This window comes from Novosphingobium beihaiense (assembly GCF_022832375.1).
GTDB lineage: Bacteria > Pseudomonadota > Alphaproteobacteria > Sphingomonadales > Sphingomonadaceae > Novosphingobium > Novosphingobium beihaiensis.
This window is the reverse complement of the sequence record NZ_JALHLG010000029.1, coordinates 1-57,671: the sequence shown is the minus strand read 5'-3', so window position 1 is coordinate 57,671 and position 57,671 is coordinate 1. Positions and strand designations below refer to the sequence as shown.

Annotated in this window: 22 protein-coding genes and 1 pseudogene (1 of these 23 running past the window's edge); 9 read left to right on the top strand and 14 right to left on the bottom strand. The window is 63.7% G+C overall.

Features of this window, described 5'->3' with window-relative positions; all coding sequences use genetic code 11:
- Together MTR66_RS15905 and MTR66_RS15900 are read left to right on the top strand one after the other, a co-directional pair.
- Window positions 1-469, top strand: the final stretch of a protein-coding gene (locus MTR66_RS15905) for a TonB-dependent siderophore receptor (protein WP_243922815.1). Its footprint begins 1,655 nt before the window's first position; the window shows 469 of its 2,124 coding nt (coding positions 1,656-2,124); its start codon lies beyond the left edge, outside the window; its stop codon occupies window positions 467-469.
- Window positions 469-1,737, top strand: coding sequence for a PepSY-associated TM helix domain-containing protein (locus tag MTR66_RS15900; RefSeq protein WP_243922813.1), 1,269 nt, complete (start codon window positions 469-471; stop codon window positions 1,735-1,737). The genes MTR66_RS15905 and MTR66_RS15900 overlap by 1 nt, the downstream gene beginning before the upstream one ends.
- Here the strand turns inward: MTR66_RS15900 and MTR66_RS15895 are convergent.
- The 7 genes from MTR66_RS15895 to MTR66_RS15865 form a co-directional block, all read right to left on the bottom strand.
- On the bottom strand, window positions 1,723-2,496 hold the full coding sequence (locus tag MTR66_RS15895; RefSeq protein WP_243922810.1) for a 4'-phosphopantetheinyl transferase family protein: 774 nt from the start codon (window positions 2,494-2,496) through the stop codon (window positions 1,723-1,725). The two genes, MTR66_RS15900 and MTR66_RS15895, sit on opposite strands and share 15 nt — an antisense overlap.
- A 3-nt stretch (window positions 2,497-2,499) precedes the next feature.
- The gene (locus tag MTR66_RS15890) at window positions 2,500-3,792 is read right to left on the bottom strand and encodes a lysine N(6)-hydroxylase/L-ornithine N(5)-oxygenase family protein (protein WP_243922808.1); all 1,293 of its coding nucleotides are present in this window, start codon (window positions 3,790-3,792) and stop codon (window positions 2,500-2,502) included.
- A gap of 54 nt (window positions 3,793-3,846) precedes the next feature.
- Window positions 3,847-4,920, bottom strand: a complete 1,074-nt coding sequence (locus tag MTR66_RS15885; RefSeq protein ID WP_243922806.1) for a GNAT family N-acetyltransferase — start codon at window positions 4,918-4,920, stop codon at window positions 3,847-3,849.
- A 16-nt stretch (window positions 4,921-4,936) separates the two neighbouring features.
- Complete coding sequence (locus tag MTR66_RS15880) at window positions 4,937-6,610, bottom strand: cyclic peptide export ABC transporter (protein ID WP_243922804.1); 1,674 nt, start codon at window positions 6,608-6,610, stop codon at window positions 4,937-4,939.
- On the bottom strand, window positions 6,607-9,852 hold the full coding sequence (locus tag MTR66_RS15875) for a non-ribosomal peptide synthetase (protein ID WP_243922802.1): 3,246 nt from the start codon (window positions 9,850-9,852) through the stop codon (window positions 6,607-6,609). Before MTR66_RS15875 ends, MTR66_RS15880 begins: the two co-directional genes overlap by 4 nt.
- Window positions 9,853-9,856: 4 nt before the next feature.
- Complete coding sequence (locus MTR66_RS15870; RefSeq protein ID WP_243922800.1) at window positions 9,857-11,278, bottom strand: diaminobutyrate--2-oxoglutarate transaminase; 1,422 nt, start codon at window positions 11,276-11,278, stop codon at window positions 9,857-9,859.
- A gap of 87 nt (window positions 11,279-11,365) precedes the next feature.
- Entirely contained in the window at window positions 11,366-11,578 is a 213-nt protein-coding gene (locus MTR66_RS15865) for an MbtH family protein (RefSeq protein WP_243922798.1), read from the bottom strand.
- 235 nt (window positions 11,579-11,813) lie between these two features.
- Between MTR66_RS15865 and MTR66_RS15860 the strand changes: the two genes are divergently transcribed.
- Genes MTR66_RS15860 through MTR66_RS15845 form a run of 4 tightly spaced genes read left to right on the top strand, consistent with a single transcriptional unit; the run spans window position 11,814 to window position 30,641 of the window.
- Entirely contained in the window at window positions 11,814-12,830 is a 1,017-nt protein-coding gene (locus MTR66_RS15860; RefSeq protein WP_243922796.1) for a TauD/TfdA family dioxygenase, read from the top strand.
- A 27-nt stretch (window positions 12,831-12,857) separates the two neighbouring features.
- Entirely contained in the window at window positions 12,858-21,701 is an 8,844-nt protein-coding gene (locus MTR66_RS15855) for a non-ribosomal peptide synthetase (protein WP_243922794.1), read from the top strand.
- On the top strand, window positions 21,698-24,661 hold the full coding sequence (locus tag MTR66_RS15850; RefSeq protein ID WP_243922792.1) for a non-ribosomal peptide synthetase: 2,964 nt from the start codon (window positions 21,698-21,700) through the stop codon (window positions 24,659-24,661). Before MTR66_RS15855 ends, MTR66_RS15850 begins: the two co-directional genes overlap by 4 nt.
- Window positions 24,662-24,719: 58 nt before the next feature.
- On the top strand, window positions 24,720-30,641 hold the full coding sequence (locus tag MTR66_RS15845; RefSeq protein ID WP_243922790.1) for a non-ribosomal peptide synthetase: 5,922 nt from the start codon (window positions 24,720-24,722) through the stop codon (window positions 30,639-30,641).
- Between the two features lie 13 nt (window positions 30,642-30,654).
- On the opposite strand, the gene MTR66_RS21450 is transcribed toward MTR66_RS15845, so the two are convergent.
- The 4 genes from MTR66_RS21450 to MTR66_RS15830 are packed head-to-tail and all read right to left on the bottom strand — an operon-like array spanning window position 30,655 to window position 34,764.
- Window positions 30,655-30,936, bottom strand: coding sequence for a DUF3325 domain-containing protein (locus MTR66_RS21450; RefSeq protein WP_407673062.1), 282 nt, complete (start codon window positions 30,934-30,936; stop codon window positions 30,655-30,657).
- A complete protein-coding gene (locus MTR66_RS15840; protein WP_243922788.1) occupies window positions 30,933-32,411 on the bottom strand; it encodes a PepSY-associated TM helix domain-containing protein in 1,479 nt (492 codons plus the stop codon). The genes MTR66_RS21450 and MTR66_RS15840 overlap by 4 nt, the downstream gene beginning before the upstream one ends.
- 20 nt (window positions 32,412-32,431) lie before the next feature.
- Window positions 32,432-32,725 (bottom strand): hypothetical protein, encoded by a 294-nt coding sequence (locus MTR66_RS15835; protein ID WP_243922786.1) that lies wholly within the window; start codon window positions 32,723-32,725, stop codon window positions 32,432-32,434.
- Complete coding sequence (locus MTR66_RS15830; protein ID WP_243922784.1) at window positions 32,713-34,764, bottom strand: TonB-dependent siderophore receptor; 2,052 nt, start codon at window positions 34,762-34,764, stop codon at window positions 32,713-32,715. Before MTR66_RS15830 ends, MTR66_RS15835 begins: the two co-directional genes overlap by 13 nt.
- Window positions 34,765-35,153: 389 nt before the next feature.
- Here MTR66_RS15830 and MTR66_RS15825 point away from each other — a divergent pair.
- Both MTR66_RS15825 and MTR66_RS21380 read left to right on the top strand, forming a co-directional pair.
- Window positions 35,154-35,968: pseudogene (locus MTR66_RS15825) on the top strand (IS110 family RNA-guided transposase).
- A 7-nt stretch (window positions 35,969-35,975) separates the two neighbouring features.
- Window positions 35,976-36,470 carry an energy transducer TonB family protein gene (locus MTR66_RS21380; protein ID WP_243922783.1) on the top strand — a complete coding sequence of 165 codons (495 nt, stop codon included), beginning with the start codon at window positions 35,976-35,978 and terminating at the stop codon, window positions 36,468-36,470.
- Window positions 36,471-36,587: 117 nt separating this feature from the next.
- Here MTR66_RS21380 and MTR66_RS15815 read toward each other — a convergent pair whose 3' ends face one another.
- Both MTR66_RS15815 and MTR66_RS15810 read right to left on the bottom strand, forming a co-directional pair.
- Window positions 36,588-37,442 carry a class I SAM-dependent methyltransferase gene (locus tag MTR66_RS15815; RefSeq protein WP_243922781.1) on the bottom strand — a complete coding sequence of 285 codons (855 nt, stop codon included), beginning with the start codon at window positions 37,440-37,442 and terminating at the stop codon, window positions 36,588-36,590.
- Window positions 37,439-39,574 carry a TonB-dependent receptor gene (locus MTR66_RS15810; RefSeq protein WP_243922779.1) on the bottom strand — a complete coding sequence of 712 codons (2,136 nt, stop codon included), beginning with the start codon at window positions 39,572-39,574 and terminating at the stop codon, window positions 37,439-37,441. Before MTR66_RS15810 ends, MTR66_RS15815 begins: the two co-directional genes overlap by 4 nt.
- A gap of 107 nt (window positions 39,575-39,681) precedes the next feature.
- On the opposite strand from MTR66_RS15810, the gene MTR66_RS15805 reads away from it, so the two are divergent.
- Window positions 39,682-40,590, top strand: a complete 909-nt coding sequence (locus MTR66_RS15805) for a helix-turn-helix transcriptional regulator (protein WP_243922777.1) — start codon at window positions 39,682-39,684, stop codon at window positions 40,588-40,590.
- A 301-nt stretch (window positions 40,591-40,891) separates the two neighbouring features.
- Here MTR66_RS15805 and MTR66_RS15800 read toward each other — a convergent pair whose 3' ends face one another.
- The gene (locus MTR66_RS15800; RefSeq protein ID WP_327194515.1) at window positions 40,892-57,610 is read right to left on the bottom strand and encodes a tandem-95 repeat protein; all 16,719 of its coding nucleotides are present in this window, start codon (window positions 57,608-57,610) and stop codon (window positions 40,892-40,894) included.
- Between the last annotated feature and the right edge of the window lie 61 nt (window positions 57,611-57,671).

Here is a 57,671-nt window from a genome sequence, read left to right as displayed (position 1 = left end):
CGATTTCGTGTCCTTCGGCGAAGTGACCAGCAAAGGCATCGATCTGGATCTGGCCGCCGATGTCACGCCCGACTGGGTCGTGACTGTCAACTATGCCTATAACGATACAAAGATCACCAAGGACAACGGTGGCGGCGGTTTCAGCTCGGCCATCGGCGACCGGTTCCCGAATGCGCCGAAACACCAGCTCGGATTCTGGAGCCGCTATCAGTTCCGCTCGACGGGGACAGCCGTGGCATTGGGCGGCGATTACGTCTCGGCGCGGCGCTCGATGAGCGATCAGCGCGTGAAGCCGTACTTTGTCTTCGATGGATCCGTGATCCAGCAGATTACGCCTGCCATAAGCCTGCTTCTGCGCATCGATAATATCTTCGACAAGACGTATGCCTCTTCCGGCTTCATCGACCGCACCGGCCACTTTCCGGGCAAGCCGCGCAGCGTCTTTGCGGAATTGCGCTGGAAGCTTTGATGACTGGCGTTGCCGGGCGCGCGCGCAGACAGCCAAAGCGTTCGCTCTGGTGGCGTGTCCATCAGTGGGCGGGGCTGCAGTTCAGCCTGTTTCTGGCCTTCATTCTGGCGACCGGCACGATCGCAACGCTTTCGCATGAGATCGACTGGCTGCTCACGCCCTCCATGCGGGTGACACCGCGGGAGGGGGCGCCGGCATCCTGGGGCGCCCTGGCGGAGGCGGCAGAGAAAGCCGCAGGAAATGATGCGCGCATAGAGTGGCTCCATGCTCCGCGCGATCCCTGGTTCGCCGCCGAAGCCGTTGCCGTTCGCGCCAATGGTGAGCGTTTCCGTATCGAAATCGATCCGTGGACGGCCCGCGTGCAGGGATGGGCGCCCTGGTTCAACGCGCAGCGCCTGTTCCGGGAACTGCACCGCCATCTCATGCTGCCGACGGCGATTGGCGTGCCCATCGTTTCCGCGCTGGCATTTCCGCTGCTGGCCTCCGTCGTGACGGCCTTCTGGGTCTACAAGAAGTGGTGGCGGGGCTTCCTGCGCGTGCCGCGCAGAAAGCCCGGGCGGCGCAACGATGGCCGCCGTTTCACCGGCGATCTGCATCGTTTTGCCGGTCTATGGAGCCTGTGGTTCGCCGCCCTGATCGGCGTCACCGGCGTCTGGTATTTTGCCGAGAAGATGGGCGCGGCCGCCCCGGTCCCGCAGCCACCCGTCGTCATGGCGCCGGCCAGGGCGAGCGAAACCCGCCTGGACGCGCTTGTCGCAATTGCCCGGCGCGGCTTTCCCGGCCTGCATGTCCGCGCGATCCGGTTTCCGGGCAGCAAGCCCGGCGGTGTGATCATAAGGGGGCAGGCCGAAGCTTTGCTCGTGCGCGACCGGGCCAATACCGTGATGCTCGATCCAGGCACTCAGGCCATCGTGAAGGTCGTTCATGGCAACGAGCTATCGCTCCACCAACGCATTTCCGAAGCTGCCGATCCTTTGCATTTCGGCACATGGGGCGGCTTACCGACGCGTATCCTCTGGTTCCTCTGCGGATCAGCCCTGACGGGGCTCGCTACTACCGGAGTAATCATTTACGCATTGCGCCTGCAGCAACAGACCGTCTCAGCGAAACGCGGCGGAATCGTAGCGGCCATGTGGAGTGGCATGGGTTTGTTGGCTTGGCCGTGCCTCGGGTTTTTGATCCTGGCTCTGGCACTTCTCGCAGCACGGTTTGTCGGGTGGAAGGTTTCGACTGTACAGCCGAGGGCTGCAACTCTACAGCAGCCCTAGCTCAGGACCACGCGTAATTTCCATACACGCTTGCGCGCTGGCTACGGGAAAAGGCGATGCAAAGGACAGGTGATGGTTCATGTGTACTCCCAGATAATGGACGCCGCATTCCCCACCTGAACCAAGGTCATTCCTGCCCCGCATCATTGTACAAGTACCGGTCACTTCTTCTGTTCGCATCACGTTTTGCAGATCGTCATCAATGCCGCGCCCTGTCATTTTCAGATAGGCCTCACGCTCGGTCCAAAGGCGCAGAACCAGTTGGTCTCGGTCCTCCTCAGGTAGGCGGCGGACCTCTTCCAACTCGTCTTCACGCAAGAACAGTTCGGCGAGAGCCAAGCTGTCGGCCAAACTGTCGGCCAAACTGTGCAAGGGCTCGGCATCTATGCCCACCGGACACCTGGCAAGTCCCACAGCGTGCAGCGCGCGGCTATGGCTGACGCTGAAATGGAAGGTCGCGCCCGGAACGAAAGGCTTTCCCTTGTCCGTCCGTACAATATCGACATTGCCGGGCCCGCAGCCCAGCACCCGCGCCAGGACCATGCGCGTCAAACCGGAAGACAGCCTCCGCCGCATGCGGTCTTCCGCGAAGCGCTTGGCATCCGCTCTTGCCGTTTCCTCTGCCGACAGAGCGGCGGTCAGCTCGTCGTGAGCCGGCTCCCATTCCGCGAACGGGAACAGGAACACAACCCCGCCCACGGCCGGTATATCGACGGAGGGCAAGTTCGGCCCGCTCACGCCGAGCACGGATAGGCTCACGCCTCATTCCGCCGCACAGGCGACGGCAGGAGCCGCTTGCTCCGCAGAGGTCTGACGAAGGGAAACCGCGATTTCCTCTGCCCTGGCGGGGAGAACCGACAGCAGAGAATCGCTCAGGCCATGCGTCGCCTCGCAGCAGCCCTGAAGATAGATGCCGACATCGCACAGAGGCGTGGCAGGCAGGCGGTAATCGCGCGCGGGCGCCAGGCTTTCAAGGCACGGCGCCATAGCATCCAGAAACGCTGCCGAGGGCGTATGCCGGTAACCGGTGGCCAGAACGACACCATCGAAACGCCGCATGTCATGAGAGCCATCGTCCAGATTGCGCAAGTCAAGCTGGAGCTGCCCATCCTGCGCACGGGCTGCAAGAACCTCATGCCGGGGTGAAAGCCGGTGGCGTTCATCCTTCATGACTTTCTGCTGATAGAACGTGTCGAAGATTTCCTCGATGAGGTCGTTGTCGACGACCGAGTAATTCGTGCTGCTGAAATCGCCGACAAGCTGCCGCCGCTCTTCCAGCGGACGGTGGAAGAAATAGTCCGTATAGTCGGCATTGAAAATCTCGTTGACGAAAGAGCTGCTGTCGGCCGGGCGCAGCGTTGAAGCGCGGGCGATAAGATCGACGGCCACGCCCTTGCCATGCAGATCCAGGAATATTTCAGCGGCGCTCTGTCCGAAGCCCACCACCGCGACGCGCTCTGCCTTGCCCAGCCGGTCCGCAGCCGAAAGATAGCGGCTGGAATGAATGACCTGGGCATGCCCGTTCAATCCTGCAAAAGCATCCGGCACGCAAGGTTGCCCGCCCGTAGCGATAACGACGTTGCGGGCCAGCCAGTACCTTTCCTGCCCATGCTGATCGCGTGCATGGACACGGACATGCCGGACCCGGCCATGATCCCATTCGGGCTCTATCGCCAGAACCTCCTGCCCATAGGAGCATTGCGCATCAAAATGGCCTGCAGCCCAACGCAGGTAATCGTTGAACTCACGCCTGCTCGGGTAAAACGTGCGCGTGTTGATGAAGTCCTCGAAACGCCCGTGCTCATGCAGATAGTTCAGAAAACTGAACGGGCTGGTGGGTTTGCGCATGGACACCAGATCCTTGAGGAAACAGATCTGCATCCGGCTGCCATCCAGCAACATGTCGCCGTGCCACACAAAGTCAGGGTGTCTTTCCAGGAAATGGCAAGACAGGCCATTGCCCGCTTCCTGCATGGCGATGGCCAATGCCAGATTGGAAGGGCCAAAGCCGATCCCGACACAATCCAGCGGCTCTGCGGTCTGCGATGAAGTCATGATGAAATGCTCCTGTTATGCTGGTCCAGCTACGGCAGCTTTGAAGGGACCGGTTCAGATGCGGGGAATCCACAGCCGTTCCGCGAAGAAACGCTCACGAGAAAGCGAGACGAGAAGTGCGCGTTTGTGAGGAAAATCGAATTCCTTGACTTTGGCGAACCCGCCCCGGTCAAGATTGCGGATCTGCTGATGGTGATCGGCGGCAGGCTCACCGACGACGCGGCGCGTCCTGGGATCGGACAACAGAATGTAATGGACGATCGAGGGCATCCAGGCGGTGATGTAGTCGCGCCCGCGCACGTCTTCCTCGCCGATCAGAACATGCCAGCCGCGATCGTAGTCATCGGCATCGTAGTGCGGGCCCAGACGGTTTTCTTTCGCCCAGTACACTTCGAAATAGCCGAAAGGCCGGTCATCCAGGCTTGCGATGAGCGGCGCAGTGTGCGGATCGGCCAGAAGCCCCTGAAGATAGGTGCGATGATAATCGAGATCGCCTTCTTCAAGCCAGAAACGCGCGATGCGCGGATCGTTCTGCCAGCGGTGATAGAGCGCAAGATCGCGTTCGATATCCAGCAGACGCAGCGACAAGGTCTTGCCGAGCCAGGGAATACGGCGGGCATAGACAATGCCTTCCCGAACCGGCGGGCGCCGGGGGTGATACCGTCCATCCGTCATGATGCGGCATTCAGGATAGACGCCGCCCGGCCTGCCCGGCGGGCGCAGCCAGAGGTCCGGTATCTGATACAGCGCCGAGGCCGAGGCCCGCCATTGCGATGCACCGTCCTGCCACAGGGCACCGTCCCGCCACAGGCGGTTTCGAAGCTCCTCCTCCTCGATCTCCACGGCCAGATCCGGCGGGTCCCCGGCCATGGCGAATGCAGCCTCCAGCGCCGCAAGCGCGCAGATCCGGTCACGCTCCGGCCCGCCAGGACTGCGTTCCATTTTCAGGACGGATGAAGCCCCCTGCCCTGTCAGCGTCCAGCGCTGATCCGCACCGTCATCGAGAGACAGCGACAGGCGCTCTCCATCCTGGCGCACCTGCGGGACATGGCCGCCGCCGACATCTCCCTGAGAGGCTTCGGCGCGCCGTTCAACAGGTGCTACGGACAGAACAGGTTGATCGTTCATACCTTAAATCTCCCGGTCACAGCACCGTTTGCGCATTGCGGACCGCCTCCCTGCCGCCCCACGGCGACAGGGTTCCGGCGTCACATTGCAGCACGCGGTCGGCCACATGGAAAAAGCGGTCATCATGACTGATCGCGATGATCGTGCGCCCTTGCGCGCGCAGTTCCGGCAGCAGTTCCTCGTAAAAGAAGCGGCGGAACACCGGATCCTGATCGGCGGCCCATTCGTCGAGCAGCAGCACCGGCCTTTGCTCGACCAATGCGCTCAGCAGCGCCAGCCGCTTGCGCTGGCCCTGCGACAACTGGATGTCGGACAAGCGGCTGTCTTGAATGGAGACTTTTCCGGAAAGACGCAGGCGGCGCAGAAACGCCTGGGCGAGCGCCTCGTCCAGTTGCCCGCCGGGCCCGACCAGCCGCTCGAAGAGAAACGGCGAAGAGAATACCGCGCTGACCTGTTCGCGCAGACAGTGGCGTTCGGCATCGGTTATCTGCCGCCCCGACAACCGGATACTGCCGCCCGCAGGCTTGCGCAGCCCCGCCAGGATCGACATGAGCGTGGACTTGCCGCTGCCGTTTCCCCCGACGATGAAGACCGTCTCGCCTCTCTCGATCGTCAGATCGACAGGCCCCAGCCGGAAGCCTTTCTCGCCATTGGCCGCCGGATGCTCGAAAACGATGCCGCGCAGTTCCATGAGCGGCGTTCCGGCAGAAGCGGCCCGATCTGCCGGAAGCTTGGGAGTACCGTCAGCAAGAGGCGCATGGAAGTGGGCGCGGTATTGTTCCAGCCGCAGCGCCTCCACCCTCGCCAGCGCGACATTGCCGGCCAGCAGGATCGGCAAGGTTCCGACCAGTTCATTGAGCGGCATTCGCAGAAACATCAGGACCAGCACAAAGGCGGCAATGTTCGCAGCAGGCAGCCCAAGCATGGTCCCAGCGACAAAGATGCCGGCCATGACCCCGAGGACGAGCATGGACGTCCAGCTCAGGCTCAAGGCCCAGTAGCGGTCGGCATGGGTTTCCGTCACGCGTGCGTGTTCGGCCGTTCTTGCCACATCTTCGCGGTGGAAGATCTGCCGGCGCCAGCCGTTGAGCGCCAGTTCGTGCCGCCCTTCGATCGCGCCGCGGTAAGTTTCCATCAGGCGGTCGTCGGTCGCGCGCACTTCCATCATCAGAGCGCGCATCCGCAGCACCCAGCGATAGGCGACGGCAGCGGCGGCACCGATCAGCCCCGCGCTGAACGCGAAAAGCGGAAACGAGAGCCAGGCAAGATAGCAAAAGCCGCTCAGCAGCATGATGGCATTGGCGAACAGCAGCGGCAGCCGGTTGAACGCCTGCCCCACCGCGACAATGTCCTTGGCCAGCGTCGCATAGAGCGCAGGCGCCCCGATCGCGTCCAGCCGCTCCAGGCCGGTATCCATGATCCGCTTGACGGTTTCCACGCGCATATCGCTGACGACGCGATGGCCGAGGCTTGTCAGCATCGATTGCGACAGAAAGCCGCACGCGAACACCGCGACAAGCAAGGCCGCCATAAGACCGAGCCTTTGCGTATCGAACGGGAGCGTTCCGGCGACGAGCGCATTGATCACCGCGACAAGCGCCAAACCGGAGACCGCTCCGCCAGCCCCCAACAGCATGGCGACCGGGATGCGCCAGCGGAAGCGGCGCAAGAGAGACAATACCAGGCTCATAGTGTCTCCAGCAGATTGCTCATGAAAGCCAGGTCTGCTGCAGCATCCACGGGAGCGTGCCCATCGATCAACTGCCCCATGTCCCGCACGGTCGGCGCGCGAAACAGGCTCTGCAGCGGCAGTGCGACACCGAATTCCTTGCCGATCCGGGTCTGCAGCCGCGCCAGCCGCAAGGAATGCCCCCCGACCTCGAAGAAATTATCGGTGACACCGAAGCCCGTGCGATCCAGCACGTCATGCCAAAGCGCCAGAAGCCGCGTTTCCGTTTGGCTCACCGGCTGATCCTGCAAAGTGGCTACCGCAGCCTCTGCCGCAATCGCGGGCAAGGCGGCACGATCCACTTTGCCGCTGGCATTGAGCGGGAAACTGTCCAGAACGGCCCACAAGTCCGGGATCATGTAGCGCGGCAGACAGGCCTCCGCATGGGAGCGCAGTTCCGCCACACTCTGGCCCGCCGGTGCCAGAACATAGGCCGCCAGCGTCACTTCACCTGTGGCATCCGCGCGCGCCGTTACGACGGCCTGCGACACGGCCTCGTGCCGTTCGAGAACAGCCTCGATCTCGGCCGGCTCCACCCGGTATCCGCGGATTTTGACCTGATGGTCGCGCCGCCCCAAAAATTCGATGGAGCCATCCGGGCGCCGCCGCACGCGATCTCCGGTTCTGTAAAGACGGGCACCGCTTCCCGCACCGGCGAAAGGATCGGGCCGGAAAGCCTCCGCGGTCAGCGCGGGATCGCCCACATAACCGCGAGCCAGTCCCTCACCGCCGATCCACAATTCACCCACCACTCCCGGCGGAACCGGCTCCATACGGTCATCGAGGATATAGAGCACGGTATTGGCAATGGGCGCGCCGATAGGGACGCTCGCCCCGCTCGCTTCCCCTTCCTTCACAGGAAAGGCGGAAGACCAGACGGTCGTTTCGGTAGGGCCATAGACATTGATGAGATCGACGCCCCGCTCCAGCAGCCGCGCGGCGAGCGATGCGCCCAGAGCCTCCCCGCCGCATAGCCCGCGAAGGCCCGGCCATCGCGCATCCGAACCATCCAGCAGCAAGCGCCATGTCGCAGGCGTTGCCTGCATCACGCCGATATTGTGCCGACGGATAAGTTCGCAAAGCGCCAGCGGATCGCCTGCCGCTTCCTGCGGTGCAATGACCACGGCCGCGCCGCAGACGAGCGGCAGGAACAGCTCCAGCCCCGCGATATCGAAGCCAAGCGTCGTCACCGCCAGCAGCCGGTCCCCGGGCCCCATCGGCACCAGCCCTTTCATAGCGGCGAGGAAATTGGCGAATGCGCGCCGTTCAATGCCAACGCCCTTCGGAGCGCCCGTGGACCCGGAGGTGTACAGCCCATAGGCCAGCTGCCGCATGCAATACGGCGGTGCGGGATTACCCTGGGCGGCCCCCTCCGCTTCGCAGAGCAAGCCGTCCAGCGGACTGTCGAGCGTGAGCAGAGGCTGGGCCCGGCTGCGGATAAGATCGATACGCGCTTCGGGCTGCCCCGGATCGAGCGGCACATAAGCGCCTCCTGCCTTCCCGATCGCGAGCAGGGCAGCGAGCATATCCAATCCGCGCGCAAGCCCCACGCCGACGAGGCTTTCCGCCGCCACCCCGACTTTGCCCAGCGCATGGGCCAAACGGTTGGCCCGGGCGTTGAGATCTCCGTAGCTGATGCTGTCATCGCCGCAGATCGCCGCAGTCGCATGCGGCTGACGGGCGGCCCATTCCTCGAACAAGGCCATCATGTCCTGCGAACGGTCTATGTCCGCGGCCGGGCCGCGCCCGCAAGCAAGCGAAGCATCGCGCTCTTGCGCATCCCACATCGGCAGCGCGTCCCACGCCGCTCCGGCATCGCAAGACAGAGAGTCCAGCAGCATTGCGAACTGCCGGCCCATGGCTTCGACCGTGGTCTCGTCGAACACCGCGCTTGCATATTCGATAGAACAGCGCACGCCCGCTGCGGAATAGGCCACATTCAGGCTGAGTTCGAACTTTGCCGTGCGTTCCGGAGTCTCGATCAGTTCTACCGAAAGGCCCGGCAGGCTCAGTTCGGCATGGGCATCCATCTGGATATTGACCATGGTCTGAAAGAGAGGCGTCCGCCCGTTCCCGCGATCGATGCCGGGCAAGCGCTCCAGCAGCTTTTCGAACGGAACGGGCCCGTCATCCAGCATGGACCGCACGTCTGCGCGCAATGCCCGGACCAGATCACGCCCGGTCATACCGGCGCGCAGACGCAGCCGGTATACCTCGGTCTCGACGAAGAAACCGACGACATCCTCGAACTCTTCCTCCCAGCGTCCGGCATTGGGCACGCCGATGGCAAAGTCGCTCTGGCCGGATCTGCGCGCGAGCAAGATCGCCCATGCCGCCAGAATAATGACGAAAGGCGTGCATCCTTCGGCCTGTGCGAAGGCCCGCACCCGGCTCACCAGTTCAGCGCTCAGCGTGAAGTCCACCCGGCCGCCTGCACGGCTGCCGCTTGCCGGGCGGGGCCGGTCCGGCGGGAGATCCAGAACCGGTATGGCGCTTGGCGTGCCCGCCACTCCGTCTTGCAGGCGCTCAACGGCTCTGTCCAAGGCTGCCGACAGATGCCCCGGACGGTCTGCATCGCGCTGTTGCCTGACATAACCGGCATATTGCGTGCTTGCCGGGGGCAGGAGCGCTTCCGCCGCCCGGCCAGGCCCAGCCAGCGCAGCGCCATAGGCGGCCAGCAGGTCTTTCACCCAAATCGCATTGGACGATCCGTCCGAAAGCATGTGATGCATGGACAGGATCAGCACGGCATCGTCGGGCCCTGCCTCGATCAGCACCGCGCGATAGGGAGGCGCGGCCTCAAGCTCGAAGACATGCGCGGCCTCCGCTTCGATACATTCGACAATCGCACCGTCGACCGCCTCGACGCCATGCCCGCCGGCGAGGCGTTCGTGCCGCAAGCGCAGCGCTGGGCGTCCCAGCACTTCCTGATACGGCGTGCCATCCACGGCGGCGGGAAAGCGGCTGCGCAACAGTTCGTGACGCCACGCCAGCGCCGTCAGCGCGCGCTCCAGCGCCTCCCGGTCAAGCGCGCCACGCAACCGGAAAGCCCGTGTCAGATTGTAGCTGGTATCCAGAGGATCGAGCTTTTGCAGAAACCACAGGCGCTCCTGCGCGAAAGAAAGCGGGGATCGGGAAAGCCTGTCTTTCGTTTCAAGGCTGCCTTCTCCGTCCACAGCGCCGGTCATGATCTGATGGTCCATCGGCCTACTCCGCCGCTTCGGAGACATGTGCGGCACAAGCCGACCGGACGGCGCCGCGAAACCGCTCGGCAATTTCGTCAATCTCTTCGGGCGTGACGATCAGCGGGCACAGAAAACGCAGAACCGCGCCGTGCCTGCCCCCGGTCTCCACGATCAGCCCGTGTTCGAGGCAGGCGCGCTGGATGGCCCGCGCCAGGACGCCATCGGCTGGCGGAGGAACCCGGTTGGGGCCGGAGTGCAATCGCGGTGCAGGCTCCTCGACGATTTCCACGCCAATCATCAGCCCGCGTCCGCGCACGTCGCCGATAGCGGGAAAGTCGGCCTGAACAGCGCGCAAGTGCCCGGCAAGCCGCTCGCCCATTGCCGCTGCATGACGGTGCAGGGCTTGGTCCCGGACGTGCCCGATCGTCGTCACGCCTGCGGCCATGGCCAGCTGATTGCCCCGGAAAGTCCCCGCATGGGCCCCCGGCGCCCAGCGGTCCAGCTCCTCGCGGCAGATCATCACCGCCATGGGCAGGCCTCCCCCGATCGCCTTGGACAGAACCAGCACATCGGGCTCTATCCCCGCCTGCTCGAAAGCAAAGAACGTTCCGGTTCGCCCCACGCCGGTCTGGATCTCGTCGATCACCAGCGGCACGCCTGCGGCCTGGGTCAGGCGGCGAACGCCCTGGAGCCAGCGGATCGGCGCGGGAATGACACCGCCCTCTCCCTGCACCACTTCCAGCAGAACCGCCGCAGGCGCGGGAACGCCGGATTCAGGATCGTTCAGAACCTGTTCGAGCAGTTGCAGATGCGCATCGACCGCCTGCTCTCCGCCTATCCCGAAAGGACAGCGGAAATCATAAGGGTAAGGCATCATGTGCGCATCGCCCATCGCCCCGCCCAGGGGCATCCGCACCGCCAGATTGCCCATCAGCGACAATGCCCCGGCCGTCATCCCGTGATAGGCGCCGGAAAACCCCACGACCGCTTTGCGCCCGGTCGCGGTTCGCACCAGCTTCAAAGCCGCCTCGACCGCGTCCGAGCCGGAAGGGCCGCAGAACTGCACACGCGATTTCTGCAGACCGGCGGGCAAACTCGCGAACAGCGTTTCGACGAATGCGTCCTTGATCCGGGTGGGCAAGTCCAGCGTGTGCAAAGGCGCGCCGGAATCGAGCGCCTCACGCAGCGCCGCGATGACGGCAGGGTGATTGTGCCCCAGCGCGAGAGTGCCCGCTCCCGCCAGGCAATCGACGTAAAGTTGCCCCGCGGAATCCTGCACATAGATGCCGCGCGCGCCGGTGAGCACCAGCGGGATGCGGCGGGGGTAGGAACGCGCGTTGGATTCACGCCCCTCCTGCCGGTGGAGAATCGGATCGGGCCGCAAGTGGATCGGCGCCTGGCCGCGGAACTGGTCGAGCGCAAACGGCTCCATGGCGATGTTCATCGCATACTCCCATCCATCCTTGTGTGATTCACTTTGCCGCAAGGCCGCCGACCGGGCTCTTCGCCTTTTGCCGGCCGGGCACCAATGTCAGGCCGAAATACCGTCGAGCGCGCGGCGCAAGCTCAAGGGACGCATGTCCGTCCACACCCGTTCGATATGATCGAGACAGGCCTCCCGGCTGCCCGACATACCGTCCCCGCGCCAGCCTGCAGGCAGCGGACGGTGTTCCGGCCAGATCGAATACTGTTCTTCATCGTTCAGAACCACGACGAAACGCGCATTCGGATCATCCCAACTCATATGTCACTCCATCTCACAAAGCTGTAAATGATATTGCGAATCAGAATCATTATCTGTTTATACGCATGGCAGCGGATTTTTCCGCAACATTGCAATATTTTAATGGGCTGCAACGGCAGCTTGAATGCCGATGAGCGCAACCTGACGGCAAAAAAATACGTCGTCAACTTAATTAATAGTGACTCTCATTATCAATACTGTCTATCGTGACGGGCACCAAGAAGGGAGCGCCTGAATGAACCTGGCTATCGGACATGCAGACCGTCTTGTCGAAGTCACGCCCCTGTTCGGAGCGGACGACGAAGCGCTGCAAATCAGGCCCCGCAATGAGGCAGCTCCCACCCCCGCCAGTTGGCGGGGCCTCTGGGACGAAGCCCAAGGCCTGGCCTCCCGGCACCTCCGGCAAGCCGGCGCCCTGCTGTTCAGGGACTGCGCGCCGCCTGACGAAACCTTGTTTCGCACGTTCGCGGCATCCTTCGGCTCGTCGCTGATCGGCTATGACTTCGCGTCAACGCCGCGAACGGCAGTCGGCGACGGGGTCTACACGTCCACCGAATATCCCGCGCATCAGACGATTCCGCTGCACAACGAACAGTCCTACACGCTGACCTGGCCGAAACGCATATGGTTCCACTGCGTGACCGCGCCCCAAAGTGGCGGGGAAACCCCGATCGCCGACAGCCGGCAGATCTTCGCCCGGATCGATCCTGCCATACGCGAGGAATTCACGGCCAAAGGCCTCACCTACACGCGCAACTACGGCAATGGGCTGGATCTGCCCTGGCAAGACGCTTTCGGCACAACGGATCGCGCCAGCATTCAGCGCTATTGCGAGGCCAACCGCATCGTCTGCGAATGGACGCCGGATGGAGAATTGCGCACGCAGCAAACGTGCCAGGCCGTTGCCCGCCATCCGCAAACCGGCGACGATGTCTGGTTCAACCAGGCCCACCTGTTCCATCCATCCAACCTGCCGCCAACGGTCAGGGAAACGCTGCTGGCCGTCGTCGGCAGCACGCGCGCCCTGCCGCGCCATGTCTGCTTCGGCGATGGCACCGAAATCTGCGAACAGGCGATGAGCCACGTCCGCCAGGTGCTGGATGAATGCACGCGGGCATTTCCATGGCGGACCGGCGACATCCTGATGCTTGACAACATGCTGACCGCACATGCGCGAGCCCCTTTTTCAGGCCCTCGCCGGATCGTGGTCGCCATGGCCGATCCCGTGCGCTCGGCGCTGCTGTCATCCTGAAACATCGATACCCGGAAGGACCCGTTCATGGACGATATGACACCGGCGAACGCCGCCCGCAGTGTGCTCTCGCCTGAGGAAACAGGGGATAGTCCTGCTCCCGCGGCTATCGCGATCAGCGAGATACAGCGTTCGATCCGGACCGCGCACTGCCTCGCCCCCGATGACCCGAGCTACAACATGGTCATCGGCGGGCGGCTTGTGGAGGGCATCGACCTGTCTGCCCTTGCCGAAGCATTCCGCGCGGTAATCCGCGGGCATGAGGCTCTCCATGCCTATTACAGGGAGGACAGGACCGGCCAGGTGCAGATGATCTGCGATCCGGCGGTCCAGCCCGATGTCACGATCACGCGAAAGCCCTCGCTGGCGGCACAGGATCGTCAGCACTGGCTGGACAGCGTTATCGACGCGCCCTTCAGACTGGAGACGGGCCCTTGCTGCCGTGTGCGCTTCCTCGTCGAGGAAAGCGTCAACGGTCTTGCACCGCAGTGCCATTTCGCAGTGGTGGCGCACCACATAGCAGGGGATTTCGCTTCCATGGAGCTTCTCTGCGAACGCGCATTCACGCGCTATGAAGTGCAGCGCGCCGGCGAAGCGCCTCCATCGTGGCAGCCGGGGCAATACCGGCGTTGGACAGAACGCCAGCGCCAGGCGGAGCGCGCCGCATGCCAGTCACGACAAGAGGCGTTCTGGCGCACCAGCCTCAAGGGTGCGGGCGGATATCCCGAACTGTTCCACGATGCTTCTCCGGACACACCGATCGGGATGGCCGAAGAAACGGACATCACGCTCCCCCCGGAGCTTACCGCAAAGGTGCGCGAGACCGCGCAGCGGCTGGGTACGGGCCTCTTCCCGTTGCTGACAGCCGCCTATCAGCTCTTCCTGCATCGCTGGAGCGGGCAGGACCGTTTCCTGATCGGAACCCCCATATCGTGCCGGAGCGGAGCGGCCGAGCGCGACATGATCGGCTATACGCTGAACACGCTTCCCTGGCAGGCGGACTTCACGGGCGCGCCCAGCGGCGCGGACCTGGCCCAAGCCGCTCAGCGCAATCTGAGGGCGATGCTGCGCAACCGGCATCTTCCCGCCAGCCGGATCGCGGCATTCGCGGACGAGGAACGGTTGCGGCTGCGCCACATGACGACGTTCGTCCCGGTCGGGGAACGCAGCGCATTCCTTCGCCATATGACAGGAGAGATCATCGCCAACCAGCGCGGCGCGGCGCAGGAGATCAATCTGCGCTGGGTTGACCATGGCGATGTCCTGATCGGCCAGTGGCGCCATGATCCAAGGTGTTTCTGCGCGGCAACCGCGCAACGGATGCGCGCCGGCTTGCGCCACGCCCTGACCCAGATCGTCACTTCGCCCGATCTGCCGGTCAGTGCGCTGCCCGGCGATCCGTCCGATCAGTCCGTGCTAGCGGCCAGGCCAGCACTCAAGACACGGCCAACCGCGCTGGCCATGTTCGAAGCCGCCGTGGCCCGGCATCCCCATGAAACTGCTGCAGAAGACCGGCAGCACTGCCTGACTTACAGCGAACTGGACAAGCAGGCCGCCGTCCTTGCCAGTCACCTCCTGGCGGCAGGCTGCAAGCCTGGCGATATCCTTGCCCTGCATTTGCCGCGCAGCACGGCGATGGCCGCCGCCATGATAGCCATATGGAAGGCAGGCGGCACTTTTCTTTGTCTGGATCCCGCGCAACCGGCAGCGCGCAAATCGCTATTGCTCAAAGGCGCGCAAGCCACTGCCGTCATCGGTCAGGGCCCCGTTGCCCATGACATGCAAGCTTTCGCCTGGATCGACGTGAACGCTCCGGCGCATGGCGGTCCGGTTCCCGATGCCCGTTCCCATGCGGAACTCCGCTCCGGGGACGGAGCCTATATCATCTACACCTCGGGCTCCACCGGCAAGCCGAAAGCGGTAGAGGTCACGCAAGGCAATCTGGCCCACTACGCCAGCGGGCTTCAGGATATCCTGCAGCCCGCTGGCACGGCCCGGTTTGCGACACTGGCCTCCCCTGCCGCCGATCTCGGCTTCACCGCATGGTTCGGGGCCCTGCTCAATGGGCACACCCTGCACGTCCTCGACGACGACCTCGCCGACGATCCCGGCGCTCTGGCGGATCATCTCGAACGGCATCCGATAGACATATTGAAGATCGTGCCTTCGCATCTGGCGGCCTTGATGGCGGTCCCCGGCCCTGCCCGCCTCCTGCCGCGCCAGTGGCTGGTGCTGGGCGGCGAGGCCCCTGGTGCCCCCCTTCTCGATCAGGTCCGCGATCTCGCTCCGGGATGCCGCATTCTCAATCACTATGGCCCCACCGAAACCACCGTAGGATGCCTTGCCGCAGAGATAACCGCTGGACTGGAACAGCCTGCACCGCTCGGAGCGCCATTTCCGGGGGTTCATGTCAGCGTCACCAACGCCTCCATGGCCCCCGTGCCGATCGGCGTAGCCGGAGAACTGCTGATCGGCGGCGAAGGCGTGTCAGCCGGGTATTTCCGCGATCCTGCGGCAACGGCCGAACGGTTCGTGCCCGACCCCGCGGTTCCCGGCGGGCGTCTCTACCGCAGCGGGGACCGGGCGAGACTGACGGCAGGCGGGCCGTTGCAGTTCCTCGGCCGGATCGACGAGCAGGTGAAGATCAGGGGCTTTCGCGTGGAGCCGGGCGAGACAGAAGCCTGGCTCCTCCGCCAGCCCGGCGTCAGGGAAGCTGCCGTCGTGGCCATGCCGTCGGCATCGGGCCAGCAACTGGCCGGCTTTGTAACTCCGGCCCAAGCCGACACGGCAGGATTGCGCGCGGCCATGGCGAGCGAACTGCCCGACGCTATGGTCCCCGGCCATATCCTCGCGCTGGATAGCCTGCCCCGGCTTGCCAATGGCAAGATCGATCGCAAGGCCCTTCCCGATCCCGCCATCGCCGCCGCCCCCTCCGCAGAGCCCCTTTCGCCGCTGGAAGCCCAGATTGGCGCGTTGTGGAGCGAGACGCTCGGGGTCAGCCGGATTGGACCGGAAGACGATTTCTTCGCCATCGGCGGCGATTCCATCCTCGCCCTCCAGATCATTGCCAAGGCGCGTCCGGCCGGACTTGCCCTCACGCCCCGCACATTCTTCGAACAGCGCACACTGCGTGCGATTGCAGCCAGCTTGCCGCAAGACAGGCCCGTACTGCCCATCGAGACGCCCGCGGACAGGGAACCGATTCCGCCGTTCGCTCTTGCCCGTCTCGACGACGCCGGGGTTGCCGCACTGAAGGCCGAAGGCGCAGAAGATGCCTATCCCCTCACACCACTTCAGGAAGGCCTTCTCTTCCACAGCCTGCTGGAGCCGGACAGCGGATCCTACGTCAACCAACTGGTGCTCGATCTGGAAGGCCCGTTCGAAGCCACGCACTTCATCACCGCCTGGTGCAGCACCATCGCCGCCAATGCCGCGATGCGCACAAGCTTTCGCTGGGAAGGGCGCGATGCGGCCCTGCAGCTGGTCTGGCCGGTGACGCCGGATGCCCTGCGCCGGAACCGGACCATCGACATTCTCGACTGGCGCGGCCTGACCGCGAGGGATCAGCAGGTGAGCCTGCAGCGCCGTTTGCGGGAAGACCGCGCCGCCGGTTTCGCGCTGGACACCGCGCCGCTCACCCGCCTGATCCTCATCCGGACCGGCGAGGATCGCTGGACGCTCATCTGGACCCGTCATCACCTGATCGTGGATGGCTGGTGCTCGCTGCTGCTGCTCGACGAAGTGCTGGAACGGTACAGGGCCATTCTTGCGTCCGAGCCCCCCGCGCTCACCAGCCGCCGCCCTTTCCGGGATCATGTGAACTGGCTGGAGCAGCAGGACCGCGAAACGGCCACGGCCTACTGGAAGGACACGCTGGCCGGACTGGACGATCCCGGTCTTTCCATCACACCGCCAGGACAGCGTGACGAACAAAGCAATGCCCCCCTGCACATCACGCAGGACATCGTGCTGGACCGCCAGGCCACCGCGCGGCTGACCGAAGCGGCGCAGCGGCACAAGGTCACGCTCAATACACTGGCGCAAGGCGCATGGGCCCTGACTCTCTCTTCCTACACGGGCCGGCGCGACGTGGTTTTCGGCGTCACGTCCGCAGGCCGCCCCGCCGGTCTTTCCGGTTCGGAAGCGATGGTCGGCCTGTTCATCAACACCCTGCCGCTGCGTGTGCGGCTCTCGGCGGACGATGGGCCGCTCTCGCTTCAGCAGTATCTTTCCGCAGTCCAGTCCAGCAGCGCCATGATGCGCGATCATGAGCACATGCCGCTGGCTGAAATCGGCCGCATCGCGCCGGAAGCCATCCGCTTCGACACCATTCTGGTGTTCCAGAACCTGCCGATGCTGGAAAGCCGCGCCCGGCAAGTCGGCCCGCTCAGCCTGCACATGCGCGACAATGTCGAACGGACCCACTATGGCCTGACCATAGAAGTCTTCCCCGGCGAAACGCTGGGCATTGCCGTTGATGCCAAGGGCTGGGACGCGCAAGCCCTGCAACGTCTCATCGAGACCTATCGCGCCACCCTGATGGCCATGGCCAGCGACGGCAGCACTTGCATCGACAGCATCGTGCCCCTGGGGGCGGCCGAAGCCCAATTGCTGGCTGACTCGAGCGGCAATACGCCATCCTACAGCCTGCAACCCGGCTGGGTCGAACGGGTTGCCGCCAATGTCGCAGCGCACCCTGAGCGTATTGCCGTCTGTCATGCCGGACAGAGCCTGACCTACCGTGAAATGTGGGACCGCTCAGCAGTTCTGGCACGCGGCCTCGTCTCGGCGGGAGCCAGGCCCGACGAACCCGTTGCGCTTCTCATGCCAAGAAGCCTCGATCTGTTCTGCCTGATGATCGCGACGCTGAGGGCCGGATGCGGATGGATGCCGCTTGATCCGGAGCATCCGGCAGCCCGCTGGGAAAAAGCGCTGGCGCGGGCCGGGAACCCTCTCGTCGTGAGGGCTGACGGCATAGCCTTCCCCGGGTCATCGCTGACGCTGGAAGAACTCATGCACAAAGGCGAAGCGTCCCGCATTCCGATCGATCGGCCCGCCAGCGGGGAGCAGTTAGCCTATATTCTGTTCACGTCCGGCTCCACCGGCGAACCCAAAGGCGCGATGATCACACGGGCGGGCATGCTGAACAACATGCTGGCCAAGATCGATCCCCTGGGGCTGACCGCCGATGACGTCATTGCCCAGACGGCTCCATCCTGCTTCGACATATCGGTGTGGCAAACGCTGACGGCGCCTCTGATCGGCGCCCGCACGCAAATCATCCCCGACAGCGTCGTCCGCGACCCTGACAGCTTGCTCGCAACGCTGGAGCAGAGTGGCACGACCCTGTTCGAGCCGGTTCCCTCGCTCATGCGGGCACTTGCGGAAACGAGCCCTCAGGAAACGGCGGCGCTTCCCAGGCTGCGCTGGACGCTGCCCACCGGGGAAGCGCTGTCGTCCGGCGATGCGAGAAGCTGGTTTGCGGCCTTTCCGCACAGCCGGATGATGAACGCCTATGGCCCGGCCGAGTGCGCCGACGACGTCGCCTTCCATGCGATCGAAAATGCAGAGGCCATCACCCACCCCGTGCCGATCGGCCGCCCCACGCAAGGGGCCGTGCTGCGCGTCATGAACGATGTCCTGGCCCCGGTTCCCATCGGCGTCACAGGCGAAATCACTGTCGGCGGGGTCGGTGTGGGGCGCGGCTATGCAGGGGACCCGCGCACAACAGCGGCCGCGTTCCTCCCCGATCCTTCAGGCCCTCCCGGGGCCCGCCTCTACCGCACCGGCGACCTCGCCCGGTGGACACCCGGCGGTGTGCTCGAATGGGCCGGACGGCGCGACTTTCAGGTCAAGATACGCGGCCACCGGATCGAAACGGGAGAAATCGAAACCTGGCTGGAACGGCACGATCGTGTCGCCCGCGCCGTTGCGATGGCCTGCGACGGACGGCTGGCCGTGTGGTGGCAACCGGCGACAACGGCAGCCTGTGAAGACGGGCAAAAAACCGTCACGGAGAGCCTCAAGTCCTATCTTGCCGCACTGCTGCCGCCATACATGATCCCGGACCTGTGGATCATGCTGCGGGACTGGCCGCTCAATGCCAACGGGAAGCTTGACCGCAAGGCGCTGCCCCCGCCCACCGAAACGCGTGTCCGGCCCGATGCCCAGCCTCCGGCCACGCCGACGGAGCTCCGCCTGGCAACGCACTGGGAAGAACTGCTGGATGCCAGCATAACCGACCGCTCGGCCGACTTCTTTGCCCTGGGAGGCCATTCGCTCACCGCCGCGCGTCTGGTTTCACGGCTGCGGCGCGACGGCTGGAACAGCCTGCCCTTGTGCGCCGTGTTCGACCACCCCGTCCTCCAGGCTCTTGCCGCCTTCCTCGATGAGACTGGGAACAACAGGGAAGACGGGAACACACCGCAACTGCATCCCGTCCCCCGCACTGCGGCCATGCCGATCGCGCCGATGCAGCACCGGCTGTGGCTGATCGACAGATTGGGGCAAACCGGCAGCGCCTATGCCATGGCAGCGACTTTCGAGATTTCCGGCGAACTCGACCCCGCCGCCATGCAGGCCGCGCTCAACGCCGTTGCCGCCCGTCATGAAATCTTGCGGACCCGCTATCCCGGCAACGACGACGAAGACCCCATTGCCGTCATCGCCCCCGAACTGTGGCTCGACATCCCGCTGCACGACCTGACCGGTCTTCCCGAAGAGGAACGCGAAGAGCAGGCCCGCCAACTTGCCTCCCGCCATGCGGCCGAGCCTTTCGACCTGTCGGCAGGGCCACTTGTCCGGGCAGAGCTGATCCGTCTGGGCGCGCAGGCATGGCACATGCCCATCGCCCTGCATCACATCATTGCCGATGGCTGGTCCGTAAGCGTTTTCGCGCGCGATCTCGCGCACGCGTACCATGCGGCCCGCACCGGATCTGCGCCGGACTGGCCGCCTCTTCCCGTGCAATACGCCGACTATGCGGCCTGGCAACACAGTCTGCTCGCCGGCCCCCGCCTGTTGGCCGAGCAGGATTTCTGGCGCGGCTATCTCAAAGACGTGCCGTCGGTGCTGCCCCTGCCTACCGACCGGCCCCGCCCTGCGACCGTTTCGACCGCAGGCCATTCACTCCAGCTCGAAGTGCCCGGCGATCTGGTGCGGCGTGTCGAACGCTGGGCCCGCGAACGGGGCGCGACACCGTTCATGGCGCTGCTGACACTCTTCCTCATCCTTCTGCACGAAGAAAGCGGATCGGAAGAACTCGTGGCCGGAACGGACACCGCGGGACGCCCCGCACCCGAGCTGGAAGACCTGATCGGCTTCTTCGTCAATGTCGTGCCGATCCGCTCGCAAGCGGGGCCGCAGGACAGCTTCAACGATCTTCTCGACCGGGTTCGGCAGACGGCACTCAACATCTTCGAACATGACGGCCTGCCGTTCGAGAGGATCGTGGAAACGGCGGGAATCAAGCCTGACCGTTCGCGCAATCCGATGGTCCAGCATCTGTTCGTCATGCAGAACGTGCCTTCGGATACGCTGCATTTCGATGGCTGCACAGTCCGGCAACTTCCCGCCGCCGAGCGCCATTCGAAGTTCGATATCGCCCTGTTCCTCGAACCGGGCCGCGCCGGCGAGGCGGGAAGCGAACCGATGGCCGCAGACTGGGTTTTCGCGGCCTCGCTTTACGATTCATCGACGATCCAGCGCCTCCACACGCGCTGGATCGCCCTCATGGAGAAAGCCATGACCGATCCCGATCAGACCGCACTAGGCAGCCATCGCGCTGTGCACAGCGAGGCTCAGGCGATGCCTGCCGGCATGCTGGCATCCAAGCTCAAGACATTGGGCAGGAAAGCGCGCCGCGCGCCTGCCCCTCCCACGGTGCGCCAGAGCTTCCTCGCGCCCGGGACCGCGACCCCCGCCGTTTTCTCTCCGTCCGGACCGGGGATCGATCCCGTCCGCTGGGCCGGGGAAAACCGGGCCACGATCGAAACACGGCTGCTCACGCACGGCGCGATACTGTTCCGGGGGTTCGATCTTCCCGGCGCAAGCGCCTTCAGAGCTTTTGCCGATGCCATGGAGCCGGGCGGGCTCTATGGAGCCTATGGCGATCTTCCGGTGCATCAGGAGGCCGAAGACCTCTACAACTCCACACCGTATCCCGAGCAGGAAATGATCCTGTTCCACAACGAGAGTTCGCACCTGGGCCAATGGCCCCGCAAGCAGTGGTTCTTTTCCGAAAAGGTGGCCGCGTCGGGAGGCTGCACCCCCATCGTTGATGGCAGACAGATGCTGCGCGAACTGCCTGCCGGCCTTGTGTCCCAGCTCGAACGCCGCGGGCTTCTCTATGTGCGCACATTCACTCCGCATCTGGACGTAAGCTGGCGCGACTTCTTCCGCAGTGACGATCGCGAAGCCGTCCATGAACGCTGCCTGCGCGATGGCATGACCTGCCGGTGGCTCGACAGCGAAACCCTGCAGACCCGCTTGTTCGCGCCCGCCGTCATCCGCCACCCGCTGAGCGGCGAAAAGGTATTTTTCAACCAGGTGCAGCTCCACCACCCCCATTGTCTCGATGCGGAAGTCCGCTCCGATCTGCTGGAGACCGCCGGTATCGACCGTTTCCCCCGCAATGTCCTGTTCGGCGATGGAGAGCCCATTCCCGACGAGACCATGGCCCTGATCGGCGCGGCTTACGAAGCGTGCGCCATCCGTTTCCCCTGGCAACGCGGCGACACGCTGATGGTCGACAACATGCTCACCGCGCACGCGCGCGATCCCTTCCAGGGCGAGAGACGCATTCTGGTCGCGATGGCCGGGTTGGTCAGCCGGACGGGCCTTGAACGCGCTGCCGAGGAGAAAATCGGATGAACCTGCCTCTTACCAGCCGCCAGAAAGATGTCCTCAACGCCATGAAAACGGGCGCGCCGGATGGGAGAACGCTGACTCTCAGGCTCAAATTGGAAGGCCCGCTCGATCGCCACCGGCTGGCGCAGGCGGCCGAGACCGTTGCGGCCAGCCTGGATGCAACCACCTGCGTTCTGAGAAATGCGCCTGAAATGCCGGTCCTGATTTCCGGCGAAGACATGCCTTTTTCCGGCCTCCGGATCGGTACGGACGAAACGGCGTGCACTTCGGGCGCGACATTCGCGGCAAGCTTGCAGATCGATAGCCCGACAGTGGCGCAACTCTTACTGCAGACATCCCCCGCCATTTGCGACAGAGCCGGACTGGCCCTGATCGCACAGCGGATCATCACCGTTTATGCCGGTGAGGACGTGCCGGAAGAAGACATCGGCCTGCTTGCCTACATGGAATGGCGCGCCGGGATGGAGACAGCCCCCGAAGCGGCAACCGGCAAAGCGTACTGGCAGGATATACTGAAGCACCAGCCATCACTTCCCGGCCTGCCCGGCAAACCGCGATCGGGCGAACGCAGGACGGTTACCCGGCACCTGCCCGGCAAACTCCTCCATGACCTTTCCGGATGGGATCTGCCTCTCGATGCCGTGCTGCAAGCCGCATGGTGGATCGCCATCGCACGCACCGATGATCTGGCCTCCATGCCTAGGTTCTGGCAGCACGATTCGCGCAATGACTACCCGCCGATGCAGGATCTGGCCGGTCCACTCGACGATCGCCTGCCGCTTGCCGCGACGCCCGAACCGGACGAAACGGTCAGCCATTTTCTCGAGCGTTTCCATGCGGAACTGAACGCCCACCGTTCCCATCAGGAACACCGCCCCGCCTCCAGCGCCTCCGGCGATGAGGGCGCTATCGGTTTTGCTCTGGGCAAGGACTGGGCTGCCATTCCGGCTGGCGGCATCACCTGGGCAGCCGCCGAACACCCCGGGCCGCATCCTGTCTTCGACCTCGCTCTCGATGCCGTCATGACCCACGATGGCGCGGTGCGGCTGGACCTGCACTACGATCCCGCCCGGCACGGCGCAGACAAGGCCACGCTCCTGCTCGACCGGTACTTGGCCGTGCTCGCCGCCTTGCCGCGACACCGCGACACATCGGTACAGGCCCTGCCCGTTCTGACCGAGACGGAAATCGCCCTGCACGCGGCCCTCGCCGCGCCGGAGCCCGTCGATGATCCGGAGACGATGCCCGCTCTGCTGGTCCGGTGGGCCTTGCAGCGCCCTCTCGCGCCAGCCCTCGTATCCGGGGAGCAAACCTGGACGTACAACGATCTGGAAGAAAAGACCCGCCGCCTGGCCTGCCATCTTGCCCGGCGCGGCATTGGTCCGGGCGCCCTTGTCGCGCTGGTCATGCCCCGCTCGGCGCTGCTGGTTCTGGCCCTCCATGCCGTCATGCGGGCAGGCGCGGCCTTCGTTCCGCTCGACCCCGGCTGGCCTGCCGCCCGGCGCAACGCCATTATCGGCCAAACCGCACCTGCCCTGGTCTGGGACGAGACAACGGTAGCGGACCTGCTCGGTCGGGATGAACTGCTGCCCTCCATCGTTTTGCCCTCCCCGGCGATGACGGATGTGGCCTATGTCCTGTTCACGTCAGGCTCCACGGGCACCCCCAAAGGGGTTGTGGTGGAACACGGCCAGCTTGCCAGCTACGTGGCAGCGGCGCGCAAGGGGATGGCGCTCTCGCAATGCCGCCGCTTCGCCCTCAGCTCGACAGTGGCGGCGGATCTCGGACACACGGCGCTATTCGGAGCCCTGTCCGCCGGTGCGGCGCTCGTCATTGCCAGCGACGAGGACATGGCGGACAGCCAGTCCTTCGGCGCCTTTCTGTCCCGGCAAGCCATAGACTGCATCAAGATCACCCCGTCCCATCTCGGCGCTCTGCTCGACACCAGCCGGTATCATTTGCCGTCGGCCATCGTCCTGGGCGGCGAAGCCCCGCCGCCGAAACTGATCGAGACTATCCGGCGCCGATCCCCCGGATCGCGGATATTCAATCACTATGGGCCGACGGAGACCACAGTCGGCGCCATGATCGGCGAAGTTCCGGCAGGCCAGCCGCTTCCCGATGCCATTCCGCTCGACAAGCCTCTTGCCGGTTGCAGGATACTGCTGCGCCGGGCCGATTTCACCCGCACACCGGCCGGGGCCATCGGCGAAATCTACATCGGCGGCGCGCAAGTCGCGCGCGGCTATCTGGGGGAACCGGCAGGCCGGGCTTTCCGGGACGATCCGGAACGGCCGGGCGAGCGCCTCTACCGCACCGGCGACCTTGCCCGCCTCAACCTCGACGGTTCGCTGACGCTGGCGGGCCGGGCGGACGATCAAGTGAAGATACGCGGCTTTCGCATCGAGCTTGCCGAAGTGGAAGCGGCGCTGGCCAGCCTGCCCGGAGTTGCGCAAGCCGTAGCAGCCGTAACGGGCGAAGGGGACGGCCGCCAGATCGTGACCTACCTGACCGCGGAAAACGGCTATACGCCGGATCTCAAGGCGATTGGCGGCCAATTGCGCAGCAGACTGCCGGATGCGGCCGTGCCTTCCACGATCGCGATCCTTCCGGACATGCCGCGTCTGCCCAACGGCAAGATCGACCGCGCGGCGCTCCCGGCGCTGGAGACGGCGGGCAGCGAACCTGCCAACAGCGCGCATGAGACGACCGATCCGCTGGAAGCTCTCGTCGCCGAACTGATCCATGGGCTTTTGGGAACGGACCGGATCGGACGGGAAGACAACATCTTCGATCTGGGCGCCCATTCGCTGATCGTCATCAAACTGGCGGCGCGCCTTCGCAAGCGTCTGGACATCCCGGTCCCGCCAAGCCTGATATTTGAACATCCCAGCATTGCCCTGCTTTCCGAACGGCTGCGCGGCGAAGGTGTCAGTCCGGGCCAGCTTCCCGCGCTCGTCTGATCGGGCTCGTCTGAACGGCCTGCCTCCCCATCCATCTCTCACACGCAGGAAACCAGCCATGGCCACGCAAGCCGAATCCCTTCTGGACGTTGCAAAGAGTTTCGCCACTTTGCCGCGCGGCAAACAGCGCGCTTTCCTTCAGGCCCTGGAGCGTCAGGGCATACCCTTCTCCCGCCTGCCTGTTCCTCCGCGCGGCGAAACGGACACGGACAAGGCGCTGTTCGCCGGACAGGAACAGATCTGGCAGGCGGTCCGGATGCATCCGGATTCAACGGCCTATGCGATGCCGGGCCTTTTCATGCTCACGGGCCAGCTCGATTGCACGGCTCTGGAAAACGCGCTGCGAACCATCATGGCACGCCACGCCATCTTGCGGACCGGCTATCGCGAGCAGAATGACGGCAACGTTCAGGCGCTGGCCATACCGGCAAGCGCTTTCTCGCTGCCGCTCACCGATTTGAGCGATCTGCCCGACGACGAACGCACGGCCGAGGCCGAACGGCAGGTGGCCAAGTGGAATGCGTCCGCCTTTGACCTGTCGGCGGACCTGCCGCTGCGCGCGCGCCTGCTCCGGCTGGAAAGCGACCGGCATATGCTGCTGCTTGCCATCCACCACCTTGCCGCTGACGGCGGGTCTATCCCCATTCTCATGAAAGAGCTGGAGGAAACCTATCGCGGCGCCGTGGACGCGCGCGCGCCGGTTCTGCCGGAACTGCCCGTCCAGTATGCCGATGTAATGGCCTGGCAATCGGCATGGCTCGGCGCGGGCGAAGAGGAACGGCAGCTTGAATATTGGCGCGCGAAGCTGGCCGATGCACCGCCCCCGCCCACTCTGCCCGGCACGGCGCAGCCCGGCGGCGCTGCCAGCGACGAAGGCGCGGAACGAAGCGCGGTTCTGCCGCCTGATCTCAGCGAAGACCTTCGTGCCCTCGCGGCAAGCCGGGGGCAGACGCTGTTTCCCGTTCTGCTCTCCTCTTTCTTCCTGCTGTGCTCGCGGCTTGGCGGCCAGACGGACCTGACCCTCGGCATTCCCGTCGACAACCGGCGCGGCAGCGAGGCCGAAAACCTGATAGGCTGCTTCGTCAACACCGCCGCGATCCGGCAAAAGACAGACAGCAGCCAGTCCTTCGCCGAACTGATCGACAGTGTCGCCCGTACCGTTGCACAGGCTCTGGACCATAGCGACATCGGCTTCGGCCGGATCGACGATGCTCTGCGCGCCGAACGGAACAGCCTTCCGCTGTTTTCGATGATGTACGATCACACACCGGAGCGGCGGCTGGACCAGATCAGGCTGCCCTGTCTGGTCATGTCTCCGCTTGAGCTGCCGGTAACAACGGCCAAGTTCGATCTCGCATTTGCGACGTCCGATCAAGCGGACGGGGGCATTCTGGCCCGCATCGCCTATCGCACCGCAGCCTATAGCGCGGCTGAGATCGACAGCTTTCTGGAGCGCTGGACACATCTGCTGCGCCAGGTCGCGGCGCGGCCGGATGTGCCGCTCTGGCAAATCGATGCCAGGACAGAGGCCGAAAGGGAAATCCTCGCCCGGTGGGGACAAGGCCCCGACTATGGTTCCGCCGCCCCCGAGCCGATTCCCGTCACGCTGGCGCGGCTGGCGCGTGAGAACCCCGGCGCCCCGGCCGTCATCCTAGGAGATGCCGTCTTGACGCGCGGCGATCTGGACAGACGCGCCAAGGCGCTGTCCGGCAAACTGGCGGCACAGGGCGCCGGTCCGGAAACACGCATCGGCGTCTGCCTGGAGCGATCATTCGACATGATCGTGGCCCTGCTTGCCGTCATGCGCTGTGGCGGCGCATTCGTTCCGCTGGACCCCAGGGACCCGCAGGCAAGGCGGCTCGCCATCGCGCGCAAAGCCGAACTCGCCATGCTGATAGGCCGCGAAGGGCTGGGCGACCTGCCCGCCCTGGACCCGGCCGCTTCGATCACCGTGCAAGGCTCCGGGAACAACGGGGATATGCCTTTCGTCCCCATCCATCCGTCCAGTCTTGCCTATATCATTCATACCTCCGGCTCTACCGGAGAGCCCAAGGGAGTCATGGTCGAACACGGCCCGCTGGCCGCCCATTGCCGCGCGACCGGCGCCCTTTACGACATGGATGAGAACAGCCGGGAGCTGCATTTCATCTCCTTTGCCTTCGACGGCGCACACGAAAGATGGATGACCGCACTCTCCCACGGCGGCGCGATTATCCTGCGCGACGATGATCTGTGGTCGCCGGAAAAAACGCTGGCCACAATCGGAGAGCAGGCCGCGACACATGCGGGTTTCCCGCCCCGCTATCTTCAGCAAGTCGCATCCTGGGCGGAAACGCAGGACGCCGAGCCCCCGGCAGTGCACCTGTACTCGTTCGGCGGCGAGGCCATGCCCAGGACCGGTCTTGAAAACGTGCTGCGGTTCCTGAAACCGGGCCATGCGATCAACGGCTACGGCCCCACCGAAACCGTGATCACCCCCATGGTATGGAAAGGCAGTGGTCCTGCCGCCCCCGCCAGCCCGGTCGTTCCCATCGGCAGGCCCGTGGGCGACAGATTGGCCCATATCCTCGACCACGATCTCAACCCCGTACCGCCCGGCATTCCCGGCGAGCTGTGGATCGGCGGCGGCGGCCTCGCCCGCGGCTACATGGATGGGCAGACCATGACTGCCGAACGCTTCGTGCCGGACCCCTTCGGTGCGCCCGGCAAGCGCATGTACCGCACCGGAGACCTCGCCCGATGGAACGAAGACGGCCAGGTGGAATTCCTCGGCCGCCGCGACCATCAGGTCAAAGTGCGCGGCTTTCGTATCGAACTGGGCGACGTCGAAGCGCATCTCGCATCGCTGCCCGGTATCCGCGACGCTGCGGCCGTCGTCGATGAGCGCGACGGCATCCAGCGGCTGATCGGCTATGTGGCGCCGCACACCGGCCGGACAGCCGATGCGGCCGAGTTGATGGCCGATCTGGAACGAACCTTGCCACGCCACATGGTTCCCGCGCGGCTGATCGTTCTCAATGCCCTGCCTGTGACAGGCACGGGCAAGATCGACCGGGCGGCCCTGCCCGTGCCCGACTGGTCCAGCGGATCGACCGGGCTGGCACCGCGCAATCCGGTGGAATCGGCCTTGCTGGACATCTGGCGCAATACACTGAGCGTCAATGCCATCGGCGTCACCGACAACTTCTTCGAGATCGGCGGCGATTCCATCCTTGCCTTGCAGATCGTGGCCCGCACCCGCGCAGCCGGATACAAGATCACGCCGAAGCAGGTTCTGGAAGGACAAACGGTTGAAGCCCTGGCCCGCGTTGCGGAACCGGTCGAAGCCCATGCGCAGAAGACAGAAGAGCTGCCAGATGGCCCTCTGCCGCTGACGCCTATTCAAGACTGGTTCTTCACTCTTGCGCTGGCAAACCGCAATCGCTGGAACCAGTCGGTTTTTCTCGAAGTGACAGCTCCTGTCTCCTTCAGCGCGTTGCAGAACGCAATGACCGTGCTGGGGCAGACCCACTCTGCATTCCGCCTGCGGTTCCGGCAGAACACGAGCGGGCAGTGGCGGCAGGAATACAGCGACGCCGCAGATATTGTCTGCGATCAGCGCACGGCGGAAACGGCTGAGGCCATCACGCCCATGTGCAACGAAGTGCAAGCCGCACTGGACATAGAGCATGGGCCGCTGATGCGCGCGCGGCTGATCGCCTTGCCGGACGGGGCGCAAAGGCTGTTTCTCGCAGCACACCACCTGGCGGTTGACGGGGTATCGTGGCGGATCGTGCTCGAAGACCTGCGCGGGCTGCTGACGGCCCCGTGCCAGCGGACCATGCCGGAGCCCGAGACCACGCCGTTCGGGCGCTGGGCGATCCGCCAAGCCGAAGCATTGCCCCGTTTCCTGAACGAACGCCCGTTCTGGCAGTCCATGCTGGATGCACCGGCCATCCCGCTCGATCATCCGGGGGCACCGGCAGTGAGAGGAGATGCCGAAACGCTCTCGCTCGTCCTGGACGAGCAGACAACGCAGGCGCTTCTGACGAAAGCCCCGGCCGCCTATCGCACGCGGATCGATACCCTGCTGCTGACTGCGCTTGGCCGGGCCGTGGCCACGCACTGGAATCTTGAAGCGGTTACCGTGCATCTGGAAGGGCACGGGCGCGAGGAAAGCCTGTTCCCCGGGATTGACCTCAGCCGTACCACCGGCTGGTTCACCAGTGTCTATCCGGTCCGTTTCGCTCCTGCTGGCGAAGACTGGGACAGCGCGATACGGCACACAAAGGAGGCACTGACCGGAGTGCCCCATGGCGGACTGGGGTATGGCATGCTCCGCCACCTGCCCGCCCTGAACGAGAAGCAGCATGGTCAAGGCGGCCTGCCCTCCTTGTCGTTCAACTACCTTGGACAGTTCGACAATGTCATCGACGGAGACTGGCGGCTGGCGGGCGAGGATTGCGGCCCGGGAACGGACCGCGATGCCCCGTTGGGAGCATCGATAGCGATCGACGGGCAAGTAACCGGTGGCAAGCTCGCCCTGCATCTGCGTTACAGCCGCCTGCAGTTCGAGGCGGATACGCTGGCGGCGATGATGCGCAGGTTTGAAACCTGCCTGCATGATCTGATCGCCCATTGCGTGGCAGTTACGCCTGGTCAGGCCACGCCTTGCGACTTTCCTCTGGCCGGAATCAGCCAGCAAGAGATTGACGGACTGCCCCTGCCTGCACCGGCCATTGCGGACATCGTCCCGCCTTCGCCGCTTCAGGCCGCCATGCTGCGGCACAGCGCCCGCCGCCCCGATTCCACGGCCTACCGGGTGCAAGTCTGGGCCAGCATAACCGGGCTGGACGCGGACCGGATGAACGCGGCGTGGGTGCGCCTTGCCGCGCGGCACGACGTTTTGCGCTGCATTCCGGTATGGCACGAACAGGAACGCCCGTTGCTCGCCATCGCCAAAGGGACAGGCCACACTGCAGACATCCTAGACTTCACCGGCCGCCCCGATGCCGAAGAGGCGTGGGCCCGCTTGCGCGAAAACGAGTACCGGCGCGGCTTTTCGCTCGGCGACGGATCCAGGCTGTGCCGTCTCACGCTGATCCAGATGCCTTCGGGCGATTGGCGGTTTCTCTGGACATGGCACCATGCTCTTCTCGACGGATGGTCGATGTCGCGCGTTCTGGGGGAATTGCTCCGCCTCTATGACGGGGAAGCACTGCCTCCGGCAGGCAGCGGCCCCCGGCAGGTCGCGCTGTGGCGCAGCCGACAGGACGACGAACCGCATCAGGCCTACTGGCGGACCCAGTTGGACAAGCTCTCCGGCCAGAGTCTGCTGCACAAGACTCCCAAAGCCGTACAGCCCCCCGACGAGGCAGGCGCGTCCACCGGCGCCGTCGAGCATGTCATGCCGCTGGAAGACGTTCAGGCGCTAAGGGCTTTGGCAGCGAAGCACAAAGTCACGCTCAACACGCTTGTCCAGGCGGCGCTTGCACAAGTGATCGCCAGCGAGACCGGGAGCGATTGCGTTGCTTTCGGTGTAACGGCGTCGGGCCGCTCGGCGGATATTCCCGGAATAGAAGACATCGTCGATCTGATGGTGGGCACCATGCCTCTTGTCTGCGATGTCGGCCTTTCACACGACAAGGGGCCATGGCTGCGCGGTATTCTGGCCGACAACATCGCCATGCGGCAACACGAACACGCGCCGCCGCCGATGCTCCAGTGCTGGACAAATGCAGAAAGCGCACCTTTCGATACGCTCGTCGTCTTCGAGAACTATCCTGTAGATGAGGCCTTGTGGCACGAGGTCCGGGGGGACATTGCCTTCTCCGATGTCGGCAACCGGGGCGGAACCAGCTATCCGCTGACAGTGATCGTCGTCCCTCGCGACACACTGACTTTCCGGCTCGAATTTCGCCGCCCGCTCTTTTGCGAAGCGCGCGTGAAAGCCATCATGGCCGCATTGATCGACAGGCTCTCACTACTCGCAGCGGAATGAAGGGGGCCGCGCTTCACCTTTTCCCTCGCGCGCCCGGCCGCCGCAAAAAGAGAGCGGCGGCGGGCAGCGCAACGGAAGCCAGCGCGGCCATACTGAGTTCGCCCGCCCATTGCACAACATGTGTGGCCCCGTCCGCCAGAGCCACGGCAAACGATGCCGACAGCCAAACATATCCGCCCCACCGCAGACAGTGCTGCCACCTGGGAGGAAGCGGCCGCAGAAACAGATCCCGCTGATGCCGCGGCATCGACAAACACAGGCACGACATGCCTGCCAGCGCGAAGAGGAAGCTCATGCGGCGGCCCTCTTTCCCCGAAACATGGTCACGCCCAGCATGGCAAGGCCGGTAAAGATCAATGCGACGTCGACACCGGCACGCACTCTGTCCCCCGTTGCGATCCAGGTAAACAGCCCGCTGTCAGGCACAAACAGCAATGGCACCGGCGCCGCCAGACATATCAGACCGGCGCATCGCGCCTGCCATCTCCAGGCATGCGCGGGAGAGGTGCAAAGCGCGTGAACCAGGGCGGCCAGCCAGGCGAGAAAGAACGCGCTCGCTTCCCAGCCCATCCGGCCGGACATAGCGGCCGGCAGAAGGCGATTGGCGAGCAGCAGGGCGGCAATCGCAACCGGCAGTCCGGCAATCACCGCAACGTTGATCCGCTCCGCCAACATTCCCCTTCCCGGCAAGGCGTTTCGCGGGCGCCGCTTGACAGTCCACAGCACCAGCCCCGTCGCGATCATGGCCGTCCCCAGCAGCCCGGACAGAAAGAACAGGGCCCGCAGCCAGGCATCGGAAAAACGCCCCATGTGCAGGCCATAGAGCCAGCCCCGCAGTGCCATGGCCGATCCGCCTCCATCATACCGAGCCATCAGATGCCCGTCTGGCCCGAACCGCAGCCATGGCCGGTCATAGGAAATATGTTCGGAATCGAGGCGTTCGACCGTGACCCTTGCCGTTTCGGACAGAGGATCGTCGATGAGGATGCGGCCCGCCTGCCCGCCGCCCCATTCTCGCTCGGCCCGGCGAACGATAGCCTGCACCCGCTCGCCGGAAAGGGCCGGTCTTCCGGCAGGCGCGGCAGTGGCGATCGAGTCTCCGGTGCCGCCGGCCAGATCACCGGCATAAGCCGCCAGATCGCCGGAATAGACGCGTTGGATCGCCCAGGGCATGAACATGCTTGCCAGCGTGACCAGCCCGGTAAAAGTAATCATCAGGTGGTAAGGCAAAGCGACAACGCCCATAACATTGTGCGCGTCCAGCCAGCTTCTTTGCCCCTTGCACGGACGGAAGGTGAAGAAGTCTGTAAATATCCGCCGGTGCGTAATCACCCCGCTGATGATCGCCACCATCATGGCGATGGCGGCAAAGCAGATCAGCCAGCGCCCCAGGCGCCCCGGTACGTTCAGATCGAAATGAAAGTAGTAGAGGAAATCCCCGCCCATCGTCTCGCGCCCTTGCCGCGAAGCGCCGGTTCGAGGAGCAAGCTGCCGGGACTGGAAACCGCCCGCGCCGCCCTTCCACATGATTTCGGTTATCGGATTGCGCGATGTCGGCAAATCGATGCGCCAGAGCCGGGCATTGGCGCCCTCCTGCCGCAGACGGCCAATTGCGTGGCCGACGGCCTGCGGATCGGCCGCGCCCTGGCTCAGCTCCGGACGCATCCAGAGGTTTATCTCCTGCCTGTAGTAGGTCAGCGTTCCGGTGAGAAAGACGGCATAGAGCAACCAGCCGGGAACCAGACCGGCCCAGCTGTGAAGAAACGCCATGGTCTGGCGGAATCCATCCCTCACCCCGGACCGCTGCCCATCAGGCCTGCCAGCAGGAGCGCACCGGCCGTCACAAGGATACCGGCCCAGACATGCGCGCCCCGCCGCGGCACGAACGACCAGAGCGCGACAAGCACGAACAGCACATAGGCGATCAATTGGGCCGCCACCACGGTTTCCACCGCGGCTCCCGGCAATAAGGCGGGCAATGCGAAGGCCGCAGCGGCCGCGACGGCGTAACCGCCGCCGAGACCTGCAACGATCCGGTTCAGTACCTGAGCCCGCCCGGGCGCCGGTGCTCTCACCAACGCCATGCCAGATCGGCGATCACGTTGCGCGCCTGGCCATAGTAGCAGCGGTCGATGCCGACACAGGATGAAATGTACTTCTTGTCGAAGACATTGTTCGCCTTCACCGACAGTTCCAGCCCCTGCAGATCCGGCAGCCATTGGCCCAGATCGAAACGGACCGACGCATCGAACAGCGTGAAGGCAGGCACACGCGACAGGTTGGCCGCGTCACCGTAAGTCGAACTGGAATAGCGCACGCCGCCTGCCAGAGCGACGCCGACAGGCGACACATAGTTGACCCAGAGCGAGGCGTTGTGCCGGGGCACGGCCTGCAACCGCAGCCCTTGCTGATCCCGGCTCTCGACCGCGAGCGTATCAGGGTTGATGCCCGAAACGGCATCGCCGCTGTCCGTCACCCTGGAATCCAGAAGCGTATAGGCGCCCACCAGCGTGAGCCCCTCCTTCACCGTGACATTGGCTTCCAGTTCAAGCCCGCGCATCCGGACTTCCCCGTTCTGGACGGAGAACCCGGCATGCTCCGGATTCGGATCCGCCGTCAGATAATTGCGGCGGCGCAGGTCGAAAACGGACGCCGTCAGGAAGCTGGCCGTTCCCGCAGGCTGGAACTTCACACCGGCTTCGAGCTGGCGGCCCTTTTCGGGATCGAAGTTGTTGCCATCGTAGTCCGCACCGTATTGCGGGATGAAGCTCTCCGAATAGCTGACGTAAGGCGACAGGCCATTGTCAAATGCGTAAAGCAAGGCCGCCCGCTTGGTCAGCGCCTTGTTTTTGGACTTCTGGCCGACATCGTAAATGAGGTCGGACGCCTTGAAGGATGCCCAGTCCTGGCGCAGCCCCAGCAACAAGCGCCATCCCCCCAGCGCCACCTGATCCTGCAGATAAAGGCCTGTCTGCCGGTTGCGGTAAATGCGGTGCTGGAATGGCGCGGGCTCGGGAATATCCTGATGGTAGACCGGCGCGAATACATCCAGCGCCGGTGCCACCGCGAACACACGGTCCGTCTCGTACTTCAGGCTCTGCCAGTCCAGCCCCGCCAGTACCTCGTGCGAGATGGCCCCGGTGGCAAACGTGAACGCCGCGTTGTTATCGATCGTGAAGTCGTCGCCATGCTCGCGCAGGCCGAATGCCTGACGCCCCGCTGTCCGGAAATCCGGCGAGAGACGGCTGATATAGATATTGTGATTATCCAGATCGGTGCTGGTGTAGCGGAAGTTCTGCCGGAAGCTCAGCCAGTCGCTGAAACGGTGCTCGAACTGATAGCCCGCCGAAGCCGTTTCCCGGTCCCACCGCTGGTAATTGGGATCGCCGGTAAACAGCTTGCGGGAAACGCGGCCATTGGGATTGGCGATCACGGTGCCGATCGTCGGCAGCCAGTTCAGCGTCGACCCTGCGAAATCATCCTTCTGGTAGTGGGTCAGAACGGTCAGGCTCGTGCTGTCCCCCAGATTCCAGGTGAGCGAGGGCGCGAACAGGACGCGCTTGCGGCCGGAAAAACGATAGATGTCATGCGTATCGAACCAGGTGCCTGTCACGCGGACGAGCAGATCGCGACGCTCCGTCACCGGGCCGGTCACATCCAGAGCGAATTGCTTGCGGTCGAATGTGCCGTACCGGACAATCGCCTCGCCGCTGAACTCCGCCTTGGGCCGTTTGCTGACCATGTTGATGAGACCGCCCGGCACCGACTGGCCATAGAGAACGGAAGCCGGCCCTTTCACCACTTCCACGCGCTCATAGAGATAGGGATCGAGCGCGCCGCTGACATAGCCAGTACCGCCCAGTCGCAATCCATCGACATAGGTATTTCCGGCCGTTCCCGTCGTACCGTCGTTCCCAAAACCGCGGATGGCAATGGCATCGCCGCCATATGTCGCACCCTTGGTATTGGCGAACACACCTGCGCTGTAGGTAAGCGCATCTCCGACCGAGAGGATGCTGCGCGTGCGCATGTCCTCCATGCTGACGACCGAAACGGACTGCGGAGTCAGCAGCAGCGGCGTATCGGTCTTGGTTGCGCTCAGAGCAGTCTTTTCAGCACGCAACCCTGTAACGACGATAGGGCTCTTTCCAGTGTCCCCATCATCTGCTGCGGATGCATCGCCCTCGGCTCCACTTCGGCCAGCCGCAGCCTCCGTCAGGTCTTCAGAGAGGCCCGCCGCCGACACCGGCGATGCCAGTGTGGCCAACGGCGAGATCAAAGCGATCCCGCAGGTAAGTTTATGTGAGACCACTCAATCCCCCTCAGTTTCAAACAATGATAATGTAAATGCGAGTCATTATCATGACTACAAGGAAATGATGGATTTGGCGATAGGGTAAAGGAAAAAGGTGCACCTAAATCGCCTCAAGCGAGGCTTTGATGATGTGACCGCCCTCCGACGGCATCGATGTGCGAATGCGGGTCTGGAACGATCCACACAGGAGGGCGGTCATGTCGGAGATTATCACGGTCGGGCTCGATCTGGCGAAGAATGTGTTTCAAGTGCATGCGGCTGATGCAGAAGCGATTTGCGAAGCGGCTACGCGCCCAACGATGCGGTTCGTGCCTGTGAAGAGCGAAGAGACCAGGGGGCAGCAACGGTCATCCGCATCCGCGAGCTACTGATCCGGCAGCGCACGCAGGCGAGCAATTCCCTGCGCGGCCATCCCGGGGAGTTCGGGCAGATCGTGCCGCAAGGAGCGGCGAACGCAACGCGGCTGATGGCGATCGTCGTGGACCCGGACAGTGGATTGCCCAGGGATGCTCTCGCCACTCTACAAGTGCTGATTGCAGCCCTTACCCATTTCAAGGTGAAGATCGGCAAGCTCGATGCGGAGATTGGTCGGCGAGCCAACAAGGACGAAGTCGCCCGTCGGCTCATGACTGTGCCGGGCATTGGGCCGCTGATCGCCACGGCCATTGCGATTCTGGCTCCGGCTCCCGAAACATTCCAAAAGGGACGGGACTTTGCGGCATGGCTTGGCCTGACACCTCGGCAGCATTGGACAGGAGGCAAGCAGTGCCATGGGGCCACGACAAAGATGGGTGAGCGATCGTTGCGACGCCTTCTGATCATCGGAGCCAACAGCGTGATCATAAAACGCCACGTCCATGCCAGCGCCAAACCGGGGACATGGCTGGGCGGGATGCTGGCCCGCAAGCCTCCCATGTTGGTGCGTGTGGCGCGGGTCAACAAAATGGCACGGATCGTCTGGGCCTTGATGATGCGGGGGGGAGTTTACCAGTCTCCGGTCGCGGCTGCATAAGTCAGCCGTGGGTCGCAAGGGCGTCGGAGGGCGACGAGCCGTTTGGCGCAACGGTCATGAGACGGGATCGGGAAAACCAGGGCGCAACAAAGCCGTCTCCGCCGGAAACGCCGCCGAAATCGAACCCGAAACCGCCAGCCCTGTCCCCAGCAAGCCCGAACAGGCCGCGCCGAAAACGGCGCCAGCACCACCCGCCCCGCAGATGGCCAGCAACGGCCCCGACAGTTGGGAGGGGCGTGTTCTGGCGGCCTTGAACAAGCAACGGCGCTATCCGCGCACGGCCCAGTTTCGCCGACAGCAGGGCGTGCCCTACATCCGGTTCGTCATGAACCGCGAAGGCAAAGTGCTCTCCTCCCGCCTCGAACGTTCGTCAGGTTTTCCCGATCTCGATCGCGAGGCCCTGGCACTTCCGAAGCGGGCACAGCCACTGCCGAAACCGCCAAAGGACAGACCCGGCGAGACGCTCGAGCTGGTGGTGCCGGTGGAGTTCCTGTTGCACTGACGGTCCCTTCCTCTGCGGATCGCGGAAGGGACGGACAGCGCGCGGACCGCGCACCAACTTCGGTACCAGCGCAATCATACGCCTCGCGAACGGCGGCGCCCGGCGGTGAAAAGTTCGTCACACGCTGGCGGCCGGATATTCGAACCGCGCGCAACTGTAGACCGGCCTGCCCCCTGTCACCACCCGGTAGATGGCCGCCGCGATGCGGGAGGCGGTTCCGCTGTTCGAGGCCACGTCATAGCTGTCCGCAAGCGCCAGCCCGTCGGCCAGATCGCACACATCCTCCGGACGGCGGACGCCCCACTGGAAACGGGCGTCGGTCTGCGAAACACTGGGATGCCGGTGCGATTGCCTGACCATCAGCGGGGATGCGAGGTCGAGCGCCAGAGTCATGCCGGACTGGCGGGAGGCCGCCGCCTCCGTAAGCCCCTGCAGCCAGCTTTCGGCCTGCTGCGGCGTCAGGTACATCGACACCCCCTCGGCCAGCACCAGGACGGCGCGGCCCGGATGCCAGGGAAGCGCCGGAGCCCATTCGGCGACGGCGGTCCCATCGGCTGCCATGCTGCGAACCCGGTCGAGCGGCGGGATCAGGCGTTCGCGCAAGGCTGTGACTTCGGGAAAATCGATGTCGATCCAGTCGATCCCCTCGGGCGGGGCGATCCGGTTGGCGCGGGTATCGAGGCCGGATCCGATGGAAATGACGAGACCTGCCGGATTGGCCGCGATGAAGCGGCGGACAACCGCATCGAACCATTGCGCCCGCACGATGGACCCGCGCATGCTCGCCCGGTCGTCGCTGAAGCGGGCAGGATCGAAATCGAGCGCCGCCCCCACCTGCTCCGCCGCCGGATCGGCAAAGCCGAGATCGGCATTCTGCGAAGACGCGACAAGGCGCGCCGCCAGCGTGATCAGCAGCGTTTCGGGCGCGCCGGAAAGTCCGGGCGTCAGTTGGTCCGCGTTCATACCGTTCATAGTCTCCATTCCAGTTCGACGCCGCCCTGACGGGAGCGGCCGATCGGCGAGTACCAGTTGCCGTCGTCGCCAAAGCCCAGGTTCCGGAAGGCCAGGCCGGTGCCGCGGCGGACATTGGTGAGGTTCTCGACGAAGAAACGCAGGCTCCAGCGATCGGCCTCGTAGCCGGCCTGCAGCCCGACAGTCTGCGTCGCGGGCTGCATGGCCCGGCCCAGACTTTCGAGCGATTCCCTGCCGGTGAAAGAGACTTCGGCGCGTCCGTAAAATCCGTCGGCCGTCTGATAGCGCGCCGCCAGATAGCCGTCGTAGGCCGGGACCAGCTTGACCCGCTTGCCGCGCGCATTGGTGGCGGCATCGACCTGAAGATCGCGGTAACGGGCATCGGACAGGCCGAAATTGGCCGTCAGCGTCAGCCCCTTCACAGGTTCGGCCGAAGCTTCCAGTTCGAACCCCTTGCTGTCGATAGAGGCGCTGGAGCCGATATAGTCGGACGAGATGATCCGGCCGGTTTCGTCGGTGGCGACCTGGATTTCCTGCCAGTTGTTCGAGCGGATATAGAAAGCCGCCCCCGCCAGTCTCAGCCTGCCGTCGGCGGATTGCCATTTGAAACCGGCTTCCCGGCTCCACATCGTCTCCGACCTGTAGCGCAGCACATCGTCGGAAAGCCCGGCCTGCGCCGCCGTCAGATTGAAACCGCCGGGGATGTAGCCCTTGGCGGCATTGGCATAGAAGCTGAGCTGCGGGGAGGTCTTGTAGCGTATCGAGAAACGCGGAAGCAGCGCATCGAAATCGCCCGAGAGCGCCGCATCGCGATAGACGAACAGGGTGCCCCCGCCCAGATCGATCTGCCCGGCATTCTGCTGCGCCGCGCGATGGGCATGATCGTAGCGCAGCCCTGCGCTGATCGTGAGATCGGGCACGGGCACCGGCGACCAGCTTGCCGATGCGAAAGCCCCCCAGTCGCGCGCGCGGGCATACTGGCGCGGCGACGGGGCGTAGGAATCCAGCGTGCCCGGCCCCACGAAAGTCGTCTGGAAGCGCTCGTCTTCCTGCCGGTAATGCGTCACGCCGAGGATATAGTTGAAAGGCTCGCTTGCCGGGGACGCAAAGCGCAGCTCGAAATTCCAGAAATCCTTGTCCTTGTAGTCCTGCCCCGCAGCGGTCGGCAGAGCCGTGAAATCGAAATCCAGCCCTTTCGAATCCGTCTTCAGGCGGCGGTAGGACATGGCCATGTCCAGCGCGCCGTAGCCCGGCTCGTAGCGCGCGCTCACCCCCAGCACCGTCTCGCGCTCGTTCGTGCGCTTGGGCGCATCGTTGATATATGAAAAGCGCCCGGTCCTGCGCCCGCCGTTGTAGAGATCGGCATAAGTCCGGTTGTAGAGGCAGGTGTCCAACGGCAGGTATTCCTGATCGAACACGCCCGGCGCGCGGGTGTCGAGAATATAGGCCGTGGCATTGACGGTCAGCCGGTCCGCCGGGGTCCATTTGAGGCGCCCTTGCAGGAAGGTCTCGCCGATCCTTCCCTCCGGCCGGCCGGGCTGGATATTGCGCAGGAAACTGTCCCCCTGCGAGAGCTTGAAGGCGATCGAGCCGGACAGGGTGCTTCCCAACGGCCCGCCGACGAAACCGTCCGCCGTGCCGTTCGCCCCGCCGCCGAAGAGCGTGCCGGTAAGGCGCGTCTCCATCACGGGATGATCCGCCGGGGCCCGCGTCTGGATGACGATGAGGCCGGATTCGCTGTTCGCACCGTAAAGCGTCGCCTGCGGCCCGCGCAGCACTTCGACCGATTCGACCTGGTTGAGCACGGCGTTCGACAGTTCGCGGAACGGAATGCCGTCAATATAGACGGCGGCGCGATTGACGATGAAAGGGTTGGATTCGATGCCGCGGATCGAGATGAACGTGCTGCCCAGTTGCCCGCTCTCGTTGAACTGAACGTTGGGCACGACGGCATCGAGCTGGCGCACGTCGCGAATGCGCGCCTGATCGAGCATTTCCCGGCCGATGACCGTCACCGAAACGTCGGTATCCTGAAGCCGCGTGGCGCGCCGCGTGCCGGTGACGATGATATCGCTCGCGCTTTCCCGCGGCTCTTCGGTGTCGTCCCGGCCTTCCGCGAAGGCCGGCTGCATGAGCGCGAGCCACGAAACCGCAAGGGACAGAGGATACCGGCAGGAAAAACGCATTGAGGCCCCATTGTTTTATTGAGAACGATTATCAATGTATGTAACATCATATCATGATCAAGCCACTCCAATCCGGGACGGACTTCTCCGATCCGGGATTTAATCAGCGCGCGGCCTGCGACCGCGCACGGATCGAACAGCACCTGACGGGCCACGGGCAGGTCCATGCCGACGATCGCGGCACGTCCATGCTCGTATCGGCCAACTATCCCCCCTTCGAAGGGGAGATCGACAATGGCCCCTTCCTGAGGATCGCTCTCGCCACCGGGCGCGCGGCCAGGATCCTCCAGCAAGGCGGGGGCGCAAGGCTCGAAGGCCTGTGGCGGCAGGGCACGCTGGCGATCAGCCCGCCGCACAGCCGGGGCTTCGCGAAGGCGGAGAGGACTTCGATGATCGGTCTGGCGCTGCTGCCGGGGAGCGACGGAACGGAACCGGACCTCGATCCGGACCATGTCAGCGCGCTGGCCGGCCGCTTTCAGGACGACGCCCTGCTGGTATCGGTGGTGACCGCGCTACATCACGAAGCGGCCATCCATGGCGCATCGACCGCCTTTTTCGACGCAGGCCGGGCCCTGATCCTGCGCCGTCTGATGGAACTGAAAGCAGGCGCACCGCGCCGCGAGCGCCAGCATCATCCGCTCCCGGACGGGCGCTACAACCGCGTGCTGGACTATGTCGAGGAAAGCCTGGGCGGCGACATATCGGTGGCGCGGATGGCAAAGGCCGCCGGTCTCGACAGCAGCGGCTTCACCCGCGCCCTGCGCGCGCGGACGGGCCTGCCGCCTTATGCCTGGCTAACGCAGCGGCGCATGATCCGGGCCCAGGCCTTGCTGCGCACCGGCATGCCGGTAACACAGGTGGCAACCCATGTAGGCTATGCGAATCCGGGAAAGTTCGCCTCCGCGTTCAAACGCGTGACCGGACATGCGCCCTCCCGCTGGGTCCGGCTCGACGAAGATTGAAAGCAGGACGTGAAGCGCCCCAGGGGCGCTACTCTCGCAGCTCGGCAGCGGCCATCCAACCACACGCCGCGAAACAAGAGGTCGAGAACGACCGCGCCCCCGGCGGACTTCTGGGAACGGTTGGGAACGAGTGTCTGGCGGAGAGGGTGGGATTTGAATTTTGGCATCATATTATTTACAACAATGAATATTTCCGTCCACCCTCACACACGACCTCATCAGAGTCCTCTTGAAAAAAGTGTAATATCCGCTTCAACATCGAAATGGCGGCTGCAACGCAAAGGCACCGCCATCGACAACATCACATAAATACGAAGCCACGCTCAGGAAACGCCCCCTTCCATTCCATGGCATCAAAACCGGCATCAGCGCTGAAAGCGGCCATATCCTGCCTCAAAAGTGCAAGACGGCTGGCGCTATCAACACCGCTCTCGACAACATCTATCAATGGCGCCACATTATAGCTGGGCATACGCACGACGGTTTCATCGCCACCCGCTGACGACGCTGCTGTAAGAGAAGCTGCTTCTTCTTGGGACTGAGCCGATAGCTGATCAGCAACAGTGTCAAACGGCATACTGTCCGACAGCCACTCCGAAATGGATACTACTTCTGGCCTCCCATTGCTGCGCAGCACATCAATTGCATTTATGATGTCATTATTGAGCACCCCAGCGAACAAAGCTCCAGGATATCTAAAACCAGAGCCTACCACTGCCGGAGCAGACGAAGCCCGCCCCGGCTTGTAGGCCAGTAAGGACTCGCCGAAAACACCGGTGGTGTCATCGGTGCGCGTAAAGCTGGATGTAGCAAGAAGCGCATTACTCCCCACTTTCAACGCCGCATCCGGCGTAGCCGTGGCATCCTTGATGTTGAAGGCAGCAATGCCAAGCTCCGTCAGCATGTGAAGTTCTCCCACCTCGCTCATACCGTTGCCATTGGCATCGATCCAAACCTTAAGTTCGCCAAAGCGCGCATCGGTTGCATCAACGATCCCGTCAGCATTGCTGTCTAGGTGGGCAAGTCCCGCAAGGTCGCTTGTCGCTCCTTCTTCAGCAGCAAGGCTGAGTTCGGATGTTTCGGTAATCATCCCATCATTATTACGATCGATGACCAGGAAGCCATCCTCGCGTGCGATCCATCCGGTGTCATCCCGCACACCATCGCCATTCATGTCGTAGTAGGCGCTTGCTTTCCTGCGGTTCTTGAGTTCGACACCATCCCCGTCCAGATCGAGCACGATGGGAGAAAGCATCCCCCAACTCTCGTTCCTGAAATTGACAACGGTGTTGGTTTCGAGCGTAGTCACCCAGGTCCGATGGCCCTTGCGCATTAGCGAAACCGTGCCGCCTGATACGTTCAGGTAATAATGCTTGCTCTTCTGTCCCGCAACCTCGAACGATGACGGTGCGAAGTCCGGCAGATTGGTATCTGCTGCAAAATAGGTAAGCGCAGCATCGATAAAGCCCAGCGTACTGCCGTCAGTACGGGTGTAGCTGCCGGTATTGAGGATCGCCACGTCACCGAACTGGGTGGTCCCGTCATAGGCCGTGCCGGTGAGATTGATCGAGGAGACATAGGCCTCATCCAGCGTGTAGACCTCACCTTCATCTGCGGCACCGTCGCCATCGGCATCGAGCCAGACCCGGAAATCGCTGAAACGTGCGTCCGCCGAAGACAAGACCCCGTCGCCGTTGCTGTCGTAGGCGGCAAGACCGGCGAGGTCGGACGCCGCGCCTTCGACATCGTCGACGAAGCTGAATTCACCGGCATTGCTGACCGTGCCGTTCCCGTCCCGGTCCAGGAACAGGAAGCCCTCGGTATTGCCGATCCAGCTCGTGTCGTCGGCCAGACCATCTCCATCAAGATCGTAGCGAGCCTTGCTGTCTGCCGCCGAGACCGTGGTGACACCCTGCCCGTCAAAATCGAGCACGATGGGCGATGCGATGTTGACGGTCTCCCCGCCCTTGAAGGCGAGCCGTTCGATGGAAGACAGACGGTCAGACCCGTCGTTTCCGTCCGCATCGGCCGCATTGTCACCGACCTTAATACGCAGAAGGCCCGACTGGCTTACGACGCTGTAGGTCGATCGATAACCGAAGAAGTGCGCGGTGTCGGTGCCGCCGCCGCCCATCAGGATATCATCGCCCTGCCCGCCCCAGAACTGGTCATCGCCACTGAGGCCAAGCAGGAAATCGTTGCCGTCACCGCCCGCCAGTTCGTCCGCACGCAGGCCGCCGGTCAGGATATCATTGCCCGCACCGCCGAAGATTTTGTTGGTTCCAAGCAGATTGCCGATCAGCACATCGGTTCCCGAACCACCTTGACGGTAGGCATCGAACTGATCGGACGGATCAACCCTGATCAAGACCGTGGCGCTCGAAGTCAGTTCCCCGTCGGTGATCGTGTAGCGGAAGCTGGCGGTTCCGGTGAACGCGGCGTCGGGCGTGAAGACCAGATAGCCGGACTCGTCGAACGCCACTTCGCCGCCGACCGGCGAATCGAACGAGACCACCGAAAGGACATCGCCGTTCACATCCGTATCGTTGTCCAGCAAGGCCTGCGGATCGATCGTGATCGCCCGGTTGCTGGTGGTTACGAACAGTCCATCGTCTTGTGCCACGGGCGCCACATTACTGGGCGTTATCGTGAGATGGAAATCGTCCGCCGCCGCAAATTCGCCATCGCTGGCAGTGACCGTAATATCGAACTCGCCGCCAAACGTATTAGCTGTCGTTCCGGTGAACCGGGTGCCATCGAAGCTCAGCCAGCCCGGCAATGCCGAACCGTCGGCCAGAGTGGCCGAGAGCGTCAGCGCATCGCCATCAACGTCCGTGAATGTCCCGGCTGGAACCGCGATATCGATCGGGTAACCGCCCAGCACATCCTGATCGGCCAAGGCCAGAGTCAAGACCGGAGCATCGTTCACCGATGAGACGGTAAGGCGGAACGTATCGTTCACGGACAGCAGACCGTCGCTGGCGTAGACCGTGATATCGACATAGCCGTTGAAGTTCTGTGGCGGCGTGCCGGTAAACCGGTTCCCGTCAAAGGCAAGCCAGGCCGGCAGCGCGGACCCGTCGGCACGGCGGGCCGTCAGCGTCAGGGTATCACCGTCGACGTCGCTGAAAGCACCCGCATCGAGCACCAGATCGATGGCTGCATCTTCCGCGCTCGAAATGTCGGGCAGGAGATGAGCTATAACCGGAGCATCGTTCACGGCCAGCACGGTGAACACGAAGTTCGCCGTGACCGACAGAGCCCCGTCACTGGCCGTAATCGCCAGCCCGAGTGCTCCGTTGAAATCCTGCGGCGGCGTGCCTGTCAACTGCCCATCTGCATAGTGCATCCAGCCAGGCAACGGCGTTCCGTCGCTTTGCGTCACACTGAACGCGAGCAGATCACCATCGACATCGGCAAAGGCATCGAGCGGCAGGGGAAGCGCGAACGCGTGATCCTCGGCAACGAGCATGTCTCCGATCACCTTCGTCAGGACCGGGGCATCGTTCACCGGATCGATCGTCAGACGGAATACGTCACCGGCTGCCAGCAAGCCGTCGCTGGCGAGTATCTCGATGTCGAGAGCCCCGTTGAAATCCTGAGGCGGGGTGCCGGACAGGATGCCGTCGGACAGCGTCAGCCAATCGGGCAAGGCACTACCGTCGGCTAGCCGCGCCGAGAAGGCCAGCGGATCGCCATCGACATCGGCGAAGCTCTCGAGCGCTAGCGAGAAGGCCATCGCGGTATCTTCGGCGCTATCGAGATCGGCCAGAGGCGTCACGAGCACCGGCGCATCGTTCACCGGATCGATAGTGAGCGTGAAGCTGCCCTGCGTTGCAAGTTCGCCGTCTCCGGCCGTAACCGTGATACCCAGCGAACCGTTGAAATTCGCCGGCGGCGTGCCCGTGAAGCGGGTGCCATCAAACGAAAGCCAGCCGGGAAGTGCCGAACCGTCCGACTGTGCGGCTGAAAGCGCCAGCGGATCACCGTCGACATCCGTGAACGTACCGTCCGGCAGGGCGAAATCGACCGTGCCATCCTCGGCGACGTGGATATTCGCCAGTGAGCCGGTCAAGGCCGGAGCATCATTGACTGGCGTCACTGTCAAAATGAAGCTGTCGCTGGCTGACTGAACACCGTCGGAAGCCGAAACAGTAATCCCGATGACGCCGTTATAGTCTTGCGGCGGCGTGCCTGTGAAACGCCCCTCGGCGAACGTGAGCCACCCGGGCAAGGGATCCCCATTGGCAAGGCGCGCCGAGAGCGCCAGAGCATCGCCATCAACATCGCTGAAACTGCCCGCCGGCAATGTGAAATCGATGGCCGTATCTTCGGCGACCGAAACATCCGCCAGTCCACCGGTAAGAACCGGCGCATCGTTCACGGCGGATACGGTCAGAACGAAGCTGTCCGAGACCGTATATTCGCCATCGCTGGCCGTCATCGTCAGCGCCAGCGCGCCATTGAAGTCCTGCGGCGGCGTACCGGACAGTGTGCCGTTCCCGAAGCTCAGCCAGCCGGGCAGCGGCGAGCCGTCTTCCAGCGTCACTGCGAAGCTGAGCGCATCGCCATCCACATCGCCGAAGGCCCCGGCCGCCAGAGCAAATGCGAAGGGTGTATCTTCGCTCGCATCCAGATCGGCAAGCGGCACGCCGAGCGCGGGTGCATCGTTGACCGGCGCAATCGAAACGAGCAGATCGCGCACAGTCTCGGCCTGCCCATCGAAAGCAGCGACCTCAAGCGTGACAGTGCCGTTGAAGTCCTGCGGCGGAGTGCCGAACAGCGTGCGCGTTTCGCGATCGAAAGTCAGCCATTCCAGCAGTGCGCCACCGCCCGGCGCGCGCACTTCGACAACCAGCGCATCCCCGTCGACATCGCTTGCGAAACCCGCAGGCAAGGTTGCGCTGAACGGCTGGTCCTCGGTGCCCTGCAGCACGGGAATCGCGGCGATCACCGGCGCATCGTTCACAGCCGCGACATCGACAGTGACCCGCGCCGTTCCCGTGAGGCCGGTCGAATCCTCGATCTCGTAAACGAACGAGGCTTCCCCGGCGAAGTCTGCATCAGGAGTGATCTGCAACTGACCGAAACCCAGATCGGTTACCGTCACACCGGCCGTATCGAGGATCCGGCTGATGAAGAAGGCCTGATGGTCCGCATCGCTGTCATTGTCGAGCAACTGGCTCGCAAAGATCGTCAACGGCGTATCCTCCGCCGTTGCCAGAGCATCATCCCCGGCGATGGGCGCGTCCGCCACCGGCAGCACATTGACCGTAACCAGCGCCGAAAGCGGAATGCCCTGCTCGTCCTGGATCGAATAGCGCAGTTCAAGCTGACCATAGAAATCCGGCGCGGGCGTGACACGATAAGTGCCGTCTTCCTGCAGCACCGCGCCTTCGAGGCCCAGGAATGTCACTGTCGATCCCTCGGGAACCACATCGTTGGCAAGCAATAGCGCCGGATCGATATCGAGCCAGGTATCCTCGAGCATTTCCAGGCCGAGGTCCGATACCGGGATCGGCAGCGGTTCGTCAGGCAGGACCAGCAAGGTCGCATAGCCCACGCTGCTATCGCCATGGCTGTCGGTTACGCGGTAGTGGAAACCGGCATCGCCGACATAGTCCGCATCCGGCGTGAAGACGGCGGTGGAGCCCACCATCTCGACCGTGCCCTGATCACCGTCGAAAATCTCGACGATCGAGAAATCGTCACCCTCGACATCGCGGTCATTGGCGAGAAGGGCCGAGAAATCTACCGTCAACGGCGTATCATGCAGCGTGCGGAACACGCCCTCCGGATCATTGGCCGTGCCCGCCCCATCAGGATTGGCAACGGGCGCATCGTTTACGGCGGCAATGTCGAACGTGACCGTGCCTGTCGCCGACTTGCGCCCATCGCCGATGGTATAGCGGAAGCTCACCGGGCCATTGACGTTCTCATCAGGCACGAATTGCCAGCGCCCGCCCGGCAGTTCGACAATGCGTCCCCCTTCGGCGCTGCGCGAGAGCGACTGGAAAGAGATCGCATCGCCATCGGGATCGCTGTCGTTGGCGAGCAGATCGGCAGTGGTGAATTCGAACGGCGTATCCTCCACCGCCGCGAACGTATCAGCCCCGGCCACCGGTCCACGATTGGTCGAGACCACGTTGATCTTCACCAGCCCCGTGCTCGGCCCCTGGTTGTCATCGGTCACGACATATTCGAACGAGGCTTCGCCGCTGAAATTGTGATCGGGCGTGAAAACGATCTGCGTCCCGTCGAAGCTCAACGTGCCGTGCTGCGGATTGGCGACATCGAGGAAGCGGATCGGATCGCCATCGACGTCGTAGTCATTGGCAAGCAAGACCTGCGGATCGATGGCTAGCGGCGTATCTTCCGTCGCGGAAAGGTGATCCTCGACCGCGACCGGCGGATCAAACAGCGATGCCACGCGCACCGTCACTACACCGGCAGAGCTACCCTCCCGATCATCGGTGACCGTGTAAGTAAACCCGTCATCCCCGGCAAAGGCATCGTCCGGCGTATAGAGTACGAATGCTCCGGCATTCCCGTCGAGCTCGCGGCGCACCGAAGCGCTCGCAGCTTCGCCGTTCGCGGTGCGCGTGACGGTGATGTCTAGCGCCCCGGTGAAATCCAGCGGAATTTCACCGCTGATCGCGCCGGTATCCGCATCAATGACCAGCCAGGAAGGCAGATCGGAACCATCGGCGAGTGTCGCCGTCCAGACCGCGCCCTCAACCGCCGCCAGTTCGGCAGGCGGATCGATGGCGAGTTGCCCCAGTTCCAGCGCAAGCGTGCCGTTGGCAGGCGCCCCCAGCGCAGTGATACGCAGCGGATCGCCGTCGCGGTCGAAATCGTTCCCGAGCAGGTCGGTAACGGCGAAGCGCAAGCTCTCGTTCTCGTGCGTGGCCAGCAGGTCGGCACCGGTATCCGGCCGCTCCCGCTGCGGCTTGATATCGTAGAAGATCAGCGCGGGCTTGTCCGAGACGCCACCCTTCTCGTCAGTCGCATCATAGGAAATCACGAGAGTCCCGTTGAAATCCCGCGTACCGGTAAGATCGATCCGCTCGTCACCGGTCGCAACGCCGAGGCCGGTGGACGAGAGGCTGAATGTATCATCGACCACTGCTTCTGTGATCACCGACATGGCGGGAAGGCTTCCGCCCGCCGCGATGTCCATCCGCACCGGAACCGCGCCGATCCATGAGGGCGGCGGCGTCCCTTCGAAGGACAGCGTGGCCGCATCGAACGTTAGCCAGCTGTCAAGCGGGGCGCCGCTTTCCCGCGTGGCGGTGATCGCTCCGGCCTCACCGAGATCAAGCGCGAAGAGCCCCTGATCGGCGAAGTACGGATCGCCCGCAAGCGCACGGTTCACGGCATCGACTTGCGCGGCAAGATCGCCTTGCGGATCGAGGAGGAATTCGAGCGTGAAACCCTTGTCGCTGGAAGCATAGACCCCGTTGGCCAGATCGCGGGCGGCGGGCGTGAAGACCACTTGCAGGCGGGCAAGCTGCGCATCCGCGTCGGGCTCGAAGCCCGAGAGCGAAATCGTCCGGCTCGCTCCATCGAAATCGAACCAGTCCGGCAGCGGCCGCCCGCCGATCAAGGAGGCTGAAACCGTGCCGTTCTTCAGATCAAACAGGGCGAGGTTGCTATCATAAACGATACCGTCGGTAAGTGCCGCCGGATCGAGGCTGATAGCGTCAGCCCAGGTCAGCGTTTCGCCGGTAATTTGCGAAACACGCGAGAAGGTGAGCGTAGCAGCAACCGGATCGGTCGTGCCCTCGGGCGGTGTGCCCGTGAAGCTCAGCGTTTGGATGTCAAATACCAGCCAGGAAGGCAGCTCAGACCCGTCTTCAAGCGTCGCCGTGATGGTTGTCGAAGCATCCAGATCGTTCGCACCGAACTCGAAATCGACCGCGAAGCCGCTGCGGATCTGATACCCCTCCAGCACGTCCCCGCGCAGCGAAACGCCGAGCGTACCGGCGGACAGTTCCTGCCGGCTGTTGAAGACGCGGCCATTGGCGGGATCGGTAATCCAGATATCCGCATTCACGCTTTCGACGCCGCCCGGCAAACTGCCCGAGAAGGTCATCGTGTCCGGATCGAACGAGATAGAACCGGGCAGTGCGGAACCGTCTGCCAGACGCGCTTCAGCCGTGAAGTCCGCGGACAGATAACGGTGATCGACAACACCAAGCACCGAGGCCCGCTTGAAGAAAATAACGTCTCCATCGGGCTCGATATCGTTTCCGAAAGCTTCGGCCGGAATGACGAAGAGCGGGCCGTCTTCGAACCCGGCAACGAGATCGTTACGCAGGATCGGGCTGTCATTGCGCGGCAGGATCGTGATCGAAACGTGCGCACTCGACGTTCCGCCACGCCCGTCGGTGATCGTATAGTCGAACCCTGCAGAGCCGTTGAAGTCGGAGCGGGGCCGGAATTCGATCATGCCATCGTCGCGCAGCAGAACCTTGCCGTTGTCGGCAAAGCGCGAAATGCTCTCGAGCGTCAGCACATCGCCGTTGGGATCGGTATCGTTGGCCAGCAGGCTGGCCGGATCGATGACCAGAAGCTGGTCTTCCAGCGTACGCAGACCGTAGTCGTTATTCGCCTTGGGCGGATCATTGAGCGGGCGAACCTTGAACCTGTAGGTCAGTGTCGCGGCCGCCCCCCGCTCGTCGATCACATCGTACTCGATACCGGCCTCGCCCAGCGACGCGGGCGTGAACACGATCTCGCCGGTGTCGGGATCGAACGTGACCGCACCGTTGATCGCGGCGTTTTCGTCAGCGCCCGGGTGCAGCCCGACGAAGGTGATCGCATCGCCTTCGATATCGTAGCTGTTGGCAAGCAGATCGGCGACCGTGAGCGTGGCGGTCGTTTCCAGACGCACCGAATGCCGGGTATCGTGCGCGCGCGGCGCATCGTTCACCGGCGTGACGTAAATTTCCACCTTGGCAGTCGAAGTCGCCCCGCTTGCATCCGCCAGCGTATAGAGGAACCCGGCCGCACCGAAATAATCGGGGCGGAACATCAGGTCGATATAGGACCCTCCGATGCTACCGGTGACATTGGTGCCGGCAAAGGCGTGATCACTGTTTTTGTAGCGATCGATCTCCTGCCCGGCATCGTTGAGCAGCGGCGCGAACGAGACAATGTGCAGGCCTTCGTCGAGCCCGTCGACGTCGAAATCGTTCGCCAGCAGATTTTCGATGCGGATGTGAAGGATCTCGTCCTCGACACCGTAAACCAGCGGATCGTCCACCGCGGTCGGCGCATCGTTGACCGGGGAAATGTTCACTTCGACGCGCGCGGAAGACTCGCGGCCGAACTCGTCGCGCACGGTGTAGTAGAAATAGCCGTCGCCGTTGAAATCCTGATCACCCAGGAATTCGATCATGCCGTCATCGCGCACCTGAACCGTGCCATGGGTCGGACGATCCGCGCCCACGAACTGCAAGTCGAGCGTGCCGGCTTCCGCGTCGTTGACGATAAGATCGGCCGGATCGATGACGACCGGCTCATCCTCTACCGCAAAGCGAACGATATCGTCGGCGGCATTGAAACGGCCCAGCCGCTGGAGCTGATCGATCCGGTCACGATCCCAGACGGTGCCGTCGGCAAAGGCGATTTCCTCGATGCCGGTTTCCACGCCCAGGAAGTGGTCGGTGACCCGCACGGTATCAATCAGGAAGCCGTCCTGACGTTCGAACTCGATGAGGAGATCGCCGCCCTCTCGCAGGATCGAAACATCCTTGGGCGCCACCGCCGCATCGAGCACGAGACGGTCGATATCCGTGGCATCGCCCTGCTCTGCAATCGTATCGTTGCCTCCGTCGAAGCCGAACAGGTAAGTGTCCGATCCGAAACCGCCTGCCAGTGTGTCGTCACCGCGCAAGCCTTCGAACGTGTCGTTCCCGGAACCGCCGGAGAAGGTATCATCCCAGAGCGAGCCGACCAGCTTTTCGATCGAGATGAGCGTATCCCCGGCTGCCTCGCCGGCGGTCCCCATCCCCGTCGAAAGATCGACGCTCACGCCTTCGTCGGCCTTCGAGTAGTCAGCCGTATCGAAACCACCGCGCCCGTCGATCACATCCGCGCCGCGGCCCCCGCGAATGCGGTTCTCGCCGTCGGTGCCGTAGATCGCATCGTCGTGGTACGATCCCTGGACAATCTCGATCGACGAGAAGGTATCGCCCTCGGCATCGCCGGAACCGGCGGCACCGTTCGCCATATCGATGGTCACGCCCTCGGCGGAAAGAGTGTAATCGGCGATGTCCTCGCCTTCGCCGCCCACCATCTGATCCGCGCCGCGACCGCCGATCAGCGTATCGTTTCCGCCGCCGCCGACAAGCAGGTCATCACCCCGCCCGCCCGACAGGACGTTGGCACCGTCATCGCCTTCCAGCATATCCGCAACGTCTGTGCCGGTTAGGTTCTCGATACCGGTCAGCACGTCGCCTTCGGCGTCGCCGCCCGAAGCCGTGCCGCCTGCAAGCGAGATCGATACACCGGTGGAACCGAAGCTGTAGTCCGCCGTATCGATGCCCTCACCGCCGTCGATCACGTCGGCCCCAGCGCCGCCTGTCAGCGTATCGTCGCCATCGCCACCGATCAGAGTGTCGTTCCCGTCGCGGCCATCCAGAATGTCGTTGCCGCCCAGTCCTTCAAGCCGGTTATCCGCTGCATCGCCGTAGAGCTGATCGGCGAACTGCGTACCGATCAGCGCCTCGACGCCGAGGAACACGTCCCCCTGCGCCCATCCGCCCTGACCAACCCGCGATTCCAGATCGGCGCGCACGCCCACATCGGAATTGGCATAGGTAACAGTATCATAGCCCGCGCCGCCGGTAATGCCATCGGCACCATCGCCGCCATCGATAAGGTCATCGCCGGCACCGGCATCGATCCGATCGTCCCCGTCACCGGCTTCGATCGTATCGTTGCCTGCACCGCCCAGAATGAAGTCGGCGGAGGCAAGGCCCCGGATCAGGTCCGCGCCGGGCGTACCGGCAAGGTAGTCCGTGGCCTGGGTGCCCTGCAGCACGCCGTCGTAGAAATCGGACACGGTCGCCATGGCGAAACCGGTATCGGTTGCGCCCTCCGCGTCGGCGATACGGTATTCAACAGCAACCTGCCCCGTAAAGCCTTCCGGGAACCGCACCACGACGAACTGCTCGCCGTTCCAGGTGGCAACTTCCACATCGCCCACAGGCACACGCTGACCGAGCTCAAGCTGGTCGGCAAGGTAGACCCCTTCGATGCCGACGAATGTCGGGCGCGGACGGTTCGGATCGTCGAGCGGCCCGTCAACGATGCCATCCCCGTTTCCATCGGCCTGCTCGATATCGTAATCGTTTTCCAGCAGATCACTGACCCGCAGGACCAGCGGCGCATCAAGCGGCGTCACGAAACCGAAGTCATCGTTGACGGTCGGGTCGTCGTTCGATGGCAGGATCACAATGTCGAGATAGCCGTCGGCCGTTCCGTCCGCATTGTCGGTGACACGATAGACAAGGCCTGAACTGACAGTGGCATCACGGTTCGGCGTAAACAGGATATTGCCGTCGGCATCGTATTCGAGTGTGCCGTTAAGCGCCTTGGCCGCATCGGCACCGTACGTCAGCGCATCGAGGTTGTTGGGTATCCGGTAACCGACGAACTCGATCGTATCGAGATCGATATCGGTATCGTTCGCCAGCAATGCCGAAATCGGAATGACCGTCGGGATGTCCTCGTTGACGTAAATCACGTCCGCATTGGCGACCGGCGGCCCGTCGCCCACGTTGTCGAACGCCAGCGTCACCGTTGCCGCATCGACCAGCCCCTCGTTGTCGGAGACCAGATAGCTGAACGTCGCCTCGCCCCAATAGTTTGCATCGGGCGTGAAGATAATCGTTCCGTGGTCGGTGATCTCGATCGAGCCGTGAACCGCACTGCCCGCGCTCTCAAAGGCTACCGCATAGCCTTCCGGATCGTAGTCGTTCTTGGTCAGCTCGATGATCGGAATCTCGATCGGCGTGTCTTCCAGACCGTGCAGGAACTCCAGCCCTGGCCGCGCGTAGCTGTCGTCACGCGCGACCGGGCGGTCATTGACGGCCTGATAGGCAATCGTCGCGCGGGCCCACGCAAGGCCTCCATGCCCGTCGCCAACCTGATAGTCGAACCAGGCATCGCCGTTGAAATCGGCGTTGGGCGTAAACAGCACGGTGTCGTTGTCGAGCAGTTTCGCCGAACCACCATGCGCATTGGCGACGGCGACCACCGTCATGACGTCGCCGTCATGCTCGATATCGTTCGCCAGGAGCCGGTCCGCGCCGATGACAATCGGGTTGTCCTCAAGAATCGGATCCCCTGCCTCGGTCGTGTCGAAGCGGTCGTCGTGCAGCTCGGGCGGGTCGTTCACCGGCGTCACGTCGAAGGTCACGCGACCCGTCGATGTCGTGCCCGAGGGATCGGAAACCACGTAGTCGAAGTAGGCGCTGCCCCAGTAATAGTCAGCCGGCGCCACATGGATCAGACCGTCCTCGCCGATCGTTGCGGTAACGTTGGCATTCGACTGCACGGAAGTAACGGTGAGGACATCGCCGTCGATATCGCTGTCGTTGGCCGTGAGCACGCGCGGATCGAGCGTGAACGCACTGCCTTCGGCTATGGCTGGCGCGCTGTCATTGTGCGCAACCGGCGCATCGTTCACAGCCGTAACCGCGATCGTCACTTTCGCTTCGGCCCGGCCACCCTCAGGCGTATTGGCGACATAAGTGAACTCGGCGGTGCCGTTGTAATTCGCATCGGGCGTGAACGAGATATTGCCGTCGCTCGACAGCGACACCGAACCGTGGGTGGCGCCATAGACCTGCCCGACCACCATCCGGTCGCCATCCAGATCGTTCGACAGCAGACGCTCGACCCGAATGACCAGCGACTCGTCTTCCGCGACGCTAAAGTCGTCGTCAGGCAGCGCCGTGGCCACCGGCCGGACACGCAGATCGATATTGCCGCTGTCAAAGCCATTGCGGCCATCGGCAAGCGTATAGGAAATGCTGGCCGGGCCGTAGTACCCGCCGATCGCCGTGTAATGAACGTTGCCATCCGCATCGATCGTTGCGACGCCGTTTGCACCGCCGTCCACCGCAACGATGCGCAAACTATCGCCGTCCGCATCGAAATCGTTGTTCAGAATGTCGGCGGCGGCGATGACCAGTTCCTCGCCCGTGGTCACGCTGAAGAAGCCATCGTCCGCAGCGACCGGCGCACGGTTGTCGAGCAGGTTGCGCAGTATATCCTTGGTCCAGGTCACACCATCGGCGAACTCGATGCTCTCGATCCCCTTGGCATCGGCCGCCACCGCGTCGATGACCGTCAGGCTGTCGGCATCGTTGCCGGTGAAGCGGATTACAACCGCATCGCTGCCACGATAGAGCCGCTCCACGCTGGCATCAGTAGAGGCGAAATCGGCAATCCGGATAGTGTCAGTGCCTGACGTGCCTGCATCCGACACGGTGTCATGGCCCGAGCCGAGGCCAAAAGCATAGACATCCGAGCCGCCAGCCCCGGCCAGCAGATCGTTCCCTGCCCGTGCCGCGAAGCTATCGTCACCGTCAAAGCCGTAAGCGTTGTCATTGCCGCCGCCGTCGATGTCCGACAAGGCCCGGGCGCGCATGGCATCCCTGTTCCAGGTGCTGCCGTCGGCGAACTGCACGGTCAGACTGTTGCCGCCCGATCCGTTTCCGTTCGCCAGGGCATCGACCAGCACCAGCCGGTCGCCATAATCGGCGAAAGTGACGATCAGATCGTTGCTGTCCGGCCCGCCGCGCACGGCGGAGAGGATGTCGGCCTGGACGTAACCGCTCAGGCTCAGGACATTGGCCCCCGAACCGAAGGCGTCGATCCGGTCATCCCCGTCCCCGCGCGCATAGAGGTATGTGTCATTACCCGCGCCGCCCGCGATGAGATCGTTACCCGGTCCGCCAGACAAAGTGTCGTCGCCCGAAGTCCCGATCACGGTGTCATTGCCGCTGGTAGCAAGGTCGGCCAGCACAGCCAGCCGCACATCGGCGATGGCATAAGTCGTGCCGTCATCGAGCACGATTGTCTCGATACCGGCGGAACCACCCGCCAGCGCATTGGCAATGACGATACGGTCATCGGTTCCGGCGAAGCGGATCGCCACATCGTTGCTGTCGCTACCAAGTCGATGGAAGCTGATCTCGCCCACCGCATACCCGGTGATTTCCAGGACATCCGCGGTGGAAGAGGCACCGTCGCGGATGACATCACTGCCGTCACCGCGCGCGAAACGGTAGGTATCGTTCCCGCCCCCGCCCGAAAGCGTATCGTTGCCGAGCCCCCCGATCAGGAGGTTGTCACCGGCATCGCCGGTAAGGACATCGTCACCGATGGTGGGCGCACGGGCGATCAGGTCATCCGTGGTCCAGACCGTACCGTCAGCGAACGCGATGGTCTCGATCCGGCCGGTGCCCAGCGCATCCTCGATAGTCACGCGCGCGCCGGTCGCATCGACGACCAGTGTGAAATCGGCCCCGTTGCGGCTTTGAAGAACCGTTACGCCGTCCGGCGTAATGCCATCCGCCAGTTGCAGCGTATCGCTGCCCGCGCTGTCGGCGATGCGGTCGTGTCCACCGTCGCGCTGGAACGCGTAGGTATCGTTACCCTTCCCTCCTTCGAGCCGGTCGCTGCCTAGCCCGCCGTCGAGGCTGTCCGCCCCGTCGCCGCCCTGAATGAGGTCGTCGCCGGCCCCGCCAGCGAGCACATTGTCAAGCGCGTCACCGCGAATGACATCACCCCCATCGGACGCCGCGCGTGCCATCGCGATCAGCGTTGCCTCACTCCACACCGAGCCGTCAGCGTCGAACACGACCTGCGACACGCCCATGCCGGGTGCGGCAGGCGATCCGAGATCGATGCGGTCTGATGTGCCGATGATTTCGAGGACGAAATTCGCCGAGCTGCGGGCGAGCCGCACCTGCGATGGCGCAACGTCGGCAGAAAAGCGCAGGGTGTTGACCCCATCCGCGTCATCGATCAGGTCCTGCCCGTCGCCCAGTGCAAACAGATACGTGTCGTCTCCCAGGCCGCCCATCAGGCTGTCGTTACCGGTTCCGCCGACAAGCGTGTCATTACTATCCGAGCCGGTCAGGCTGTCATTCCCGCCGAGCCCGGACAGCGTTCCGGCGCCCGCGGCAAGGCGCAGCACGTCATCTCCCGCGCCAGCAATCATCGAGCGGTCGAGTACATCCTGCCACGACCATGCGCTTCCATCGGAGAACGTGATGGCCTCGATCGTCGTGGTTCCGCCGTTCGCAGCTCCCGTCAGCCGAATACGGCCACCATCGTCGTCGATCCGAAGTTCGATGTCATTGCCGACCTGGACCACGACGATATTTTCCGGGGTAACGTCAGCGGTGAAGATGAGACTGTCCGCGCCGGCGAGATCGGTAACAGCGTCACGTCCGTCACCCCGCGAAAAACGATAGACATCGTCACCAGTTCCACCCTGCAGGCTGTCATCGCCCTCACCGCCCTCAAATACGTCACTGTCGAGCGCGCTGCTGCCGTCGCCATAGCCGGTGAGCGTATCGTCGCCAGTACCGCCGGAAAGGACGTCACTACCTTCGCCGCCGATCAGCGTGTCGTTGCCGTCTTGTCCGGAGAGGAGATCGTCGCCGAAGCCGCCGTCGATCACGTCCTCGCCTGCACCGCCCGCAAGCATGTCGTTACCGGCATAGCCGAAGATCGTGTCGTCGCCGCCGTTGCCGTAGACGCGGTCGTTGAGCGGCCCCGCCTCGAGCAGGTGCCCGGCATCGTCATCGCTGATGCTGAGCGAATTGTCCGCCTCAATGGGAAGGCCACTGAAGTTAGCGGCGGTCAAGTCCGTGGAGGTGACACCGGCAAGGCGCAGCACGATCTGCTCCGCGCCGTTTGCCGCGCGCGCAATGAGCACTGTGTCGGGACCAGACTGCACGAGCCGCAGCCCGCCACCCTCGAAGGGATTCGGGCTGCCGGTCGCAAGCCGGACGATGTCGCCGTCGTCGCCAGGGGTGAAATCGGTGACGACATCAGCAACAATTACTTCAGATCCGAGCGAAACCGGAATGAAGTAATAGCTGTCCCGCCCTGCACCGCCCGTCAGCGTATCGACATAACCGTCTCCGGACACCCCGGCGAACTGATCGTCGCCATCACCGCCCGCGAGACTGTCGGCACCATCGCCGCCAGCGAGGTAATCGTCACTGCCGGTTCCCGCCAGAACATCGTCGCCGGGCGTACCGGGTAGCCATGCCCCAGTCGTCGCGATGTCCTCGACGAGCATTTGGCGTACATCTTCGAGGCCCAGCGTTACGCCGCTTTCCATTATCACAAAGGACTCGATCTGATTGTACGCTCCCGCGCCGAGCCCTCCTGTCACGACGACTTTATCTTCGCTCTCGGAGAAACGTATGACCAGATCATCGCCGCGCGCTGAGAAGCGCATACGTGAGAGGGCGTAACCTTCGATGCGCAGGATATCGGCAGATGAAGAGCCCTGATCGGCGACGGTGTCCCTGCCATCTCCTGCGGCGAAGACATAGGTGTCACTGCCAAGGCCTCCCACAAGGCTGTCATCGCCGGTGCCTCCCCGAAGGATATCGTCACCGGTCGCGCCAGTCAGGTAGTCGTTGCCTGCTCCGCCATCGAGGCTGTCATCGCCCTCTTCTCCAGCGAGACGGTCATCGTTCCCGTTTCCGGACAGCGTATCGTTACCGATGCCCCCACTGATCGTTTCGGCAAGCGCACCTCCCGCCAGCGTGTCATCGAGTTGCGTGCCGACCAGCACTGGGCCGTATTGAAGGGTAAGTGTCCTCGCAGTGATCTCGGGCAAGGACCATACGGTGCCGTCCAGGAAAGAGAACTGCTCAATCCGCCAGTTCGAATAATTGATGTGGTTGCGGATCGTGATCTGGTCTGGGCCGCCCTTGAGGCGAACGATCAAGTCATCCCCGGAGGCTATAAGCACGATATCTTCCGGTGCGATTCCGTCACCGAAGGCCAGAACATCGCCAGTGGTATTGCCGTTG

Bases quoted from the DNA above. Each gene is read 5' to 3' on its own strand.
- MTR66_RS15900 (WP_243922813.1), top strand. From the start codon at position 469: ATGACTGGCGTTGCCGGGCGCGCGCGCAGACAGCCAAAGCGTTCGCTC.
- MTR66_RS15890 (WP_243922808.1), bottom strand. From the start codon at position 3,792: ATGACTTCATCGCAGACCGCAGAGCCGCTGGATTGTGTCGGGATCGGC.
- MTR66_RS15885 (WP_243922806.1), bottom strand. From the start codon at position 4,920: ATGAACGATCAACCTGTTCTGTCCGTAGCACCTGTTGAACGGCGCGCC.
- MTR66_RS15880 (WP_243922804.1), bottom strand. From the start codon at position 6,610: ATGAGCCTGGTATTGTCTCTCTTGCGCCGCTTCCGCTGGCGCATCCCG.
- MTR66_RS15875 (WP_243922802.1), bottom strand. From the start codon at position 9,852: ATGGACCATCAGATCATGACCGGCGCTGTGGACGGAGAAGGCAGCCTT.
- MTR66_RS15870 (WP_243922800.1), bottom strand. From the start codon at position 11,278: ATGAACATCGCCATGGAGCCGTTTGCGCTCGACCAGTTCCGCGGCCAG.
- MTR66_RS15865 (WP_243922798.1), bottom strand. From the start codon at position 11,578: ATGAGTTGGGATGATCCGAATGCGCGTTTCGTCGTGGTTCTGAACGAT.
- MTR66_RS15860 (WP_243922796.1), top strand. From the start codon at position 11,814: ATGAACCTGGCTATCGGACATGCAGACCGTCTTGTCGAAGTCACGCCC.
- MTR66_RS15855 (WP_243922794.1), top strand. From the start codon at position 12,858: ATGGACGATATGACACCGGCGAACGCCGCCCGCAGTGTGCTCTCGCCT.
- MTR66_RS15850 (WP_243922792.1), top strand. From the start codon at position 21,698: ATGAACCTGCCTCTTACCAGCCGCCAGAAAGATGTCCTCAACGCCATG.
- MTR66_RS15845 (WP_243922790.1), top strand. From the start codon at position 24,720: ATGGCCACGCAAGCCGAATCCCTTCTGGACGTTGCAAAGAGTTTCGCC.
- MTR66_RS21450 (WP_407673062.1), bottom strand. From the start codon at position 30,936: ATGAGCTTCCTCTTCGCGCTGGCAGGCATGTCGTGCCTGTGTTTGTCG.
- MTR66_RS15840 (WP_243922788.1), bottom strand. From the start codon at position 32,411: ATGGCGTTTCTTCACAGCTGGGCCGGTCTGGTTCCCGGCTGGTTGCTC.
- MTR66_RS15835 (WP_243922786.1), bottom strand. From the start codon at position 32,725: ATGGCGTTGGTGAGAGCACCGGCGCCCGGGCGGGCTCAGGTACTGAAC.
- MTR66_RS15815 (WP_243922781.1), bottom strand. From the start codon at position 37,442: ATGAACGGTATGAACGCGGACCAACTGACGCCCGGACTTTCCGGCGCG.
- MTR66_RS15810 (WP_243922779.1), bottom strand. From the start codon at position 39,574: ATGCAGCCGGCCTTCGCGGAAGGCCGGGACGACACCGAAGAGCCGCGG.
- MTR66_RS15805 (WP_243922777.1), top strand. From the start codon at position 39,682: ATGATCAAGCCACTCCAATCCGGGACGGACTTCTCCGATCCGGGATTT.